Origin of the sequence: Ahrensia marina, assembly GCF_001293565.1 — a bacterium.
GTDB lineage: Bacteria > Pseudomonadota > Alphaproteobacteria > Rhizobiales > Rhizobiaceae > Ahrensia > Ahrensia marina.
The window spans coordinates 56,537-114,207 of the sequence record NZ_JXMU01000009.1; the positions used below are offsets into that span (position 1 = coordinate 56,537).

General features: G+C 51.1%; 56 protein-coding genes (1 of these 56 cut by a window edge). 23 read left to right on the forward strand and 33 right to left on the reverse strand.

The annotated features are described in order from the left end of the window. The 6 genes in view from SU32_RS07175 to SU32_RS07200 are tightly spaced (at most 53 nt apart) and all read right to left on the reverse strand, a layout consistent with a single transcriptional unit that may run on beyond the window. Positions 1-527: the 5' portion of an MIP/aquaporin family protein gene (locus SU32_RS07175; protein ID WP_053998674.1), read on the reverse strand. It extends 139 nt beyond the left edge of the window; the window shows 527 of its 666 coding nt (coding positions 1-527); the start codon lies at positions 525-527; the stop codon falls past the left edge of the window. Next, complete coding sequence (locus SU32_RS07180; protein ID WP_053998675.1) at positions 524-1,021, reverse strand: arsenate reductase ArsC; 498 nt, start codon at positions 1,019-1,021, stop codon at positions 524-526. Before SU32_RS07180 ends, SU32_RS07175 begins: the two co-directional genes overlap by 4 nt. Before the next feature lie 11 nt (positions 1,022-1,032). Continuing rightward, positions 1,033-1,365, reverse strand: a complete 333-nt coding sequence (locus SU32_RS07185) for an ArsR/SmtB family transcription factor (protein ID WP_053998676.1) — start codon at positions 1,363-1,365, stop codon at positions 1,033-1,035. 53 nt (positions 1,366-1,418) lie between these two features. After that, positions 1,419-1,904, reverse strand: a complete 486-nt coding sequence (locus SU32_RS07190; RefSeq protein WP_053998677.1) for a YaiI/YqxD family protein — start codon at positions 1,902-1,904, stop codon at positions 1,419-1,421. Further along, entirely contained in the window at positions 1,897-3,204 is a 1,308-nt protein-coding gene (locus SU32_RS07195) for a DNA polymerase IV (RefSeq protein ID WP_053998678.1), read from the reverse strand. The genes SU32_RS07190 and SU32_RS07195 overlap by 8 nt, the downstream gene beginning before the upstream one ends. 2 nt (positions 3,205-3,206) lie before the next feature. Beyond that, positions 3,207-3,518, reverse strand: a complete 312-nt coding sequence (locus SU32_RS07200) for a DUF3572 domain-containing protein (RefSeq protein WP_082376541.1) — start codon at positions 3,516-3,518, stop codon at positions 3,207-3,209. A 120-nt stretch (positions 3,519-3,638) separates the two neighbouring features. On the opposite strand from SU32_RS07200, the gene SU32_RS07205 reads away from it, so the two are divergent. Then, positions 3,639-4,010, forward strand: a complete 372-nt coding sequence (locus tag SU32_RS07205) for a response regulator (RefSeq protein WP_053998679.1) — start codon at positions 3,639-3,641, stop codon at positions 4,008-4,010. Between the two features lie 30 nt (positions 4,011-4,040). Further along, a complete protein-coding gene (locus SU32_RS07210; RefSeq protein ID WP_053998680.1) occupies positions 4,041-5,411 on the forward strand; it encodes a PleD family two-component system response regulator in 1,371 nt (456 codons plus the stop codon). Between the two features lie 43 nt (positions 5,412-5,454). Here SU32_RS07210 and SU32_RS07215 read toward each other — a convergent pair whose 3' ends face one another. The 10 genes from SU32_RS07215 to SU32_RS07265 all read right to left on the reverse strand — a co-directional run bounded on the left by SU32_RS07215 (position 5,455) and on the right by SU32_RS07265 (position 17,072). Next, positions 5,455-5,934: a GNAT family N-acetyltransferase gene (locus SU32_RS07215; protein ID WP_053998732.1), complete on the reverse strand. Its 480-nt coding sequence runs from the start codon at positions 5,932-5,934 to the stop codon at positions 5,455-5,457. Positions 5,935-6,018: 84 nt separating this feature from the next. Next, a complete protein-coding gene (gene rpmG / locus SU32_RS07220) occupies positions 6,019-6,186 on the reverse strand; it encodes a 50S ribosomal protein L33 (RefSeq protein ID WP_053998733.1) in 168 nt (55 codons plus the stop codon). A gap of 207 nt (positions 6,187-6,393) precedes the next feature. Next, a complete protein-coding gene (locus tag SU32_RS07225; RefSeq protein ID WP_053998681.1) occupies positions 6,394-7,047 on the reverse strand; it encodes an NUDIX hydrolase in 654 nt (217 codons plus the stop codon). After that, a complete protein-coding gene (locus tag SU32_RS07230; RefSeq protein ID WP_053998682.1) occupies positions 7,040-7,489 on the reverse strand; it encodes a DUF983 domain-containing protein in 450 nt (149 codons plus the stop codon). Before SU32_RS07230 ends, SU32_RS07225 begins: the two co-directional genes overlap by 8 nt. An 8-nt stretch (positions 7,490-7,497) precedes the next feature. Beyond that, complete coding sequence (rnr, locus tag SU32_RS07235; protein WP_053998734.1) at positions 7,498-9,765, reverse strand: ribonuclease R; 2,268 nt, start codon at positions 9,763-9,765, stop codon at positions 7,498-7,500. Positions 9,766-9,863: 98 nt separating this feature from the next. Further along, positions 9,864-12,539, reverse strand: a complete 2,676-nt coding sequence (gene topA, locus SU32_RS07240) for a type I DNA topoisomerase (RefSeq protein WP_053998683.1) — start codon at positions 12,537-12,539, stop codon at positions 9,864-9,866. A 435-nt stretch (positions 12,540-12,974) separates the two neighbouring features. Continuing rightward, complete coding sequence (dprA, locus tag SU32_RS07250) at positions 12,975-14,141, reverse strand: DNA-processing protein DprA (protein ID WP_053998685.1); 1,167 nt, start codon at positions 14,139-14,141, stop codon at positions 12,975-12,977. 3 nt (positions 14,142-14,144) lie between these two features. Next, positions 14,145-14,783 carry a glycerol-3-phosphate 1-O-acyltransferase PlsY gene (plsY, locus tag SU32_RS07255; RefSeq protein ID WP_144421063.1) on the reverse strand — a complete coding sequence of 213 codons (639 nt, stop codon included), beginning with the start codon at positions 14,781-14,783 and terminating at the stop codon, positions 14,145-14,147. A gap of 25 nt (positions 14,784-14,808) precedes the next feature. Continuing rightward, positions 14,809-16,113, reverse strand: coding sequence for a dihydroorotase (locus tag SU32_RS07260; RefSeq protein ID WP_053998686.1), 1,305 nt, complete (start codon positions 16,111-16,113; stop codon positions 14,809-14,811). Continuing rightward, positions 16,110-17,072 carry an aspartate carbamoyltransferase catalytic subunit gene (locus tag SU32_RS07265; protein ID WP_053998687.1) on the reverse strand — a complete coding sequence of 321 codons (963 nt, stop codon included), beginning with the start codon at positions 17,070-17,072 and terminating at the stop codon, positions 16,110-16,112. The genes SU32_RS07260 and SU32_RS07265 overlap by 4 nt, the downstream gene beginning before the upstream one ends. 108 nt (positions 17,073-17,180) lie before the next feature. Between SU32_RS07265 and SU32_RS07270 the strand changes: the two genes are divergently transcribed. Next, positions 17,181-18,821: an acyl-CoA dehydrogenase family protein gene (locus SU32_RS07270; protein WP_053998688.1), complete on the forward strand. Its 1,641-nt coding sequence runs from the start codon at positions 17,181-17,183 to the stop codon at positions 18,819-18,821. Here SU32_RS07270 and SU32_RS07275 read toward each other — a convergent pair. Next, positions 18,803-19,738, reverse strand: coding sequence for an AEC family transporter (locus SU32_RS07275; RefSeq protein ID WP_053998689.1), 936 nt, complete (start codon positions 19,736-19,738; stop codon positions 18,803-18,805). The genes SU32_RS07270 and SU32_RS07275 overlap by 19 nt on opposite strands. A gap of 148 nt (positions 19,739-19,886) precedes the next feature. On the opposite strand from SU32_RS07275, the gene SU32_RS07280 reads away from it, so the two are divergent. Next, entirely contained in the window at positions 19,887-20,468 is a 582-nt protein-coding gene (locus tag SU32_RS07280) for a hypothetical protein (protein WP_053998690.1), read from the forward strand. A 10-nt stretch (positions 20,469-20,478) separates the two neighbouring features. After that, positions 20,479-20,802: a DUF6105 family protein gene (locus SU32_RS07285; RefSeq protein WP_053998691.1), complete on the forward strand. Its 324-nt coding sequence runs from the start codon at positions 20,479-20,481 to the stop codon at positions 20,800-20,802. On the opposite strand, the gene ruvX is transcribed toward SU32_RS07285, so the two are convergent. After that, the gene (gene ruvX, locus SU32_RS07290; protein ID WP_245625503.1) at positions 20,775-21,269 is read right to left on the reverse strand and encodes a Holliday junction resolvase RuvX; all 495 of its coding nucleotides are present in this window, start codon (positions 21,267-21,269) and stop codon (positions 20,775-20,777) included. The two genes, SU32_RS07285 and ruvX, sit on opposite strands and share 28 nt — an antisense overlap. A gap of 99 nt (positions 21,270-21,368) precedes the next feature. Here ruvX and gatC point away from each other — a divergent pair, with 99 nt between their 5' ends. Together gatC and gatA are read left to right on the forward strand one after the other, a co-directional pair. Beyond that, on the forward strand, positions 21,369-21,656 hold the full coding sequence (gene gatC, locus SU32_RS07295) for an Asp-tRNA(Asn)/Glu-tRNA(Gln) amidotransferase subunit GatC (protein ID WP_053998692.1): 288 nt from the start codon (positions 21,369-21,371) through the stop codon (positions 21,654-21,656). Between the two features lie 45 nt (positions 21,657-21,701). Beyond that, complete coding sequence (gene gatA / locus SU32_RS07300) at positions 21,702-23,183, forward strand: Asp-tRNA(Asn)/Glu-tRNA(Gln) amidotransferase subunit GatA (protein ID WP_053998693.1); 1,482 nt, start codon at positions 21,702-21,704, stop codon at positions 23,181-23,183. A gap of 210 nt (positions 23,184-23,393) precedes the next feature. On the opposite strand, the gene SU32_RS07305 is transcribed toward gatA, so the two are convergent. Continuing rightward, on the reverse strand, positions 23,394-24,269 hold the full coding sequence (locus SU32_RS07305) for a hypothetical protein (protein ID WP_053998694.1): 876 nt from the start codon (positions 24,267-24,269) through the stop codon (positions 23,394-23,396). A 146-nt stretch (positions 24,270-24,415) separates the two neighbouring features. Between SU32_RS07305 and SU32_RS07310 the strand changes: the two genes are divergently transcribed. The 3 genes from SU32_RS07310 (at position 24,416) to SU32_RS07320 (ending at position 27,955) form a co-directional block, all read left to right on the forward strand. After that, on the forward strand, positions 24,416-25,720 hold the full coding sequence (locus SU32_RS07310) for a Y-family DNA polymerase (RefSeq protein WP_053998695.1): 1,305 nt from the start codon (positions 24,416-24,418) through the stop codon (positions 25,718-25,720). A gap of 118 nt (positions 25,721-25,838) precedes the next feature. Continuing rightward, positions 25,839-27,338: an Asp-tRNA(Asn)/Glu-tRNA(Gln) amidotransferase subunit GatB gene (gene gatB, locus SU32_RS07315; protein WP_053998696.1), complete on the forward strand. Its 1,500-nt coding sequence runs from the start codon at positions 25,839-25,841 to the stop codon at positions 27,336-27,338. A gap of 128 nt (positions 27,339-27,466) precedes the next feature. Continuing rightward, on the forward strand, positions 27,467-27,955 hold the full coding sequence (locus SU32_RS07320; protein ID WP_053998697.1) for a GNAT family N-acetyltransferase: 489 nt from the start codon (positions 27,467-27,469) through the stop codon (positions 27,953-27,955). A 19-nt stretch (positions 27,956-27,974) separates the two neighbouring features. Here the strand turns inward: SU32_RS07320 and SU32_RS07325 are convergent, their stop codons facing one another. After that, positions 27,975-28,412 (reverse strand): hypothetical protein, encoded by a 438-nt coding sequence (locus SU32_RS07325; RefSeq protein ID WP_211097704.1) that lies wholly within the window; start codon positions 28,410-28,412, stop codon positions 27,975-27,977. Positions 28,413-28,470: 58 nt separating this feature from the next. Here SU32_RS07325 and SU32_RS07330 point away from each other — a divergent pair, with 58 nt between their 5' ends. From SU32_RS07330 to SU32_RS07345, 4 genes are all read left to right on the forward strand, one after another. Beyond that, entirely contained in the window at positions 28,471-28,956 is a 486-nt protein-coding gene (locus SU32_RS07330) for a DM13 domain-containing protein (protein ID WP_053998699.1), read from the forward strand. 56 nt (positions 28,957-29,012) lie between these two features. Beyond that, positions 29,013-29,324, forward strand: coding sequence for a DUF427 domain-containing protein (locus SU32_RS07335; protein WP_160316296.1), 312 nt, complete (start codon positions 29,013-29,015; stop codon positions 29,322-29,324). 93 nt (positions 29,325-29,417) lie between these two features. Then, positions 29,418-29,816 carry an NADH:ubiquinone oxidoreductase subunit NDUFA12 gene (locus SU32_RS07340; RefSeq protein ID WP_053998701.1) on the forward strand — a complete coding sequence of 133 codons (399 nt, stop codon included), beginning with the start codon at positions 29,418-29,420 and terminating at the stop codon, positions 29,814-29,816. Between the two features lie 159 nt (positions 29,817-29,975). After that, positions 29,976-30,338, forward strand: a complete 363-nt coding sequence (locus tag SU32_RS07345; protein WP_425394264.1) for a DUF2155 domain-containing protein — start codon at positions 29,976-29,978, stop codon at positions 30,336-30,338. Between the two features lie 77 nt (positions 30,339-30,415). On the opposite strand, the gene aat is transcribed toward SU32_RS07345, so the two are convergent. The 6 genes from aat to SU32_RS07375 form a co-directional block, all read right to left on the reverse strand. Next, the gene (gene aat / locus SU32_RS07350) at positions 30,416-31,030 is read right to left on the reverse strand and encodes a leucyl/phenylalanyl-tRNA--protein transferase (protein ID WP_053998702.1); all 615 of its coding nucleotides are present in this window, start codon (positions 31,028-31,030) and stop codon (positions 30,416-30,418) included. 26 nt (positions 31,031-31,056) lie between these two features. Beyond that, entirely contained in the window at positions 31,057-32,403 is a 1,347-nt protein-coding gene (accC, locus tag SU32_RS07355; protein ID WP_053998703.1) for an acetyl-CoA carboxylase biotin carboxylase subunit, read from the reverse strand. A 24-nt stretch (positions 32,404-32,427) separates the two neighbouring features. After that, on the reverse strand, positions 32,428-32,919 hold the full coding sequence (accB, locus tag SU32_RS07360; RefSeq protein ID WP_053998738.1) for an acetyl-CoA carboxylase biotin carboxyl carrier protein: 492 nt from the start codon (positions 32,917-32,919) through the stop codon (positions 32,428-32,430). Between the two features lie 46 nt (positions 32,920-32,965). After that, the gene (aroQ, locus tag SU32_RS07365; protein WP_053998704.1) at positions 32,966-33,412 is read right to left on the reverse strand and encodes a type II 3-dehydroquinate dehydratase; all 447 of its coding nucleotides are present in this window, start codon (positions 33,410-33,412) and stop codon (positions 32,966-32,968) included. 122 nt (positions 33,413-33,534) lie between these two features. Then, complete coding sequence (locus SU32_RS07370; RefSeq protein WP_053998705.1) at positions 33,535-34,338, reverse strand: DsbA family protein; 804 nt, start codon at positions 34,336-34,338, stop codon at positions 33,535-33,537. A gap of 13 nt (positions 34,339-34,351) precedes the next feature. Further along, entirely contained in the window at positions 34,352-35,737 is a 1,386-nt protein-coding gene (locus SU32_RS07375; RefSeq protein ID WP_082376544.1) for a M48 family metalloprotease, read from the reverse strand. Between the two features lie 196 nt (positions 35,738-35,933). On the opposite strand from SU32_RS07375, the gene SU32_RS07380 reads away from it, so the two are divergent. Continuing rightward, positions 35,934-37,043, forward strand: coding sequence for a pyridoxal phosphate-dependent aminotransferase (locus SU32_RS07380; RefSeq protein WP_053998706.1), 1,110 nt, complete (start codon positions 35,934-35,936; stop codon positions 37,041-37,043). 179 nt (positions 37,044-37,222) lie between these two features. After that, positions 37,223-37,945 (forward strand): hypothetical protein, encoded by a 723-nt coding sequence (locus SU32_RS07385; RefSeq protein ID WP_053998707.1) that lies wholly within the window; start codon positions 37,223-37,225, stop codon positions 37,943-37,945. Positions 37,946-38,058: 113 nt separating this feature from the next. On the opposite strand, the gene SU32_RS07390 is transcribed toward SU32_RS07385, so the two are convergent. Beyond that, positions 38,059-40,944: an Rne/Rng family ribonuclease gene (locus SU32_RS07390; RefSeq protein ID WP_053998708.1), complete on the reverse strand. Its 2,886-nt coding sequence runs from the start codon at positions 40,942-40,944 to the stop codon at positions 38,059-38,061. A 451-nt stretch (positions 40,945-41,395) separates the two neighbouring features. After that, positions 41,396-41,620 (reverse strand): hypothetical protein, encoded by a 225-nt coding sequence (locus tag SU32_RS17420; RefSeq protein ID WP_211097706.1) that lies wholly within the window; start codon positions 41,618-41,620, stop codon positions 41,396-41,398. Between the two features lie 20 nt (positions 41,621-41,640). On the opposite strand from SU32_RS17420, the gene SU32_RS07400 reads away from it, so the two are divergent. From SU32_RS07400 to prfB, 3 genes are all read left to right on the forward strand, one after another. Beyond that, positions 41,641-42,873, forward strand: coding sequence for an N-acetylmuramoyl-L-alanine amidase family protein (locus SU32_RS07400; protein WP_211097707.1), 1,233 nt, complete (start codon positions 41,641-41,643; stop codon positions 42,871-42,873). Positions 42,874-43,047: 174 nt separating this feature from the next. Continuing rightward, the gene (locus SU32_RS07405; protein WP_053998711.1) at positions 43,048-45,510 is read left to right on the forward strand and encodes a penicillin-binding protein 1A; all 2,463 of its coding nucleotides are present in this window, start codon (positions 43,048-43,050) and stop codon (positions 45,508-45,510) included. Between the two features lie 86 nt (positions 45,511-45,596). Next, positions 45,597-46,722, forward strand: a protein-coding gene (prfB, locus tag SU32_RS07410) for a peptide chain release factor 2 (RefSeq protein WP_144421065.1) whose coding sequence is annotated in 2 segments (ribosomal slippage) — positions 45,597-45,665 and positions 45,667-46,722 — 1,125 coding nt in all. Because the reading frame shifts where the segments join, the coding sequence is not laid out codon by codon here. 7 nt (positions 46,723-46,729) lie between these two features. Here the strand turns inward: prfB and gap are convergent. Then, complete coding sequence (gap, locus tag SU32_RS07415) at positions 46,730-47,782, reverse strand: type I glyceraldehyde-3-phosphate dehydrogenase (protein ID WP_053998713.1); 1,053 nt, start codon at positions 47,780-47,782, stop codon at positions 46,730-46,732. Between the two features lie 307 nt (positions 47,783-48,089). Then, complete coding sequence (locus tag SU32_RS07420) at positions 48,090-48,575, reverse strand: hypothetical protein (RefSeq protein WP_053998714.1); 486 nt, start codon at positions 48,573-48,575, stop codon at positions 48,090-48,092. 322 nt (positions 48,576-48,897) lie between these two features. Here SU32_RS07420 and SU32_RS07425 point away from each other — a divergent pair, with 322 nt between their 5' ends. The 4 genes from SU32_RS07425 (at position 48,898) to SU32_RS07440 (ending at position 54,683) form a co-directional block, all read left to right on the forward strand. Further along, positions 48,898-50,349: a pentapeptide repeat-containing protein gene (locus SU32_RS07425; RefSeq protein ID WP_053998715.1), complete on the forward strand. Its 1,452-nt coding sequence runs from the start codon at positions 48,898-48,900 to the stop codon at positions 50,347-50,349. Between the two features lie 219 nt (positions 50,350-50,568). Continuing rightward, a complete protein-coding gene (locus SU32_RS07430) occupies positions 50,569-52,167 on the forward strand; it encodes an isocitrate lyase (RefSeq protein ID WP_053998716.1) in 1,599 nt (532 codons plus the stop codon). Between the two features lie 153 nt (positions 52,168-52,320). After that, positions 52,321-53,343: a TRAP transporter substrate-binding protein gene (locus SU32_RS07435; protein ID WP_053998717.1), complete on the forward strand. Its 1,023-nt coding sequence runs from the start codon at positions 52,321-52,323 to the stop codon at positions 53,341-53,343. A 173-nt stretch (positions 53,344-53,516) separates the two neighbouring features. Next, complete coding sequence (locus SU32_RS07440; protein WP_053998718.1) at positions 53,517-54,683, forward strand: HPP family protein; 1,167 nt, start codon at positions 53,517-53,519, stop codon at positions 54,681-54,683. 349 nt (positions 54,684-55,032) lie between these two features. On the opposite strand, the gene SU32_RS07445 is transcribed toward SU32_RS07440, so the two are convergent. From SU32_RS07445 to SU32_RS07455, 3 genes are all read right to left on the reverse strand, one after another. Then, positions 55,033-55,830 (reverse strand): uracil-DNA glycosylase family protein, encoded by a 798-nt coding sequence (locus tag SU32_RS07445; protein ID WP_160316298.1) that lies wholly within the window; start codon positions 55,828-55,830, stop codon positions 55,033-55,035. Positions 55,831-56,194: 364 nt separating this feature from the next. Next, the gene (locus SU32_RS07450) at positions 56,195-57,124 is read right to left on the reverse strand and encodes a dienelactone hydrolase family protein (RefSeq protein WP_053998720.1); all 930 of its coding nucleotides are present in this window, start codon (positions 57,122-57,124) and stop codon (positions 56,195-56,197) included. A gap of 119 nt (positions 57,125-57,243) precedes the next feature. After that, positions 57,244-57,453 (reverse strand): cold-shock protein, encoded by a 210-nt coding sequence (locus SU32_RS07455; protein ID WP_053998721.1) that lies wholly within the window; start codon positions 57,451-57,453, stop codon positions 57,244-57,246. Between the last annotated feature and the right edge of the window lie 218 nt (positions 57,454-57,671).

Genomic DNA, 57,671 nt, shown 5'->3' on the forward strand with positions numbered 1-57,671 from the left:
GCCGGATTGGCAAAGCTTGTCGATGCTGTGAACCAGTACGCGGCGGTGATATAAAGGCCGACAGCGGCAGGAACAGCGTCTGCACGGTGTTTGAGGGTTGCCAGAATGGTGAAGATCAATCCGAAACTGGCAACGATTTCAGCCCACCATTGCGCGCCGCCGCTGCGCACTTTGAGTGAGAATTGCATGAGCTGTTCATCAAACATCAAATGCGCCGCCCACACACCGATCAAACCGCCGATAATCTGAACGGCGATAAACAAAAGGCTTTCGCGCCGTGCGATTTCTTTGCGCAGCATGAAAACCAGCGTGACTGCCGGATTAAAATGAGCGCCGGAAATAGGGCCGAGCATGGTGATCAGGACATAAAGTATCGCGCCTGTCGGGATCGTATTGCCGAGCAACGCAATCGCAACATTACCATCTGCGAGACGCTCGGCCATAATGCCCGAGCCGACAACGGTCGCAAGCAAAAAGGCCGTGCCGATGAACTCGGCTACAGCACGTTGTGAAGTGGAATAGTTCATTTTGATTTGCCGATTTCATCCAAACGGTTTTGCAAAGATAGTCTATCCAAGCCAGAGATAGGCAATGCCGTGAAAATAGAGAGGCGTGCATTCATCATTCTGTAGGCCTCATCAAAGGCAAGCGCGATTTCCACATCTGTGCCTGTCGCCGCCGCCGGATCAGGAATGCCCCAATGCGCGCTCATCGGTTGACCAGGCCATACCGGACATGCCTCATTTGCGGCATTGTCACAAACGGTGAAAACAAAATCCATTTTTGGGGAATCCGGTTGCACGAATTCTTTCCAGTCTTTGGAGCGTGCAAAATCAGTGTTGTAGTTAAGGTTCTTAAGTAGCGATAACGCTTTGGGGTGCACTTCGCCTTTCGGTTGTGAACCGGCAGAGAAGGCTTTGAAGCGTCCTTGGCCGACGCGGTTCATAATGGCTTCGGCCAAAATGGAACGTGCCGAATTTCCGGTGCATAGAAACAACACGTTATAAACTTGATCGCTCATTGCTTATCTCCTCAGCAAGCGCATGCAATTTCATTGATGAGAGGCTGGCATTTTTCCGGTGAGCCGCCGCAGCAATCTTCCATCAGAAACGCAAGAACGCCGCGCAGCCCTTCAAAGTCAGCATAATAACGAATGGAACGGCCTTCGCGCTCATTGCGCACCAGACCTGCATGTAAAAGAACGCTTAGATTGGCCGACATCGTGTTCTGGCGCACTTCCATCATATCGCTAATGTCACCGGCAAGCATGCCGTCGGCACCGGACTTGATGAGAATGCGTAATGCTTCCAGCCGTGTGGTCTGGCTTAAAGCGGCAAAAGCGCTGGTTGTCTGTTTAATATCCATATATCATGAATAATTGATATATTATGATGATGCAAGGCAATTCTTGAGATTATTTACGCCTTGTTGCGTTTCAGTTTTGTGACAGCCAGATCAAGCGCCTGTAAAAAGCGGGAGCGGTCCGCTTTGGAAAAGGGTGGCGGTCCACCAATATTCTGGCCGACTGCGCCCGCGCGCAGGTCCGCCATGATGGCCCGTGTTGCAACCTGAGAGCCGATTGAGTTTTCAGTAAAAGGCTTGCCGTTGGGTGCCAGAACGCTTGCGCCCGCTTTTATACAACGTTCCGCGAGCAAAATATCGGCTGTAATGACAATGGTTAAAGCCGATGCGCGTTCGGCAATCCAGTCATCAGCCGCATCAAACTTGTCCGAAACAACAACTTGCCGGATAAAATCTTCGCGCGGCACCCGCATAAAGCTGTTGGATACGGTGATGACGCCAAAGCCGTAGCGTTCGGCCACTTTATAGGTCTCGTCTTTGACAGGGCAGGCATCGGCATCAATGAGGATGGTGGGATTTGTGATGCTATCGATATCAGTCATTTTCTTTTCTCTTTGGCTTTCCGCGGCTACCTGTGCCGAATGTATAGCCGGTTTCAACCGCTCGATCACCGAATTTACCGCGTAATTTGTCCATTGCGCGCTCCATTTCAGCGCGGCGGGTGCCGTCAATATCAATGAGGTCCAGCGGATCAGCACGCTGCGAGTCGGCAAAGTCCGAAACACCGACGCCAAGAAGCCGGTATTTCGTGCCGTTAATTTCTTTCTCCAGCATGGTCATGGCGGTGCGAAAAATCCGGTCGGCCAATTGTGTCGGGTCGCTAAGCTGCTTGTTGCGGGTAATTGATTTGAACTCTTTATCTTTGAGTTTGAGAACAATGGTGCGTCCGGCAATATTTTTTTGTTTAAGGCGCGCGGATACTTTTTCAGACAGCGCCCGCAACACGGGAACAAGCACATCAGCAGTTGCATGATCTTCGTTAAATGTTGTCTCGTGGCTCACGCTTTTGGCAGCGCCGCGCTGTTTTATGGTCCGATGATCGATGCCGCGTGACAGATTGAAAAGCCGCTGGCCCATCGTGCCGTAACGCTTCATCAGCGTACCTTCATCCATTTCCTGCAATTGGCCAATCAGTTTAATGCCGTCACTATGCAGCGTTCTTTCAAAGGATGGGCCGACACCCCAGATCATTTTGACCGGCTTGTCGGCCAGAAATGAAAGGGCTTCAGCCTTGCCGATGACCGAAAACCCGCGTGGTTTTTCAAAGTCGGAGGCAATCTTGGCAAGATACTTACAATAGGAAAGGCCGACAGAGACGGAAATGCCAACTTCGTCTTCGACGCGTTTTGCGAATTTCGCCAATGTGCGGGCAGGGGTATCCTTATGCAGCTTTTCGGTGCCGCTTAAATCAAGAAACGCCTCATCAATCGAGATCGGCTCAACCGAAGGCGTCAGCTCTTCCATCATGGCGCGGACTTGGCGGCCAACACGGGCATATTTCTCGCCATCCGGTTTTATCACAACCGCATCGGGGCAAAGTTCCATCGCTTTGAAAGCGGGCATGGCAGAGCGCACGCCATATGTACGCGCGATATAACAGCATGTGGAGACAACACCGCGCTTTCCGCCGCCGACAATAACAGGCTTGTCGCGAATGTCGGGATTATCGCGTTTTTCAACAGAGGCAAAAAATGCGTCGCAATCAATATGCGCAATGGACAGCTCATTAAGTTCGGGATGTTCTGCCTTTCGCGGGCTTCCGCATTTGATACAGCGCCGCGCAGAATTTGTGCGCGGTGTCATGCAGTCACGGCAAAATCCGAATGTGCCACTTTGCGCCATGGCTAACCTGTATAATCACCGGGGCCGGGGACAAATTGACCGCCAAAGCGTTGCCGTGCCCGTGCGACGATTTTTGGTTCCAGCCCGTTATCCTCGCAAAAGCGGTTCAGCGTAGGCTCATGCGCCAGCAAAAAATCCAATACGGCAGCCAGAAACCCAGGCTCGCTGGCGACATCACGTATCTGGTCAGGCTCAATACCGGTTAGACCCAGAAAACGTGTCATCAATTCACCGTCCGAAGCAATCCATGACAATGCGCCAATGGCAATGGACTCATGGTCGGCATTCATAGCGCTGTTGGCAGAATCATTCATATTATCGCTCGCACGTTTGTTTTATCTCAATAAATTAGCAATATAGATTTTATCAGGTGCCGCGAGGCACAATGTCGAAAACGGGGCTGATTCTCTATCGCAACCGTAAAGAGGTAAAGCATGGCGAAACGTGTAATGATTGTCGAGGATAACGAGCTGAATATGAAGCTCTTTCGCGACATAATCGAAGCAACCGGCTTCGAGACAATACGCACATATAGCGGGCTGGAAGCACTTGAGCTCGCACGCTCGAATAAACCCGACCTGATTCTCATGGATATCCAACTGCCGGAGGTCTCCGGTCTGGAAGTTACCAAATGGTTGAAAGAGGATGATGATTTGCATCACATTCCGGTCATTGCGGTGACTGCATTTGCCATGAAAGGCGATGAGGAACGCATCCGTCAGGGCGGTTGTGAGGGCTATATTTCGAAACCGATCTCGGTTCCTAAATTTATAGAAACTATTAAGTCGTATCTTGGTGAGGCTTAAAGAGCACAATCGTAGCCGGAGACGTATAAAATGACCGCTCGTATACTTGTTGTCGATGATCTGAAGCCAAACGTAGATTTGCTGAAAACACGCTTGGAACAGGAATATTTCGAGGTTTTGACCGCTTTTGACGGCAAAACAGCGCTTGAAGTGCTGGAATCAGAACAAGTCGATTTGGTTCTTTTGGATATTATGATGCCGGGAATCGACGGGTTCGAAGTGTGTACCCGCATCAAAAATCATCCGGCAACAAGTCACATTCCGGTGGTCATGGTGACGGCTTTGGACCAGATTCAGGACCGTGTTCGCGGTCTGGAATGCGGTGCGGACGATTTTTTGACAAAACCGGTTAATGAATTGCAACTGATGGCAAGAGTGAAAAGTCTTGTGCGTCTCAAAATGCTGACCGATGAGCTTCGTTTGCGCGCTGTGACGACCCGCGATATTGCCATCGAAGAATTGTTGGCTAAGGGCGCAGACATAACCAAAGAAAAACCGAATGTGCTGCTGATTGACGAGCGTGTCTCTGTCTTTGAGCGCTTTTCGTCAGTATTGCGCAAAAACGCCAAACTTCATCATATTGCCAATCCGCAAGACGGTCTTTTCGCAGCTGCCGAAGGAAATTATGATTGTGTCATCCTGTCGGCTGATCTGGCCGGATTTGACCCGCTGCGTGTGTGCAGTCAGATACGCTCGCTGAACCGGACACGGTTCCTGCCGATTATCCTTGCCTGCGATGCGGAAAATGACGTGCTTGTTTCGCGCGCGCTGGAGCTGGGCGTCAATGATTATGTTATCCGCCCGATTGATGCCAATGAATTTATTGCGCGTCTGCGCACGCAGGTCCGCCGCAAGCATTATCATGACGGTCTGCGTTCCAATGTGGCAGAATCGATTGAACTGGCTGTGACTGATGGCCTGACAGGGCTACATAACCGCCGTTATCTCGATACACATCTGCAAACACTCGTTGAGCGTGCGCGCAATCGCGGGCGTGAACTGTCATTGCTAATTACCGATATTGATAAGTTCAAAAGCATCAATGACACATACGGTCATGCGACCGGCGATGATGTTTTGCGCGAATTTGCCAACCGCCTGCGCCAGAATGTGCGAGGAATGGATCTGGCGTGCCGCTATGGCGGTGAGGAGTTTGTCATTGTTATGCCGGACACATCCGCGCAAATGGCCGCTGAAGTGGCCGAACGTCTGCGCGAGAGTGTGGAAGAGGCGGGATTTGCATCCGCAGACCAAGTGCTGTCGGTAACGACAAGTGTGGGTGTTGCAACGCTGAACCGTAACAGCGACGATAATATGAGCGACCTTTTAAAACAGGCTGATACAGCGCTTTATGAAGCCAAAGCAGGCGGTCGCAACAAGGTTGTCGCAAGAGCGGCTTAATTTAAAGAGCATTTCATACAGTTCTACCCTTGGCTGAAATGCTCTAGGCCAAACGCTTTTCAAAGCGCCATACATTCAGAGTGAAGCTTCCTGATTCGACATAAACGGGAAGAGGAATTTCGCGTGTGAAAATCCAACCGGCCTTGCGGTAGAATGCGGCAGCGCGCTCGTTACCAATGGCGCAGGCCAGCCATGCGGTCTTGGTGCCGTTCTCCAGCAATATTTCCTCTGCATCATCAATCAGGGCTTTGGCGGCACCTTTTCCGCGATAGGCGCGATCAACGAAGAGTTGGTCCAGCTCGTCGCCCTTTATCATATGAAAAGCGGCGACTTTCCCATCCGCCAGCATAACCCTGAAATTGGCCAGATTATCTTTTGCGCGTTTTTCGAGACTTTCAGCCGTCCGTTTCTGTGTGAGTTCGGCAGGCACAATCGCAGCATGGGCATCGTTCCAGCCTTCATGCCAGATACGCACGATATCATTCAGGTGTTCTTCCTGGGCGTTTTGAAAAGAATAAGTCATGAGAATCACCCTGAATTTGAAAATAAAAAAGCCGCTGCAAATCATATGATTGCAGCGGCTTTTTAAAATGAAATGTAAAGAAGATTACTTAATTTTAGCTTCTTTAAATTCAACGTGTTTGCGTACCACTGGGTCATACTTACGTTTGACCATTTTCTCGGTCATTGTGCGGCTGTTTTTCTTGGCTGTGTAGAAATAGCCAGTGCCTTCAGTGGAAAGCATTTTTACTTTGATTGTTGTGGCTTTTGCCATGATGAAGCACCTGATATTTTCAATAAAAAAGACCGGCACACGTTTTCAGCGCGTTTCCGGATTTGAGGCGAACCTACTTATCCGCTGCGGAATGTCAAGCATTAAAGCAATCACGGTAGTTGAGTGGGCTAGAAAACCATCCAGTGAATGGTTTTCCTACGAAACGGGTAGCGGTTCTGCCTTTACTTTGTTCGAACACAGTGCATGTCAGGCATATTCGGTAACCGGTTTGCCATAGCGAAAGCAAAAGGTCGGTGTTTTTGTCACCTTTGACAAAGCAGGATCGTTCTCAAGTCGTTCCAAAGATGATTTGAGAACAAGTTCGGTAATGCGATGGATTCGGCCTTCCGGCATTTCGTCCATACCTATCCATGCAATGCCGGACAGCTCGTCATCGGTTGAACGTGTTGGCGAGACTGTTTCAGAATCACATAAGGCGATAAAGAAACGAGTATCGTAGCGGCGAACCTGTCCGGGCGGTGTGATAGCACGCGCCAGATAACGCGCGTTCAGCGTATCACTTTCAAGTGCGATTCCGGTTTCTTCCTGAGTTTCGCGTAAGGCGCAGGAAAGCAGGGCGCCCGCATGGGGTGTTTTGGCTGCTTGCGCATGGATAAGCGCTTCATCTTCGCTTGGAAGCGCGGCTCTTGACATATTGTCCGAGCGCTCGAAGCGGCCACCGGGAAAGACAAAGAACCCGGGCATAAACACATGTTTCATGGAGCGTCGCCCCATCAGAAAACGCGGGGAGTCGCCAGATGTGTCAACAAGCACAAGAGAGGCGGCAGGCTTCGGGCGTGTATTGGGATAGCGCTTTGGCGCCGGACCATTACCGAAGTCTGGTGCGGTATCGTTAGCCATAATGTGTCGGGTCGATATTCTTGTCTAACGTGCCGTCTTCGCCGTCACCGCCAAAACCGTGCATATGGTTGGCCCATTGAAGGCCGATGACAAAACCTTTCACAGGTTGAAGCACGGCAATAGTCATAAGGACAGCGATTACAGTCCATAAGACTACTTCTGTCCAAGGGGAAAGATCGGTGATGCGGTCAAACATCAAATATGCGCCGACGACGATGTGGCCCACAATAAACAGGTTCAAATAGGCAGGCAGATCATCGGCCCGGTGGTGAAAAATTTCCTCGCCGCAGTTTTCGCAAGCATCGACGGACTTGGCAAAACGGCTAAACAGCCTGCCTTGCCCGCAATTGGGACATTTACAACGCATACCGTTCTTCATCGCCGGCCATAAAGCGCGCCTGTCCTGTGGAGGGTGATTGCCAAAAACCTGAACGTCGGTCATTCGCTTTCCTATCTCTTGCCGCGCTTGGACCTTTTGCCAAACGGTTTACCGGCAGATTTTCTGCGCCTTGCTTTATGAAATGATCGTGTTCTCATGCCAAGGTCACGAGGTTCGGACATCATTTCAAAACGCATGGCACCTGCCATCGGTTGTACTTCGACGACCTTCACTTCGACACTATCGCCCAACCTGTATCCAAGCCCCGATTTCTCGCCAATCATGGCCTGCGCGGTTTCATCGAAATGATAATAATCGTCGCCCAACTTAGATATGGGAACAAATCCGTCCGCGCCAGTCACATTGAGTGTGACAAATAGGCCGGAACTGGTCATGCCGGCGACACGTCCGTCAAAGCTATCGCCGATACGGTCTTCAAGATGCTGTGCAATAAGCCGGTCAATGGTTGAGCGCTCTGCCTGTACCGCACGCCGTTCAGACTGGCTGATGCTGCTGGCAATTTCGCGCAGATCGTCCAGTTCCAACTCCGGCAGCCCGTCTTTCCCGTCACCCAGTGATAAGGCTTCTATGAGCGCGCGATGGACGATTAGATCCGCATAGCGGCGGATTGGCGATGTAAAATGCGCATAGCGGCGTAAATTCAATCCGAAATGACCGTAATTCTCCGGCGTATATTCAGCCTGGCTCTGGCTGCGCAAAACAACGGAATTCACAAGGTCAGCGTGGTCGGTATCTTTGACGCGCTCAAGAATGCCGTTAAAGGCTTGTGGCTTGAGCGCTGCGCCTTGCGCTAGCGGAATATCGAGTGTTTTCAGAAACTCGCGCAATGATTCCTGCTTGGAAAGCGATGGCGCATCATGTGTGCGGTAAACGAGCATTTGCTCGTTTTTCTCCAGCGTTTCGGCCGCGGCAACATTGGCCTGGATCATACATTCTTCGATCAGTTTGTGCGCATCTAGTCGGGCAGGGACGATAACCTTGTCGACGGTGCCATCTTCTTTCAGCTTGATTTTGCGTTCCGGCAGATCAAGCTCAAGCGGCCCGCGTCTGTTGCGGCCAATTTTCATACAGGCGTAGCAATCCCATAATGGCTTGAGAATATCGTCCATTATCGGCGCGGTATCATCATCTGTCGCGCCATCGATTGCTGCCTGTGCCTGCTGATAGGACAGTTTTGCATGGCTCATCATCATAATGCGGTGGAAGCTGTGCTTTGTTTTCTCGCCATTGGCGTCAAACCACATTTTCACCGCCAGCGCAGGCCGATCCACGCCGCCGCGCAATGAGCATAAATCATTGGAAATGCGCTCGGGCAGCATCGGCACGACACGGTCAGGAAAATAGACCGAATTGCCGCGCTTTAAGGCCTCGCGGTCCATTTTGGAGCCAGGACGTACAAAATAGGCAACATCCGCAATAGCCACATAGAGAATAAATCCGCCCTTATTGTCGGGGTCGGCCTGCGCATAAACAGCATCATCATGGTCTTTGGCATCTGCCGGATCAATGGTGATCAGCGGCACATCGCGCCAGTCTTCACGCGGCGCTTTGATTGTTGGCTGTTGAGCCGCTTCCGCCTCATTCAAAACAGCATCGGGGAAAATATGCGGTATACCCTGTGCATGAATCGCAATCATGGACACCGCTTTTTCAGATGACAGCGATCCAATAACGTTCAGAACTCTAGCTGAAGCAAGGCCATAGCGGCCCGTTTTTACAACACTGATTTCAACCAGATCGCCATCCTGCGCATCGCCAAGATTATTCGGCTGAATATCAAGTTCATTTTCTTTGCGCTCAATGGGGATCAGGCGCCAGCTGCCATCGTCGATTTTGCGTACAATGCCGAGTGTTGCCGATTTCGGACGCTCAAGACGCTTGATAACCCGTGCGGAATATTCACCGTCGCCATTGCGGCCAACCCGCGCAAGCACAGTTTCGCCAACGCCTGGAATGATGACTTTCGCACGTGGATTGCGCGGTGTTGTGATATGGACATGCGGGCGCTCGCCCTGCATATCTTCATCCCAATCCTGCGGTTTGGCGACAAGACCGCCATCTTTGTCGCGTGAGATGATTTCCAAAACCGTCGTGCCATTAAGCGCATTGGGTTCGGCAAAGCGTTTGCCGCGTTTCTGGAAGATACCATCGGCTTCCAGTTCTTTAAGAAAGTGCTTGAGTGCAACACGGTCATCGCCTTTCAAATTAAAGGCTTTTGCAATATCGCGTTTGGTTGCCAGATCAGGGTTCTCGCGGATAAAAGATAAAAGCGCATCGCGCGAAGGCATTTTCATGCTGCCTTTGTCGGCGCGCTTCATTGTTTTCGACCGGCTTTTGGCGCGTGAGGATTCGGCTCCAGCACGCGCCTGTTTTCTGGCTTCAAGTTTGGCCCGTCTTTGTGCGCGGGTTTCAGCCATTATGCCTCGTCAGCTGTTTTGGCAGCAGTTTTCTTGGCCGCTGGCTTTTTTGCTGTGGTTTTCTTAGCGGTTGTCTTTTTCTTCGCAGCCGGTTTTTTCTTGGCGGCTGTTTTCTTCTTTGCTGCAGCGCCGCCCACCTTTTTACCGGCTTTTTCGGCACGCTCGGCAATCATGCGCACAGCGGCTTCCAGATCAATGCTTTGCGGATCGGTGTCCTTTGGAATTGTTGCGTTAATCTTACCATGATTGACATAAGGGCCATAGCGGCCGTCTTTAACCGTGATCGGTCCGCCAACCTCAGGATGTTCGCCAAGCTCTTTGAGCGCTTTGGCAGGCGCTGCGCGCCCGCGGCCCGGATTAGCGGCTTTGTCAGCGATAACGGAAACGGCACGGTTAAGCCCGATCGAAAATACTTCATCAACGCTTTCAAGATTAGCATATTTGCCATCATGCAAAACGAACGGACCATAACGGCCAAGTCCGGCAGAGATCATCTTGCCGGTTTCAGGGTGCGCACCAACATCGCGCGGCAATGCAAGAAGTTCGAGCGCTTTTTCATGATCAATTTCTGAAACGCTCCAGCCTTTGGGAATGCCTGCGCGTTTGGCTTCCTTGCCTTCGCCGCGCTGCACGTAAGGGCCAAAACGGCCGGTGCGTAGTGTAATCATTTCCTCGGTAAACGGATCGGTGCCCAACTCTTTCGGACCGTCGGCAAGCGCATCGGCACTGCCTTCACCTTCCTGGCCAAGCTGGCGTGTGAAATTACACTCCGGATAGTTCGAGCAGCCGACAAAGGAGCCGAATTTGCCCAGTTTCAAGCTGAGATTACCCGTGCCGCATTTCGGGCAGATACGCGGATCCGAGCCGTCTTCGCGTTCGGGAAACACAAGCGGTTCGAGACGTTCATTAAGCGCATCCAGCACATTGGTAATGCGCAACTCTTTAGTGCCGTCAATATGCGCGGAAAACTCATCCCAGAACTGACGCAGCACATCTTTCCACTGCAGTGAGCCGTCAGAAATCTGATCGAGCTTTTCTTCCAGCGATGCGGTAAAATCGAACTCCACATAGCGTTCAAAGAAATCCTGAAGGAATGCGGTTACAAGACGTCCCTTTGCTTCCGGCACGAGGGCGCGTTTCTCAAGACGCACATATTCACGGTCTTTAAGCGTTGATAAGGTCGCTGAATAGGTTGACGGCCGACCAATGCCAAGCTCTTCCATTTTCTTGATTAGCGATGCTTCGGAATAACGCGGCGGCGGTGTCGTATGATGTTGTTCAGCCTCAATCTTTTCTTTTTCGCAAGCCTCGCCGGTTTTCAGTTCCGGCAGGCGCTTGCTGTCATCATCTCCATTGTCATCGTCTTTTTTCTGGTCATCCTTATGCTCGGTATAGGCTGCCAGAAAACCTTCAAATTTAACGACCGTACCCGAAGCACGAAGCCCAATTGTGCGCTTTTCGCCATTCGCTTCAATTTCTGCCGTTGTGCGCTCCATCTGTGCCGCTTCCATCTGCGATGCGATGGAGCGTTTCCAGATCAAATCATAAAGCTTGAACTGCTCGTCATTAAGCTTGGACTTGATATCATCAGGCGCGCGCATGAAATCTGTCGGGCGAATAGCTTCGTGCGCTTCCTGAGCGTTTTTCGCTTTTGATTCATAATGGCGCGGTTTGTCCGGCACGAAGTTCGCGCCAAAGCGCTGGCCGATCGCATCGCGCGAACTACTGATTGCCTCCGGCGCCATTTGAACACCATCGGTACGCATATAGGTGATAAGACCGGTTGTCTCGCCGCCTACATCAATACCCTCATAGAGCTTTTGCGCGATCTGCATGGTGCGGGCAGGGGCAAAGCCAAGCTTGGCTGATGCGGCCTGTTGCAGGCTGGACGTTGTAAATGGCGGTGGCGGATTGCGTCGTACGGGTTTTGCTTCAACAGATGTTACTGCAAAAGTGGCGTTTTCCAGCGCGGTTTTGACGGAACCGGCTTCGTCGCCATTCTTCAGCGTCATCTTATTGGTTTTTTTGCCATCAATCGTATTGAGCTGCGCTTCAAAGCTGGCCCCTTGCGCTGATTTTAGATGCGCAATCACGCTCCAATATTCTTCCGGCTTGAAATGCTCGATTTCCGCTTCGCGGTCTGTCACCAGCCGCAATGTCACGGACTGCACACGTCCGGCAGAGCGGGCGCCGGGCAATTTGCGCCATAGAACCGGTGACAAGTTGAACCCGACCAAATAGTCCAACGCGCGGCGTGCCAGATAAGCATCGACGAGCGGCTGGTCGATCTCGCGCGGATTGGCCATAGCGTCGCTCACCGCTTTTTTGGTGATGGCGTTAAACACCACACGGTGAACCGGCTTGTCCTTTAAAGCTTTCTTTTTTGCCAGAACTTCCAGCACATGCCAGGAAATAGCTTCTCCCTCGCGGTCGGGGTCGGTTGCGAGAATGAGGCCATCGGCGTTTTTTACAGCATCGGCGATTTCTTTCAGGCGTTTGTTGGAGGCTGTATCAACCTGCCAGGACATCGCGAAATCTTCATCCGGCAGCACGGATCCGTCTTTCGGCGGCAGATCACGCACATGACCAAAGGAAGCAAACACCTTATAATCCGGGCCTAAATACTTGTTGATTGTCTTGGCTTTTGCAGGCGACTCAACAACGACGACTTCCATAATAAACACTTATCCTGAGGTTTTGGGCCTTAGAGCACCAATCTAATAACTGGACAGCACATGGCTTTGTGAAGGGCGTTGGTCAAGCCCAAAGCATATTATTTACACGATTAGGAAATTATTCTTTTAGCTAAATGCGTCCATAGGTTGTAAAAAATGACATATATGGGGTTGATATACAACTTTAACGATGTATCGTGCGTGACGTGGCGGTAACTTACGTAGTAGCAGCACGTGCAGCGGACTGATATTGATATGATAGAAAACCTTCGTACTGCAAGAATGGAGCGCATCCGTTATATTCAAGCCATGTTGGGGGAGCTGCGTGTTCTGGCAGAAGCCGAACGGTGCGACATGCTCACTTACATGATTGAAATGGCTTATATAGAAAGCAGCGATATTGTGCGCGGACAAAGGCCGGCACAAATTAAACCCTCAACGTTGCGCCACCTCAAGCAAGGAAACTCTGTTGGCTGAGTGACGCTCGATCTGGCCGACTAAATCCATCTCTAATATAATGAGTGCAACCTGTGCTGGTTCAAGGCCGCTATGGGCAATGATATCATCAATGTCTGTCGGTGCCGGACTAAGCAAAGAGATCACAGCCGCGCGCGCATTATCGTCCGGCGGCAAGGTCATAAACTCTTCTTTTTCAAAAAGCCCGATCTGGTGTTGAACGGCATGTTGGCGCGCTTCGCTGACAGGTTTGAGTGCTTCGAGCACATCATCGGCAGACGTAATCAGGGTCGCGCCTTCGCGGATCAGATTATTGGTTCCTTGCGAGCGCGGATCGAGCGGCGATCCCGGAACAGCAAATACTGTACGTCCGAGCTCATTGGCCAGCCGCGCGGAAATCAACGAACCGGATTTTTGCGCTGCTTCAACAACAATAAGCCCCATGGATAATGCGGCGATAATTCGGTTGCGGCGCGGGAAATCACGGGCGCGCGGCTCCCAGCCAAATGGTTTGTCGGTAATAGCGCAGCCTGTGCCGGAAGCGATGATGTCCTGCAGCAGCGGAATGTTTTCAGGCGGGTAGGGCTGGTCAATGCCGCCAGCCATGGCGGCAATGGTGCCGTTTTCGAGTGCTGCCTGATGTGCGGCGCGGTCGATACCGCGCGCAAGCCCTGAGACGATCACATGTCCGGCTTCATTGAGCGCGCTTGCCAGTTGCTGCGCCATCTTGATGCCGACCATTGAGGCATTGCGCGATCCGACGATGGAAATTGTGGGCTTGCTCATGGCGCTGCTATTGCCCATCACCGTGATCAGCGGCGGTGCCAGCTCTGTATAGCGCAGAAGCGATGGATAATCAGGCTCGCCAAGGCCGATAATGCGTGCGCCGAATTTTGCTGTTGCCTCAAGCTCGCGCTCGACTTCATCAAGGCTGGCAATCCGTATAGTACGCTTGCCCCCTGAGCGGGAGGTCATTTCCGGCAGCATTTCGAGCGCTGCACTGGCAGAGCCGCAATGATTGATCAGATCGCGGAATGTTGCCGGTCCCACATTGTCGGAGCGGTAAAGCCTGAGCCATGAAAGCCGTTGCCGGTCGGAAAGTTCGAACTGAGCAGGTTTGGCGTTGCTTTGGCTCTGCTTGTTCAAAATTTAGCCCTTTTTGCCGATTTTGCTTTCCGTGCCTTTCAGCAATCGGGAAATGTTTTCGCGGTGCTTAAAAAACACAATGGCGGTTAAAACCACGAAAAGATAGGCAAGATCATACCGTTCGACCCAAAACAGGCCTGCGGTTGCCGCAACCGAACCAAGCAGGGCGGCCAGGGATGAATAACGCGTGATAAATGCCGTTAGCAGCCAGACAATCGCAAAGGGTGCAAGCACATGCCAGGAAAAGCCAAGGGAAATACCGGCAAAGGTCGCAACGCCTTTACCGCCTTTAAATTTCAGCCACACCGGATAAAGATGGCCAAGGAACGCGCCTAAAGCCGCTGCCATCGCCGCTTCCATGCCAAATAATTGCTTGGCAAGAACCACCGCCAGCGTGCCTTTCAGCGCATCAAGCAGCAGGGTGGCTGCGGCGACTTTTTTATTGCCCATGCGCAGCACATTGGTCGCACCAATATTGCCCGAACCGATAGCGCGCACATCGCCCATACCGGCGGCGCGTGTCAGCAAAAGACCAAATGGAATCGAACCGAGCAGATAACCGCCAATGAGTGCTATAATAATTTCAAACATTGTCATCCAATCTGTCGGCGTAATTTCGAAAAATGTATCGACGGGATCCATTCTAATTTACACCGTATTGAAAAGCTCAAATGCTATAAACGCAAGTACCGGCAACAAAAGTCTTTTGTACACGCCCTGTCAGCCGCGCATCTTCAAAAGAAGTGTTTTTCGATTTTGATTTAAGATCGCTTGTTTTCAAAAGCCACGGCTCGTCAAGATCAACGATTGCAAAATCTGCTGCCGCGCCTTTTCCAAGCGTACCGGCCTCAAGCCCGAGACGTTTGGCGGGGTTGGTGGACATGGCCGCAATTAACGTTGCCAGTGTGATCTGGTTGGCATTAACAAGGCGAAGTCCGGCGGCAAGCAGGCTTTCAAGCCCGACCGCACCATCGGCGGCCTCTGCAAAGGGCAGGCGTTTTGTGTCCACATCCTGCGGGTCATGGTCTGATATGATCACGTCGATTGTGCCATCGGCCAATGCGCTTACCATTGCCTGACGGTCATCTTCTGATCGCAGCGGCGGCGACAGTTTAAAGAATGTACGGTATTCGCCAATGTCGTTTTCATTGAGCGCCAGATGATTGATGGATATGCCTGCGGTGACGTTCAGACCTTCGCTTTTTGCCACACGCATCGCGTCTGCACTCATCGCGCAGGAAATTTTTGCCGCATGATAGGCACAGCCCGTCAGCCTTGCCAGACGCAAATCACGTTCAAGCGGCAGAAGTTCGGCTTCGCGCGGTATACCGGATAACCCGAGCCATGAGGCAAACAAGCCTTCATTCATGACACCATTGCCTGCAAGATCCGCATCTTGCGTTGTATGCGAAATAAGAGCGCCGAAATCACGCGCATAGGTCATGGCGCGGCGCATAATGGCAGCATTGGCAATTGTCTGGCGGCCATCGGTAAACATAACCGCGCCTGCATTGCGCAGGATTCCCATTTCGGTCATCTCGACGCCATCAAGCCCTTTTGTGATAGCGGCTGACGGCAAAATACGGGTGATTGCTGTCTCTAACGCTGTCCGCCGTATAAATTCGACCAGCTGAACATCGTCAATAACCGGATTTGTATCCGGCATCATGACGAGCGAGGTAACGCCGCCTGCCGCTGCTGCTTCGGATGCCGAAGCGATTGTTTCTCGGTGCTCACCGCCCGGTTCGCCAATATGCACACGCATATCGACAAGCCCCGGAATGACTGTCATGCCGCGCAAATCGTATACGTCAGCTCCTTCGGGCGCACCCTGATTATGAGCATCCGCACCGGCAGCAGCGATGACGCCATCTTCAACAATGACTGCGCCGACTTCATCAATGCCCCGAGACGGGTCGACAATGCGGCCATTGGTGTAGACTTGTGTGCCTTTTGAAACTGTGACGCTCATAGGGCACCGCCATTGTTTTTCGCAGGATCAAGCAGCGCTTCCATAACGGCCATACGTGCCGCGACCCCCATTTCGACCTGTTCTTCAATGACCGATTGCGGTCCGTCCGCGATTTCCGATGCAATTTCGACACCGCGGTTCATCGGGCCGGGATGCATGACCAGCGCATCGGGTTTCGCAAGGCTGAGTTTTTGCGCATCAAGACCAAAATGGCGGAAATATTCTCGGATAGAGGGTACAAATGCACCGGCCATGCGCTCGCGCTGCAAGCGGAGCATCATGACAACATCAACATCTTTCAAGCCGGTTTCCATGCTTGTGTGAACATCAACGCCCATATGTTCAATACCGGCTGGCATAAGCGTCGACGGTCCGACCACGCGGACATGCGCGCCCATAGTGTTGAGCAATATAATATTTGAACGTGCCACACGGCTGTGCAGAACATCGCCGCATATGGCGACTGTCAGCCCGTCAAAGCGTCCTTTGGCACGGCGGATCGTCAGCGCGTCAAGCAATGCCTGTGTCGGATGTTCATGTGCGCCGTCGCCCGCATTGATAACAGCGCATCCCACTTTCTGGGAGAGCAGGGCAGCAGCGCCTGCCGCCTGATGGCGAATGACCAGAATATCAGGACGCATGGCGTTAAGCGTCATCGCCGTGTCGATCAGTGTTTCACCTTTTTTGACCGATGAAGAGGCAACCGACATATTCATAACATCAGCGCCAAGGCGCTTGCCTGCCAGTTCGAACGAGGCTTGGGTGCGGGTTGATGCTTCAAAAAAGAGATTGATCTGGGTCAAACCTCGGAAGACCGACTTTTTCTTTTCGCGCTGGCGCGAAAGAGCGACGGCTTCGTCGGCCCGGTCAAGCAGGCATAAAATGTCAGGAACGTTCAAACCGGCAATGCCAAGCAGATGGCGGTGCGGGTAGACGGGAAAGGGCGCTGAATTTGTCATCTTAAAGTGGTGCAATAGGGCTAAAAACTTGTCGCTGCAACCTTCAAGGTGAACACATCACCACAAATTCGATATATGAATAGGAAAACACGATTCGGATTTCATATTATGGCGACGACAACTCATCACCGTGTAACCAATCAGACGCCGCCCTTGTCTGGTTATAATGCTTTTCGCCTCAATCCTCTTTTGTTGCAGATCGCCTCTGGTTCAAATGCCGAGACGCTTAAAGATTTTGACCAGATTGGCCGGTATTCGCTGTCCGGTGAAGCGCAGGAGCTTGCCGAAATGGCAAACCGCAACGCGCCGCGCTTAAAAGCGCATGACCGGTTCGGGCGGAGGGTGGATCAGGTCGAATTTCACCCTTCATATCACGCGCTGATGCGCCGTTCGGTGAGCTACGGCATAGGAAGCTCGGTATGGGAGGATGCCGCGCGCGGCAATACAAATGGTCATTTAAAGCGTGCCATACGGTTTTTCATGCTTGCGGGGCTGGATACAGGCCATCTTTCAAGCCTTTCCAGCACAAATGGTGCGGTTGCAGCGTTGATGACAGCGCCGCATCTGGCAAAAGAATGGGTGCCGCGTGTCACCACTCGCAAATATGATAGCGCCCATAAATCTCCGGTGGACAAATCCTGCCTGACCATCGGTATGGCGGTGGCTGAAAAACAGGCGGGCACAGATTTTACCGCGCTGACAACACGTGCCGAAACGGTTGGCAATGGCTTGTTCCGCTTAACCGGCCATAAATGGTTTTTATCCTCGCCAATGGCCGATGCATTCCTAATGCTTGCGCGCACACCCAATGGCACGAGTTGTTTTCTGGTGCCGCGCTTTCTGGCCGATGATGAACATAATCACATTAATCTTGTCGGCTTGAAAGATAAGCTGGGCAACCGCTCCGCGGCCACCGCAGAGGCAGAAATCAATGGCTCGATTGCACAAATGATCGGCCGTGACGGTGAGGGCAGCCGCGCCATCCACGAAATGCAGACTTTGATGCGCCTTGACGGCGCACTCATTTCGTCGTCGATCATGCACGCCTCTTTATGCGAGGCTGTGCATCATGCCCGCCACAGAAAGGTCGGCGGGCGCTTGCTGATGGATCAACCGCTTATGCGCGCCGTTCTGACCGATATTGCACTTGATGTTGCCGCTTCTACAGCCTTGTCGATGCGTCTCGCGCGCGCTTTCGATGGTGCCCGCGCCAATGATGTGGAAGGCACATTCGCCCATGTCATGACGCCGGTCGTTAAATATCTGACTGCCAAAATAGCGCCCGCCGCAATTGCAGAGGCAATGGAGGCCATGGGCGGCAATGGTTATATTGAAAGCAGCGTATTGCCGCGTCATTACCGCGAGGCCCCGCACCAATCGCTGCTGGAAGGGTCCGGCAATATGATGGCGTTGGAAGTGTGCCGCGTATTCAAGCGAACGCCGGAACTTTTCAATGTTGTTTTGTCTGATATCGAAAGCAATCTTGGCGATAAGGCAAAAGATACCAGCAAAGTGTTAAGAGCTGCATATGAACTTGCGCTGGACGATGAAAGTGCGGCGCGTATTCTGGTCGAGCAACTGGCCATCGCTGCTGCGGCCGCCGAACTTTACCGCTTGGAGACAGGTGTGCTTGCCGATGCCTATGCGGATACTCGTCTGGGCAGTAATTGGCGGGCAAGCTATGGTATGCTTGGCACCCGTTTTGACAATCAGACTATTCTTGATGCGCTTTATCCGCCGGTGGCATAGGCCGTCACTGTCAGAACGGCGGGTATTGTCACCAATGAGACCAGCGTTTGCAGCGTAACAGTGATGGCGTAGTTCTCGGCATCGCCGCCCATTTGCCGTGCCAGCACATAGCCATTCATGGCTGTGGGAACAGCGGCGCAAAGGGCGACATAACTCAGCTCCGCACCTTCTATTCCGAACATCAGGGCAGAACTGACCACGATCACCGGAAACAGGATTAGTTTCAGGAAAGTCGGCAGTAAAACAGGAAAACCGGGACGTGCGACATCGCGCAAGCGCAAGCCAGCACCAATTGTCAAAAGCCCCATGCCGAGCGCAGCGCGGCTGACAAGGTGAAGTCCGTCCATGAAAAAGTCCGGCAATCCGCCCGGAAGCAAACGGAGCAGCAGGCCCATCGATGCGCCAATGATGAGCGGGTTCACGGCGACCCTTTTGAGAACAGACGTAAAACTCGGTTTGCTGTCGGTAAACCACGCAACAACAGCAACGGTTGAAACATTGATCGGGATAACGATTGCAGCCATGACGAGCGCGACAACGGCAGCGCCTTCAGGCGGGAACATGTTTTCAGCAACAACCAGCGCGATAAAGCCGTTCCAGCGCACAGTCGATTGGAAAATGGAGGAGAAAGTAGGGCCTTTCACGCCCATTTTATGAATGAGTGGCCATAGCAGCAATGTGATCAGGCCAAGAACGAACCATGCAAATCCGAGCGCAAGAATAACCTTGTCCAGTGACAATCCGCTGAAATCAGCACGGAAAATCGTCGAAAACAGCAATGTCGGATAAAGCAGATAGAAGCCGAGACGCTCCAGGCCGATCCAGAATTCGCGTGTGAAAAGAGGCGTTTGGCTCAGCAGATTCCCGACAAGAATGATAACGAATATCGGCAGGACGGATTGAATAGTGATGAGCATTAAGGGGCCTTTCATGCCTCTATTGGCGCATATTGTGCGATGACGCAATCAGATATCCACAATTGTACCTTTTGCGTTAACCTTAACAAATGGTTTCGATTGCGGCGGCGGACCTGAGTTGTGATAGTCGGGCCACAACGAGGTCCGCATGTATAGATTCTTTTCCATAACGGTCATTTTGAACTGGGTTGCCGTACTGGCTGTGCTCAGCGTTGTCGGGCTTGGTATCAAAGTCGAGCAGGGCGGCATGATTGACGCTTTGAATGAAGCACTCAGCGGCGAGGCGGGGCTGCAATTGCTGCCTGAAACCGCCTATGTGCTTTCAGTGGCTGCTATTCTCATTGTATTGACGATGGCCACCTGGGCTTTGCTGGCGATCATATTTGCAGCGCCGAACGGGACGGAAAACAAGCAGCAGGATTTTGTGATCATGTTTGCCATGGGCGTTTGCCTGTGCGTGTTCGCAATCATTCTGGCGATTGCCATTTACACAGGCGCGACCTTTTTAAGCACGACGATCTGTATCGCATCCTTTGCCACCATATTGGCAGGTATCGCGCACCGTGTGTTTGTCATTGAGGCTGAAGGCCGCAATGCGGCTGAAACGCTGAATGAAGGCTTTGGTCTGGTCACAACGCCGGTAATGGCGCGGCAGAGCGCTGCCCGCCCGATGTCAGGCCGCGCAAACAGCAGATTCGTCCCCAAACGCAACCTCCAACCGATGAACTGACGGATACCTTATGAAATATTTTCTTGGTCTATGGTTGATTCCGATGTCGCTCTTTTGGGGCTGGTTTGGCCTGTCCTATTACGACATGAATTTCGGCTTTTCCTTTTTGACGCGTGATGTTCATAACCTTGTCTTTGGTATCTACGCGCATCTTTTGGGCACGGACTACGAGACGATTGTTTCCGGTTTTATCAAAGCCTGTATTTTTGATTCATTCCTAATCGGCGCGATCATTGCCTATCGCAAGCGCAAGCAGATCAAAGCATGGTGGCAGGCGCGTCAAACATCAGACCTGCCTGAAACCACTCAGGTGCCGCGTGTTCCTGCGGAATAAAGCCGGTCCAAAACACCTTGCAAAATAAAAGAAGCCGCAGCGGAATCAATCCGCTCGGCTCTCTTTGCGCGGCTGACATCCTGCTCCAGCAATGACCGCTCGGCGGCCACCGTTGACAAACGTTCGTCCCAGAACACGATCGGCAGCGCAACATGCTGCATCATATTGCGTGCAAAGGCGCGGGTTGCCTGTGCGCGCGGACCTTCCGAGCCGTCCATATTGAGCGGCAGGCCCAGAACAATCGCGCCGATATTTTCCGCCGCAATCAGCGCCTTCAAAATCTCAAGATCAGCCATGAACTTTTTGCGCTTTATAACCGTGCGCGGCGAAGCAAGGGTCAAACCGGCATCGGACACCGCAAGGCCAATGGTTTTTGTGCCAAGGTCAAGCCCCAGCAGGCGCGCCCCGCGCGGTAGAGCTTCGGCCAGCGTTTCAATGTCGATAATTTGTCCTTTTTGTTCGTTCACAACCGTTCTAAGGCCTTCCTTGCTGATTTGGTTAAACGCATATTGCACCACAAAGCTGCGAGCGCTATAGCGGGCGCATACAAAACACCGGAGAATCCAATGTCCGTCGATACCGCTACCGTTAAGCGCGTTGCCAAACTTGCCCGCATTGCCGTCACAGATGATGAGGCAAAAAATCTGGAAGGTGAACTCAACACCATTTTAGGATTTGTCGAGCAGTTGAACGAGGTGGATGTCAGCAATGTCGAGCCGATGGTTTCGGTTGTTGCCGTGGATATGAAAAAGCGGGTTGATGAAGTGACCGACGGCAATAAGGCCGCTGATATTGTCGCCAATGCGCCGGCCAGCGACGAGAACTTCTTCCAGGTTCCCAAAGTGGTTGAATGAGCCTGCCTGCGCCGCACCGATAATTTGATATAGAAGATTTTATTTATGACCGATCTGACAGCCCTGACGATTGCCGAAGCCCGCGAAAAACTCCGCGCTAAAGAAATAAGTGCAGTCGAATTGACCGATTCCTACATTGCCGCGATTGATGCTGCCAATGGCGCGCTCAATGCTTATGTCGCGCTGACGCCGGAAAAGGCCCGCGAAATGGCAAAGGCATCGGATGCAAAATATGCCACAGGTAATGCAGGCGCGCTGGAAGGTATTCCGCTCGGTATCAAGGATTTGTTTGGCACGATGGATGTGCACACACAGGCCGCATCGCACATTCTGGATGGTTTCAAGCCGAAATATGAGTCAACCGTCACGCAGAACCTTTGGGATGACGGCGCTGTCATGCTCGGCAAGCTGAACATGGACGAGTTCGCGATGGGCTCATCCAATGAAACTTCTTATTACGGCCCGACAAAAAACCCGTGGCGCGCAAAAGATTCAAACGTTGATCTGGTGCCGGGCGGCTCGTCCGGTGGTTCGGCGGCGGCCGTTGCCGCGCATATTTGTGCCGGTGCAACAGCAACCGACACGGGCGGTTCCATCCGCCAGCCTGCGGCCTTTACAGGCACAGTAGGCATCAAGCCGACCTATGGCCGTTGTTCACGCTGGGGCGTTGCCGCTTTTGCCTCATCGCTTGATCAGGCTGGCCCGATCACGCGCGATGTGCGCGATGCGGCGATTATGTTGAAATCCATGGCTTCTGTTGATGCCAAAGACACGACAAGCGTTGATCTGCCAGTGCCGGATTATGAGGCCGCGCTGGGCGGTTCCGTCAAAGGCATGAAAATCGGTATTCCGGCTGAATACCGCATGGACGGCATGGACCCGGAAATTGTCGCGCTATGGGAGCAGGGCATTGCCTGGCTAAAAGATGCGGGCGCGGAAATCGTCGATATTTCGCTGCCGAACACGAAATACGCACTGCCTGCTTATTATATCGTGGCACCGGCCGAAGCATCATCCAACCTTGCGCGCTATGACGGCGTGAAATACGGCCTGCGTGTACCGGGCAAAGACATCACCGATATGTATGAGCAGACACGCGCTGCCGGATTTGGCGCGGAAGTCAAACGCCGCATCATGATCGGCACCTATGTGCTGTCGGCGGGTTATTACGATGCCTATTATTTAAAAGCGCAAAAAGTACGCACGCTGATCAAGCGCGATTTTGAAAATGTGTTTGCCGATGGCGTGGACGCGATTTTGACACCGGCAACGCCAAGCGCTGCCTTTGGCATCGGCGATCAAGACATGAAGGCTGATCCGGTGAAAATGTATTTGAATGACGTGTTTACGGTGACGGTCAACATGGCCGGTTTGCCGGGCATTGCGGTTCCTGCCGGTCTGTCTTCAACCGGTCTGCCGCTCGGCCTTCAATTGATTGGCAAGCCGTTTGACGAGGAAACCCTGTTCAAAACCGCCGGTGTGATTGAACAGGCAGCCGGTAAGTTTACGGCGGATAAGTGGTGGTAGTGTAAACTGCCGCCTTAGGCCAGCGACCCACATAAGCTACACAACTCACCGTCATCCTAGGCCTTGAGCCTAGGAACTATTCCGTGATGTTGGCGGATTGTTTGAACGCTCAGGAATGGATACTCGGGTCAAGCCCGAGCATGACGCACATTAGTAATCCGCTTTGATGACGTTGTTCTGTAGCTTTGTGTAGATGTAATAGAAACCATCTTATTCAGCTTTTGTAGTGTTGTCATCATTCGTATCTGCTACTTCAGCCATTGCTGGAGCTGCATCTCCAGTTCGGCCTTCTTCATCACAATACTTTGCTAGTTCTACAAGGAAAATTGCTACACACCTCGTTATGTGCAAGGCCTCATGCGGGGAATATGTGTTTTCGACGTGCATTGTCGCATTTCGCCAAGGATTTTTTACCGCATCTAATGTAGCATAAATGTTCTCATATTTAGCTCCAAGTGTTCCGTTAAGGCGGTGCTTTTTAGGCCATTTCTCCTCAAGGGATTCTGTTATTTTTCGTAGCATAACGCCCCAATTTTTCTCGGCGGGCTTTGTGGGGTCTGGAATCTCTAGTAGTAATGAAAATGCTTTAATCCCACTTTCCAACGCTCTCATAGAATGAAAAACTGCGGCAGTATAGCGGTTGAGAGCTAGACATTTTGCGGCTTCCTCGATCTCAAGTGATGCTTTTGGGAAAGCTGCCGGAAAGCCTTCAACATGTGACCCTGTACCCCTTAATAAGTGATCCACTGGAAGCATCAATTGAGCTTCATTGGGCTGTAAAACCAAAAGTTTGATTTCACTTAAGTGATCTGCAAAGCGACTTTCAATTTCTCTAGTTGCATTTAAAAGTTGGCCGTAAGTTAGTTCTTTTTCCTTTAGATTTTGGATAAGACGCTGATTTGCTACATGAGCAGATTGGCATCCCACAACGACAAAGTTTTCGAATAATCGTTCAAGGGTGCCACATGCAGTTATTTGGTCGGGTTTGGAGATAGCAGCATTTGAATCGCACGAACTCGTTCGTTCAATGAGAGTACGTAACGAAGTTATAGCTGCCAAAAAGGAAAGTGCATTTACGTCGTACAAGTTAAAAAAACTCCGCTAAGAAACGCCAATGATCAACCTAATTCTAGGCAAACGGATAAATAAGTAAAGTTCGCTTAGGAAAATAATCACACACACCCTTGCGCATTATAGGTAAATGTTCCTAATATGTTCCGGTGAGGTGTGTCATGCGCAAGCCGGAATTTGCCGAAAAACTCTATATCGACTTTGACAGCTTTTTTGCCAGCGTCGAGCAGCATTTGAACCCCGAACTGCGCGGGCGGCCGATTGGGGTCATTCCGCTCGATTCGGATTATTCAAGCTGTATCGCCGCCAGCTATGAGGCCAAAAAGTTCGGCGTTAAAACCGGCACGCGCATGAAGGACGCGCGCGATATGTGTCCCGGCATCCGCTTTGTCGTGGCGCGGCACGACATTTATGTGCGCCTGCACCACCGCATTGTGGCGACGGTTGAAAGCTGTGTGCCGGTCAGCAAAACACGCTCCATTGATGAAATGGTCTGCACGCTCATGCGGTCTGAAAGCCGTGATGCTGCCGGCCTTGCCGCGCGTATCAAACAGCGCCTTGAAAGCGAAATCGGGCAGGGGCTGCCGTGCTCTATCGGCATTGCGCCCACCGAGCTGCTGGCGAAAATCGCCGCTGAAATGGACAAGCCGAACGGTTTTGTCGTCTTTGAGCCGGATGATCTGCCCGGCCGTCTGTTCGAATTGGAACTGCGCGATCTGCCCGGTATTTCCAGCGGTATTGAACGGCGCTTGCACCAGTCCGGCATTAAAGATGTCAAACAGCTTTGGGCGCTGGAGGCCAAACATATGCGCGCCATCTGGGGCAATGTGGAAGGCGAGCGCTTTTGGGCAGCATTGCATGGCTATGAGACCATTCGCGAGGACACAAAGCGCCGGATGTTCGGCCATGGACGCATTTTGCCGCGCGACTGGCGCTCGCCGCAGCGCGCATTTACCTGCGGGCGTATGCTGATGACCAGCGCGGCGCGAAGGCTCAGGCGCGAAAATTTCCGCGCTTGTAATCTGAACTATGGCCTGCGTAGCATTGACCGGCAAAAATGGTCCGCAGACATACGCTTTACCGCCGCGCGTGATGATGCGACCTTTCTTCATGCCATGCAGGCGCTGCATCAACGCTTTGAAAAAGAGCGCCCGTTTAACAAAATCAAGTCGGTCAGCGTCACATTGCACGGTCTAGTCGCGCCGCAGCAATTGGGCGGTGCGGGTTTTATGGAAGACCTTTTTGACAGCCAGACCGATCTGAAAGCCCATGGCAAATGGGAAGTCGCAAGCGACACAATGGACGCCCTGCGTGAACGTTTTGGCGCAAAGGCGCTCACGCTTGGCCCTGTGGACCCGATACCGGGCGGTTATGTCGGCGGTAAAATTGCTTTCAACCGGATACCGGATATGCGCGATTTTAATGAGAATATCGAGGAAAGTAGCCGCGCGATCATCCGTTCCTAGCTTTTCACTTGGAAGATAATGACGCAATCGGATAGAAACACTTGTGTCGGCATAGCCCTTCGATTATCCAAGCCGCAAAGTAATAAGCGATTTTACGCAAAGCTTAAATGGAAGACCAATGAACGCTCTTGTAGATACACGCACAACCGATGCAAAACGCCTTATCCCCGGCGCAACCGGTGACTGGGAATTGATCATTGGTCTGGAAGTCCATGCGCAGGTCACATCACAGTCTAAATTGTTTTCCGGCTCTTCCACGCAGTTCGGCGCGGAGCCAAACGCCAATGTGTCGCTGGTTGATGCGGCGATGCCGGGCATGTTGCCGGTGATCAATCAGGAATGTGTGGCGCAGGCTGTGCGTACGGGACTTGGGCTGAAAGCCAAAATCAACAAGAAGTCCGTATTTGACCGCAAGAACTATTTTTATCCTGATTTGCCGCAAGGCTATCAGATTTCCCAGTTCCAGCAGCCGATCGTTGGCGAAGGTACTGTGCATATTTCTGTCGGGCCGGACAAAAAGGGCAATTTTGAAGAGGTTGAAGTGGGCATTGAACGCCTGCACCTTGAGCAGGATGCGGGCAAGTCCATGCACGACCAGCACCCGACAATGTCCTATGTGGATTTGAACCGTTCCGGCGTTGCACTGATGGAGATCGTCTCAAAGCCTGACATGCGTTCGTCCGATGAGGCAAAAGCCTATGTGACCAAGCTGCGCCAGATTGTGCGTTATCTGGGCACATGTGACGGCAATATGGACGAAGGCTCCATGCGCGCTGACGTCAACGTATCCGTGCGCCGTCCGGGCGAAGGTTTTGGCACGCGCTGCGAGATCAAAAACGTCAACTCGATCCGCTTTATGGGCCAAGCCATTGAATATGAAGCGCGCCGCCAGATCGCGATTTTGGAAGACGGCGGCTCAATCGATCAGGAAACCCGCCTGTTTGATCCGGTAAAGGGCGAAACCCGCTCAATGCGCTCTAAAGAAGAAGCGCATGACTATCGCTATTTCCCCGATCCGGATTTGCTGCCGCTGGAATTTGACGATGCCTATATCGAAGCGCTCAAAGCGGATTTGCCGGAACTGCCGGACGAAAAACGTCTTCGCTTTCTTGAATCAGGTCTGTCCGCCTATGATGCCAATGTGCTAATTTCGGAAAAAGCGATTGCCGATTATTTCGAAAAAGTGGCCGAAGGCCGCGAGGCGAAGCAGGCCGCAAACTGGGTGATCAACGATCTGTTGGGTGCGCTGAACAAGGCAGGTCAAGGCATTGAGGAAACGCCGGTTACGCCGCAGCAATTGGGCACAATCCTTGATCTGATTAAAGAAGGCACAATCTCCGGCAAGATTGCCAAGGAACTGTTCGAGATTGTCTTTAATGAGGGCGGCGATCCCGCCAAAATCGTTGAAGAGCGGGGCATGAAGCAGGTCACCGACACCGGCGCGATTGAAGCGGCTGTTGATGAAATCATTGCTGCAAATCCTGAAAAAGTCGAGCAGGTTAAAGAAAAACCGGCGCTGGCCGGCTGGTTCGTCGGGCAGGTGATGAAGTCCACCGGCGGCAAAGCCAACCCGCAAGCTGTTCAGCAATTGGTCAAGTCCAAGCTTGGCGTTGAGTAAAGATAATGATGCGCGGCTGCTTTTTTGCGGCCGCGTACAATTGTTGATTCCCAAACCAATTCTGCTACTTGTATAACCTTTGTAAATCGTGGAACACTGCACACGAATACCAAGGGAGAACAGTAATTATGTGGGTCCGTTCGGCTTCACAGGAAGATCTAGAAATCGTCTCAACTATGCTCACCGAAACGTGGCATGACACATATGACAAGATTTATGGCCGCGAGAAAGTGGCCGAACTCACCAAACAATGGCATTCGGTTGCAGCTCTCAAACAGCGTCTGAACAAGCCGAGATCCGAATTTATTATCTGTGATGATGGCGCTGAAATCGGCGCGATGGCTTTTGCCAGCCAGATTGATAATGAAACCACCATGCTTCACCAGCTTTATGTGCGCCCTTCAACCCAAGGTCAGGGATTAGGCGAAAAGCTGCTGATCGAGGTTGAGGCTTCGTTTCCAGATGTGCGCAAAGTGCGTCTGGAAGTGGAGGAAGCCAATGAACGGGCAATTAAGTTCTACCAGCGCAATGGCTTTAAACAAATCGGCACAACGCCCGATTGCGGTGTGAAGGGCTCTGGAATTCCGGCCGTGATCATGGAAAAAGTGATCTGGTAATTCTTAGCGCAGGTGAAGTTTAATTCTCCATCTGCGCCACACCCTGTTCATCATAAAACTGGACTGGTGAACATTCGATAAGGTAATCGCGTTTCTGACGGTCGCAAACGTGGAGTGCGGTTGCCTGAGCGGCTGCTTTTGAGGGAAGGCCGCAAAACACTTCATGCCAATGCGGCCCTTCGCGGTGCTGCAGAAAGATGTCCACGCTCCATCCGGCGGGAAAGCACCAATTGGTCTTGATGCAATCTTCTGCCAAAGCGCCTGATTCCATACATTGAGCGGTCGCCTTGTCAAAGGCTTCGTCCATGGTGGCGCCTGTCGCGATACCGCCGCCTTGTTCCGGCGCTTGAACAAAGGCGATGCCGACAGGCCCATCCTGTGCAATGGCCGGAAAACTGCAAAGGCCAGACAGGATTATTATCGCGATACGCATATTGACCATTTTATTTCTCTTCATTTTCCGTAACCTTAGACGCATTGTGCGTGTAGAATGCACGAAATAGGAGAAAATGCGAATGCGGCGATTTTTTAAGATAGCAATCCCTGTTTTTTTGCTCGGCTTTATTACCGGCAATGCTTTCTGGTATTTGGCCTCACCATTGTGGATCGATAAAGTCGTTTCCGAAGTCGCGCCATCGGTTACCAGCAACACGCCGGTCAAAATCGGCAGCTTTGTGGATGCCGACCGCACGCATAAAGGCAAGGGCACCGCTCAAATCCTAGAAACGGCAAACGGTCTGGTCGTTCGTTTCACAGAGTTTGAAGTAACGAACGGGCCGGATCTGGAGGTTTGGCTGGTTCAGGCGGCAGACCCAAAATCATCTGCGGATGTAAAAGCGTCCAAATGGGTCTCGCTGGGCCAGCTAAAAGGCAATATTGGAGACCAGACATATGCAATCCCCAATGACGTTGAAATCGAGAATTACGGCTCTGTTGTTATTTGGTGTGAGCAATTCGGGGTGCTGTTTTCACCTGCCGCTTTATCGGAGCCAACCGCGTAATGTTTCAAGAGATTATAAATCCTGATAATTCCGAACACAAAGCAAGCATTAGTTCTTTGGATAAGACTGTTACTGTCGCGAGCGATGGCATTGAACTGGCACGCTCGGATAATGCCATCATCGTATCCGAGCAGAGTTCGAGAGGTGCCTATCCGCCGGTGATTTACATCCCGCTCGATGATGTCTCCAGCCGGTTGACGCCGGTAGAGGATAAAACTACCTATTGTCCGCTCAAGGGTGACGCGTCTTATTTTACTTTCAACGGTAGGGAAGTGGCGTGGTCATATGATCGTCCGTTGGAAGGTTCGCAGATTTTGAAAAACTATACCGCATTTTATGCGGACCGTGCCACGATTACAGAGGGCTAAATTGCCCGAAATCGCGGCGAATACCCATTGTTGTCTTGCATTTGAGGTGAAGCAAAGCCATAAGCGGACATATAACGGAATGTGGATTGACCTATGAAAAATTTCTTTTTGCAATTCTTCACTTGGTGGAACGGACAGACGCTCGGAACTCGTTTCTGGACGTGGCGTACCGGTACCAAAGTGGGCGAAGATGAAATGGGCAATGTCTATTATGAAGGCGGCAAGGATGTGGATGGCTACACACGCCGCTGGGTAATTTATGCCGGCGAGGCAGAAGGTTCTGCTGTTGGTTCTGGCTGGCATGGCTGGCTGCATCACCGTGTTGATACACCGCCGTCAAAAGAAGATTACAAACCTTATGACTGGCAGAAGGCGCACCAACCCAATTTGACGGGAACTCCGGCTGCGTACCGTCCTAAAGGTTCTATGCTAAACCCTGAGCCGCGCCCTGAAGTGACAGGTGATTACGACGCTTGGACGCCGGGTAACTGATAGGTCGGCACGTCCGAATCAGATATTTCAGCTATTAATCACTTGTTGACCCTGTTTTGGCCATATGTGCCTTATACTGGAAAGAGCAATGTAGCTGTTCAAACTATTGTGTGGGCGCCTTTGAAAAATTTAAAGAAAATCGCATTCGCTTTTGGGGCTGTGCTTTGTGTTATGGGAACACCCGCACTGGCCGAAAAGGTGGAAAACCCTATCGCCCAATTTTCCGGTATTGATAAGATCACGGGCAAGATCATTTCATTTGATGTCTATATCGATGAAACGGTGCAGTTCGGCGCTTTGCAGATTACACCGCGCGTCTGCTATACGCGATCAACCAATGAAGCGCCTGGATCAAACAGCTTTGTCGAAGTTGACGAAATTACGCTGGAGCGTAAAATCCGCCGCATCTTTACCGGCTGGATGTTTGCCGATAGTCCGGGGCTCAACGCGGTTGAACATGCAATTTATGACGTCTGGCTAACCGGCTGCAAAACAGCGTCGGATGTTCCTGCGCCGAGCTAAACTTATAGACATCTCTTTAAGTTCTCATTCTCAAAATGAAGTGAAAACAGTCGCTTGCCTGTGTCGCTTGTTTAGCGTCAGTCAAACTCGGCTTCGCCGATCAGCGCAACTTCCAGCATTTTCTCATATTCCGCGCGCGGTACTTCAATGGTGCCGAATTGCGTGAGATGATCATTTGTAAACTGCGTATCAAGCAGCACAAATCCGCGTTCGTTAAGACGCTCGATCAGATGAACAAGCGCGACCTTGGATGCGTTGGTGCGGCGACTGAACATGCTTTCGCCGAAAAATGCGCGGCCCAACGACACGCCATAAAGCCCACCGACCAGTTCATCATCATACCAAGCCTCGACGGAATGGGCATGACCCAAATCATGCAGCTCGCTGTAAAGAAGGCGGATCGGTTCGTTGATCCATGTTTCTTCGCGGCCCGGCGCAGGAGCAGCGCAGGCTTTGACGATGTTATTGAAAGCTTCGTTGAATGTAATTTGATAGGTGCCGCGCCGCACTTCTTTTTTTAAACTGCGCGGGGTGTGAAAATTATCAAGCGGCATAATACCGCGCAGTTCCGGTTCTACCCAATATATTGTGGGATCGTTGGCTTTTTCTGCCATTGGAAAAAGGCCTGTTGCATAGGCCTTTAACAAAATTTGCGGTGTAATGAACGTATAATGTTCATCGCTTCCGGACATGAAATATCTCTCGTTGAAAGAACTCTTTATTGTTCTTTCGCGGCCAAATAATGTTCAAGCCAGTGAATATCATAGTCACCATTTGCGATGTCAGGAGAGTCGATCAACTCCTGAAATAGCGGCACAGTTGTATTGATACCGTCGATAACAAGTTCGTCGAGCGCACGGCGCAGACGCATCATACATTCCAGCCGGTTACGGCCATGCACGATCAGCTTTCCGATCAAACTGTCATAATATGGCGGGATGCTGTAGCCGGCGTAAACACCTGAATCAACACGGACACCAAGACCACCCGGCGCATGATAATGCGTGATTGTGCCCGGTGACGGCACGAAGGTCCGGTGATGTTCAGCGTTCAGGCGACATTCAATCGCATGGCCGTTAAACTTGATCTCATCCTGCGTAACCGAAAGGCCGGCACCGGAGGCAACACGCAATTGCTCATGCACCAGATCAATGCCTGTGATCGCTTCGGTAATCGGATGTTCAACCTGAAGACGTGTATTCATCTCGATGAAATAGAATTCACCGTCTTCATAGAGAAATTCGATTGTACCGGCACCGCGATAACCAAGCTTGGCAACCGCATTGGCACAAATCATGCCAATCTCATGGCGCTGCTCCGAGTTGAGAGCAGGTGAGTTTGCCTCTTCCCAAACCTTCTGGTGGCGGCGCTGCAAGGAGCAGTCGCGCTCTCCCAAATGGATGGCTTTGCCGTTGCCGTCGCCGACAACCTGAATTTCGATATGGCGCGGCTTACCAAGATATTTCTCGATGTAAACTTCCGCATTGCCAAAAGCAGCTTCCGCTTCGCGGCGTGCTGTGTCGAGGGCGTTGGAGAGTTCGGCCTCGTTTTTAGCCACTTTCATGCCGCGTCCACCGCCACCGGCAGTCGCTTTGATAATCACCGGATAGCCAATTTCCTGGGCAATACGCTTGGCTTCATTCTTGTCGCTTACACCGCCATCGGAGCCCGGAACAACCGGAATACCAAGCTTCTCCGCTGTACGCTTTGCCTCGATCTTATCGCCCATAATATTGATATGGTCGGAAGTCGGGCCGATAAATGTGATGTTATGCGCTTCCAGAATTTCGGCAAATTTTGCATTTTCTGAAAGAAAGCCATAGCCGGGATGCACGGCATCAGCGCCGGTAATTTCGCAGGCTGCAACGATCTGGTGTATGTTCAGATAGCTGTCGCGCGATGGCGGCGGACCAATACAGACACTTTCATCTGCAAGCCGCACATGCATTGCCATTTCATCGGCTGTCGAATGAACAGCGACGGTGGGAATACCAAGCTCGCGGCACGCACGCAGAATGCGCAATGCAATTTCACCGCGGTTGGCAATAAGAACCTTGTTAAACATATGGTTTGCCTTTGGGCAGAATTATCATTCAATCACGACGAGTGCCTGGCCGAATTCGACCGGCTCGGTGTCATTCACAAGAATCGCAGTCACAGTACCAGAGCGCGGCGAAGGAATCTGGTTCATCACTTTCATCGCTTCGATAATGAGCAGTGTATCACCTTCTTTAACCTTGCTGCCGACAGCAATGAAATTATCAGCGTCCGGGCTAGGGGCCATATAGGCTGTACCGACCATTGGAGAAGGAACTTCGCTGCCTGATGCAGATTTGGAAGCTGGTGCAGCGCTGTCTGTTGATGCTGCAGGCGCAGGCGCTGATGGTGCGGCCGCCGGAGCAGGTGCTGCTTGCGCTGACGGTGCGGTTGCATAGCTGACCATCTGCGGCGCTGGTTCGCGGCTTACGCGAATACGCATCTCACCGTGCTCGACCTCAATCTCGGTTAGGTCCGTATCATTCAAAATGTTGGCCAGATCGCTGACCAGTTCTTTGTCGAACGCTGATTTTTTCTCTGCCATATTATCCTCAATATCCACGATTGCGGCGTGGTTAAGCTTGTTTCTTTTATTCTGCAAGTTGTAACTGGCTGGCGATTACACGAATTGCCAGCAAATAACCATCCGTGCCGCATCCGGCAATCACACCACGGGCGACTGCCGAGATATAGGACACATGACGAAAGGTTTCGCGCGCATGAATATTCGAGATGTGTACCTCGACAACATGCGCTTTGGCACTGCTGATTGCATCACGCAGCGCAATGGAAGTGTGTGAGTAGGCACCAGGATTAAAAATGACGGGCGTTCCGGCTTGTCCCGCTTCCTGAATACGCGTGACCAGATCGCCTTCATGGTTGGACTGGTAGCTTTCAATGCCGATATTGAATTCATCTGCAAGCGCTGTGCAGGCTGAAATCACGTCATCCAGTGTTTGCGCGCCGTAAACGTCAGGCTCACGCTTTCCCAGCATATTCAGATTTGGGCCATTCAATATTAGTATTTTAGCGCTCATATTACCTGTCCCACGCAACATATATCAGGCGTAGAACGCCCTTGGCCTTGCTGCAAGGCTTGTGCCTGAATTATAGGCAAAATCAAGCTTATACCCACATTAAATCGCAGTTTAGACAGTATTTAACAGCTTGTACTACCGCATTTGCGCATATTCTCAATTTTTTCAATCAGCACATCTTTGCCAAGGGCACCAACCACAAGCTCATCACCAACGACATATGACGGTGTTCCGGTAATGCCCAGACCACCGGCTAAAGCGTCTGTCTGGCGAAAACTGTCAATGATCGCAGGGTTGTTCATTTCATCGCGCAGCGCGTCCATGTCTATGCCGCTCTCTTCAGCAAGCTTGAGTGCGCGTGCCTCGTCAATCTGCCCGTCCTGCTCCATCATTGTGACGTGGTAATCGTAGTATTTTTCCGGTGCGGTCAGCTTATAGGCAAGGGCGACCTTATGAACAGCAATGGAGTTAGGGCCAAAAATCGGAAACTCTTTCATCACGAATTTAACATTGGGGTCATTGTCCAGAATATATTCCATATCGGCAAGACCACGGCGGCAGAATCCGCAATTGTAATCGAAGAACTCAACAATTGTGACATCGCCTTCGGGATTGCCGAATACAGGGTCAAATGAATTGTTGAAAATTTCATCATGTGATTGCGCAAGAACTTCGCTTTTTTGCGCGTTGGCTTCACGCTCCTGCTTTTCTTGCAGCGCCTGCTGAACTTCAATCATCAGTTCGGGATTTTCGAGCAGATATTCACGGACAATCTGACCGATTTCTTCTTTATCGGCTTGGTCAAAAGCCAGAACGCTGCCGGTTGATACCAAAACACCTGAGATGGCCAGACAGGCGCCAAAAGCTACCGCCGCAACGCTGGATTTGGCACGTCGCGCAGTCGTTCTAAGTGTATTTGATGTCATAACTATCCCGTTTTCAGCTCTTTGGATTTTTAAATCGAAGTATATCGTCTGCGCGCAGCCATTGTGGTGCATTTTTCGGAAATGCGCGCTTTGCCCGCGCAGCAAACTGCTTTGCAGATTTATATTGGCCTGCATAGAACTGTGCTTCGGCCGTTGCAAGATCAGCGCTGCCGGTGTCACCCAAACGGCCATAGGCCATGGCCAGATGACGGTGTGCATTTGAATTGGCGGGATCAAGCGAAATGGCGACTTCCAACTCGCCAACAGCACGGCGCAGATCTTCTTCGCTGCCGCTCAGCACAAGCGCATGGCCAAGTCCCACCATCATCGTCGGTGAACGCGCACCATCAATGCGTACAGCATCGGAAAACGCTTTGACAGCGCCTTTCGCATCTTGCGCCTGCAGCATGATTTCGCCTTTGATTTCATGGTAATAGGCGTTGTTGGGGCTGCTTCTGATGAGTTTGTCGATCATCGGAATGGCATTGCGCGGATTGCGGTAAAGAAATGTGGATATCGCTTGACCATATTGGTGCGCAACCGAGCCTTTGGCGTTTGAAAACGCATTTTCGGCAGCGTTCGGCCCATAGGTATAGGCGAGAATTTTAGCGCGGGCCTTGTCGTGCCGCACTTGCAGAGAGGAAGCGTCTTGTTTGTTAAAATAAGGGCTTTGCTGCGCCAATATCTCAAGTGCGGCGATGCGCTCACGCGGAAGTGGGTGGCTCAAACGGTATGGATTGATACGGTCCCTGACAAGCGACAAATCCTTGTGAAACCGTTCGAAGGTTTTCAAAATGCCCTTGGATGATTGTTTGGTGGCATTGAGATAATCGACCGCAGCACGGTCGGCCGCCAGTTCCTCTGTGCGCTGATAGGCAAATAAACCGCGCTGTGCCAGCTCAGTGCCGCCCATGGCAATGCCGGCACCTGCTCTTGCGCCTGCGCCATTGCGCTGTGATGCCGCTGCAATAACAGTGGCGGCACCGAGAATCGATGAAACAACGGCAATTGTTTGGGCGCGGTCAAGCTGCTGGCGCAAACGATCTTGGTGGCCACCGGCCAAATGGCCGATTTCATGCGCCAGAACACCGATAAGCTCGTTTGGCGTGTCCGAATCCACAATCGCACCCAGATTGACGAAAATCTTGGTTCCCGAAACAAATGCGTTGAAAGATTTGGCGTTGACCAGAACCACATCGACGCGGTTGCGCCTGATGCCTGCAACCTTCAACAGCGGCACAACATAATCATTCAGCAGCGCTTCAATCTCTGCATCGCGCACAATGGGCAAATTTCTTTGGGCATGGGCAGGCTGCAGAGCCGTTGCTGACACTGAAACGGCAATTAAGCCTGCGACAAGACTTTTGCGCCATAAAGATTTGAAGCCGGTTTTTACCAATTGGCAAAGCCTTTCAATGATTCCATATGAAACACGCCTTACCTCGTGTTGGTACCTTCGTAACGTCATTTGAGCATCAAACAAAGCAAAATCATGGCACTTAACGCCAACGTGAAGTTTAAAAACGAAAAGAAATTAGGACAAGCCTGTGCAGCCCAAATTATCCACCAGAAGCAATGTTGAACCCTTTCACGCAATGGACGTTCTGGCAGAGGCAAACCGGCTGAAGGCAGCGGGCAATAATGTCCTGTCACTCGCCGTCGGCCAGCCCGGAAATCCTGCGCCACTGATCGTGCGCGATACAGCAGCCCAGGCAGCGCTTCATGCACCCATCGGTTATACCGATGCGCTGGGCCGCGCTGATACCCGTTTTGCCATAGCAAAGCATTATGCCGATCACTATGGCGTGGAAATTTCGCCGGACCGCATTGCCATCACAACAGGCTCGTCGGCCGGTTTCATGCTTGCGTTTCTGGCAATCACAGAGCCGGGCGGACGCATCGCGATTGCCGCACCGGGCTATCCTGCCTATCGCAATATCATCAAGTCGTTGTCACTGGAGGCAGTGGAAATTCCGTCTGGCGACAGCACGGACAATGTCTTTGATCTGGATGCGTTTCTTGCTGCTCACAGGGAAAAAAAGATTGATGCGCTGATGATTGCCAGTCCGGCAAACCCAACCGGCGCGACGGTCTCTAAAGAAGAGTTGACGCAAATTATCGAGGTCTGTGACCGCGAAGGCATTACCTTTATTTCTGACGAGATTTATCACCGCCTGAACTATGTGGCCGATGATTTGACCGCGCTTTCGGTCAGCGACGATGCGATCGTCATTAATTCGTTTTCGAAATATTATTGCATGACCGGCTGGCGCATCGGCTGGATGGTGCTGCCGCAAAACATGGTGCGAACTGTCGAACGGCTGGCGCAAAGCCTTTACATTTGTGCGCCGGAAATCAGCCAGATCGCAGCGCCCAAAGCTTTTGAGGCGAGCAAAGAACTGGAAGAGATAAAAGAGGTTTATCGTGCTAACCGGCAACTGCTGGTGGAAGAACTGCCGAAAATGGGCATCACTTTTGCCGCGCCGCCCGATGGCGCGTTTTATGCGTGGTGCGATGTGTCAAAACATACCAATGATTCGATGGACTTTGCCAAAACTATGCTGCGCGAGATCTATGTCGCTGGCGCACCGGGCGTTGACTTTGATCCGGTAAACGGCAACCACTATATGCGTTTTTCCTATGCCGGAAACCATGACGCGATCGTCGAAGCCGTCGAGCGCATTAAAAACTGGATAGGTGGATAGGGCGGGGCGTTAGCTATCAAGAATAGTCTTTGTCTCGTAAGCGTGATTTTTGTTTCGGGCAGAAGTCGTAAGTGACAAAGTGTTGAATTCAAACTATTGGATTCACCCTTACTTCACAGGAAATTTGTAGGTGATGAATGGTCACGGTGATTCATAATACCAATCTCTGAGAAGCTAATTTGATTTATATACTTCCCAAGCCAGCCCGCACAATTGTTGCACTCGCGCTCACCACGCTTTTGCTTGCCGGATGCGGCAATGAATCGGCCACCATACGCTACCGCGCGACCGCTGAGGTGGTTATTGACGGCGAGGTGCGCAGCGGTTCCGCAGTGCGCGAAGCAACCTATTCCGACACGCCGAACAGTTTGACGGGTTTTGGCATGAGCATTGCGGATCGGGGCGAGGCGATTATTGTCGATATTGGTGACGGTCACGGCGTATACATTCTCCGCAATGACCGCTCAGGCTCAGGCAGCAGACTGGCTGGCACAATGCGCCTTTGTTTCGGTGTCGACATAGGCGATGCCGGCTGGACCGATGGTTTCGATGCTTTGCCAGTGGGCCAAACATGCCGCATTCAGCCGAACGAAATGTCTGGTATCATGCCGCTGATAGTCGCATTCCGCAGCGAGACAGTGCCGAAATCCATTTTTGAGGTTACGCCTAAAACACTTAAAAGTGTATTTGGCGTGGAAGGCCGCTTTCAGGGCATGACCTTTGAAAAAGTGAGCCGAAAGACCCCGCTGACCAAAGCGGTGGACGCGCGGCTCCCTTGGTTGGACGATATTCCGTTTGAGGGAACAACTATACGAGGACTAGACCCGTATTTTCCACCAACGATGCCAGCAAGTGATGCCACTTTGGCTCAACGTGTGGGCGATTATTATTTCAGAGATTAGAAAATGCGCGATAACCCCACCCGCACAATTGTTCCACTCGCTTTGGCGCGGCATTAAAAAAGCCCGCTATATCAATCCGATAAAGCGGGCTGTTGATTCAATTCACTAAGGTTTTAGCCGAGTAGTTTGCGTGCCCACCAGCCGCCTTTTTTCGGCTTTGGCTTGTCGCCTGTTTTCGAGACAACAACAGGTTCAACATCATGATTGATATTGGCCTCTGTCGCGCGAACACGCTTGGGTGCTTCGTCGCTATTCTCCGGCGCTTCTTCGCGCGCCACTTCAACCGCAATTTCCTCGCGTTTTGACAAAGCGGGCTTTTCGTCAGCATCCGCTTTGACAGGTTCTGCCTGTGCCTCCGGCTGTGCAGCAGCGCCATTGGCTTGCGGTTGCTGGTTGTCAGCGGCCTCATTTGAAGCGGCAATCTGCTTCTCACCGCCATTATTGCCATTGTCGCCGGAATTGTTATCGCCGGTATCATTGGCGTTATTATCGCCACCATTTTCATGGCGGTTCCGGCCGCGGCCACGGCCACGTTTGCGCCGGTTCCGGTTTTTGCCGTTGCCCTGATTATCGCCGTCCTGATCCGGTGAACCAGACGCCTGCTGGTCGCCATTGTCATCATTGGATGACGGCTCGTTTTCAGACTTTGAATTTGCCGCGTCCCATGCCGCAGCAAATTCAATCATCGGGCCGACAAGCTCGGCATTCGGAATACGGTCCTGCCGGTTTTTACGCCCACGACCACCACGGCGTCCGCGTGAACGGCGGCGGCGTTTGCCGCGTCCGTTATTGCCGTCATTATCATCGCTGTCATTGTCATCCGACTCGTCGTCAGCCGATGCATTTTGTGTATCGTCGCCATTATTGTCGCGGTTCTTTTTGCCACGGCGACGGCGGCGCTTGCGGTTGCCTTGGTTCTCATCATCATTTCTGGGTGAGTTTGGCGAATCCTCGTCTATCGCATTCTGAATGAGAATTTCATCATCGCCGTCCTCAACGGTTTCGACATAATTCTCATCTTCACTGTCATCATAATCGATCGTTACATGCGTTGGCGCACGTTTCGGCAGGTTTGAAACCTCGCCGCGGTCAATCGCCACCATGTCAGCGCCGACACTGTCATCAATCTCGACAGTAATTTTGAGACCGAAACGCTGTTCCATATCAATCAGCGATTCGCGCTTGTCGTTCAGAAGATAAAGGGCGGTCGCGCCGGGCGTACGGACAGTCACGTGGTTCTTGTCGTTGCGGATCAGGTAATCCTCAATCGAGCGAATCACATGCAGCGCAACAGATTGTGCAGAGCGCACTAGACCCGTGCCCTGACAGTGCTCACAAACCTGCATCGTGCTTTCAAGAACGCTGGCGCGCATACGCTGGCGGCTCATTTCAAGCAGGCCGAAATGCGAAATCCGGCCAACCTGAATGCGGGCACGGTCGTTTTTCAGGCAGTCTTTAAGCTTCTTTTCCACCGCACGGTTGTTGCGGTTTTCTTCCATGTCGATGAAGTCAACGACAATCAGACCGGCAAGATCGCGCAGGCGCAGCTGGCGTGCCACTTCTTCGGCAGCTTCCAGATTGGTCGCGATAGCGGTTTCTTCGATTGAATGTTCGCGGGTTGATTTACCCGAGTTCACATCAATCGCCACCAGAGCTTCGGTCTGGTTGATGATAATATAACCGCCGGATTTTAGCGTAACCTGAGGCGACATCAACTTGTCGAGCTGTGCTTCCATGCCGGTGCGGGCAAAAATCGGCGAGGGGTCCTGCCATGGTTTGACCAGCTTGGCGCTGCCCGGCATCAACATCCGCATGAAATCTTTGGCCTGACGGAAGCCTTCTTCACCGGCAACGGTGATCTCGTTAATGTCTTTATTGAACAGATCGCGGATCGAGCGCTTGATCAGATTGCCTTCCTCGTAAACGAGGGAAGGGGCCGATGATGACAGCGTCAGATCACGCACATTGTCCCAAAGGCGCATCAGATATTCATAATCGCGCTTGACTTCCCCGCGTGTCCGGTTGGCACCGGCGGTGCGCAGGATAACGCCCATGCCTTTCGGCACTTCAAGGTCTTTGACCATGTCTTTCAGACGGCGACGGTCATCCGCATTGGTGATCTTACGTGAAATACCGCCACCGCGCGCAGTGTTCGGCATCAGCACTGAATAACGGCCGGCCAATGACATATAAGTGGTCAAAGCAGCGCCCTTATTGCCGCGCTCCTCTTTGACGACCTGCACCAAAATCACTTGGCGGCGTTTGATAACTTCTTGAATTTTATATTGTTTACGCGATGAACGGCGGCGGGGGCGTGAATCCTCAATCGCATCGTCATCATCAGCGACGACATCAACGTCGTCGTCTGTATCCGAATCATCCGAATCGTCATCATCGTCCGAAGATGTATCTAGGTCCGTATCTTCGGAAATCACATCGTCATTATCGATTGCCGCAGCAACACTGACAACGGCTTCGACAAAAGCATGTTCGCCGTTATTGGCCTGCATCCGCTCTTCATAGATTGCCAGCAGCGCATCAAAGGCGACAGGCTCGGCATCCGGTACAGATTGTTTGGCGTAATCACCGCGGTTGCGCCCGCGACCATTGCGGTCGTCTTTGCGTCCGCGGCGGCGCCGACCGCGTCCGCGGCCTTTGTTCTGGCTGCGTGCTTCGGCTTCGGCGTCATCATCAGCTTCTTCCGCATTGGCAAGGGCGGCTTCTTCTTCAACAAGCGCCTGACGGTCGGCCAGCGGGATTTGATAATAATCGGGATGTATTTCGCTAAACGCAAGAAAGCCGTGGCGGTTGCCGCCATAATCGACAAATGCAGCCTGAAGCGATGGTTCGACGCGCGTTACTTTTGCGAGATAAATATTGCCGCGTATCTGGCGTTTATGTTGTGATTCAAAATCGAAGTCTTCGAGACGATTCCCTTTAGTGACGACAACCCGTGTTTCCTCCGGGTGGGAGGAATCGATAAGCATTTTGTTGGACATTATAGTTTATTCCGACAGCCCGGGCGGCACAGTTTATAAGTCTGTGCGCTATTGCGGACAGGCATTGATGAACAAATGCGCCGTGATGGGCTGATTTTTGTGTGATGTGGCTGCGACGGCGCTGCATGATGATCGCCAAGAGGGGCAACGCGTTAAGCGATGTCTCATTCCTCATTGCGTTTTTGTACATTCTCATGGCCCGTCGGCATTCCAAATTATGACCGCTTGTACACGGTCGGTGATATATGCCCGATATCGGGCTAGGACACACCATCTTATGATTAAAGACGCTTGGTCCCTGTTAAAAACCTCTGACCTGGCATTTCGGACAGCGGTAAATTCTTTGTCTCATTGGCGCTTTTTCGCTCAATGGATGACATTAACTTAGGTTTTCGCATTCAAAGTCGCAAGCATTTTAATTCACTGAACTGTAATAATGGGCTATTGAGCCTCAAAATAGCCGCGTTGAAAGACGTAAGCTTACGTCATATTTTTCAAGGTAAGGTGTAAAGGCTTGAACTTGGTCAGCTTCGCGCTGTTTGTTGTTTGTAAATGGCTGGTTAACCATAAATACATAAAATGCGCCATAAATAGCGATCAATAGTGCGTATGGACATGCACTCGCCAATAAGCTGGCTGTTTTGCGTGATAGCAGGGCAGCAATATCAACGAACAAAATGGACGCCAATGGTCTTCGTGCGTAATTTTTCTGTTTTGCTATTGTTTGTCGGCTGGTTAACCGGCGGATTGTCGCTGGCTTATGCGCAAAGTACAGATGTCCCGCTTGCTTTGTCTGCAAAGATTGAAGGCAACGACAAGGCAATGGCCATCACGCTGGTTTTCGACCGTGAAGTGGAGGTTGCTCCGCAACTGCTCAATCACCCTTGGCGTCTGGTGCTGGATTTTCAGCGCCTTGGCTTTGGTTTTGAGATCGATCAGGCAGATTGGAGCGGTTTTGCAACGGATATGCGTTGGGGAGATATGAGCGACGTCAATTCGCGCATAATCTTTGAAATGGACAAACCGTTCAGCATTGTTCAGGTCGATACCCGCAAAAATGCCAAGAACGATACATTTAGCCTCATCTTTTCACTCAATCATAGCGATAGCGACACTTTTAACGCCGCCATGATTGATAATATGCGCACAAATGCAGTCGTGCAGCGTAGCTCGAAGTCTGACCGCTTGGGCGTGTCGTCAAAGCTGAACAAAACAAAAAAGTTCACCGTTGTCATTGACCCGGGGCATGGCGGGATCGATCCGGGCGCCGTCGGGCGTGGTAGGACGTTGGAAAAAGAAATTGTTCTGGCTTTCTCAAAAGAGTTGAAGGCAAGATTCGATGAAGAAGGCGATGTCGACGCAATTTTGACCCGTGACAGCGATGTTTTTATATCTTTGAACGACCGTGTTCAGTTTGCGCGCCAGAGTAACGCTGATTTATTCATTTCCATTCATGCCGATTCTATCCGCGAAAAATATGTACGGGGCGCAACCGTTTACACAATTTCAGACAAGGCGTCCGATAGTGTGGCCGCGCGAATCGCTGAATCTGAAAACCGCGCAGATGAAATAGGCGGCATAAACTTTGCTGATGAGCCGGAGGATGTTGCTGATATCCTCGTTGATCTGGCGCGCAGGGAAACATTGGGTTTTTCGGTTCAGTTTGCGCGGCTTGCGGTTTCAAAGCTCAAAGAAGAAACAAAAATGATCAAAAACCCGCACCGCCATGCAGGTTTCAGGGTTTTGCGCGCGCCGGATGTGCCGTCTGTTTTGATTGAACTTGGCTATCTTTCCAACGCAGAAGACGAAAAACAACTCAAACAAGCGCCTTGGCGTGCTAAGATTGTTGATAAGATTGCCGAATCCGTTACGCGGTTTGCTGAATTGTCCGGTAGGAGGCTATCGGTCGCCAACGGCAAGAGTAACTAGGGCTCGTGCTGTTTCTGTTTGTTTTAGTTGCACAATAGCAACGCGAACCGGCTGTCTGAGGCAAAATGAGAGGCGTGGATTGGCGGTTGCCTTTTTAACGTCTAATTTGGCGTTCAGGCGCAAACACGAAGTAAAACGTGTCCACAGGACACTGGTTCAATAGGTGAAAATGTAATGTTGAGACTGCTCGGCTATTTCTTTGGCATCGGTGTTGTCATGTTTCTGCTCGTGGCCGCGGGTGTATTCATCTATATTGGCGATCTGTCGAAAGAAATTCCCGACTATGAAGTCCTGGCAAGTTACGAACCGCCTGTAACAACGCGCATCCATTCAGCCGATGGACAGTTGATGGGTGAATTTGCCCGCCAGCGCCGTTTGTTTATCCCGATACAAGCGGTGCCTGATCGTGTGAAAGCTGCTTTTCTTTCTGCTGAGGATAAAAACTTTTACCAACATAAAGGCGTGGACTTTCTGGCGCTTGCCCGTGCGATGGTGACGAATGTTCAAAACTATCGCAACGGTCGGCGAATGATCGGTGCTTCCACTATCACCCAGCAGGTTGCCAAGAACTTCCTTTTGACCAATGACCGCACGATTGACCGCAAGATCAAGGAGGCGATTCTGGCCTTCCGTATCGAGCAGGCTTACTCAAAAGACCGTATTCTTGAGCTTTATCTTAATGAGATTTTCTTTGGCGCAGGCGCTTATGGTATTGCGGGCGCATCATTGACCTATTTTGGTAAGTCAGTGAACGAGCTTGATCTGCATGAAGCCGCATATCTGGCGACACTGCCTAAAGCGCCAAGCAATTATGACCCGTTTGACGACACAGAAGCTGCGACAGAACGCCGGAACTGGATCATCGAGCGTATGGTCGAAAACGGTTATGTAACCGGCGAAGAAGCCGAATTGGCCCAAGCAATGGGGCTGGGTGTCAATTACCGTCGCTCAGGTTCATATGTATTCGCATCCGAATATTTCACAGAAGAAGCCCGTAAAGAAATCATCGACCGCTATGGCAATGACGCGCTTTATGAGGGCGGCCTTTCTGTACGCACCACCCTTGATCCGAAATTGCAGGATATTGCACGCCGTTCATTGCAGTCTGCCTTGATCAAATATGACCGTGGCTGGGGCTGGCGCGGAGCAGAAAAACAGATTGATATCTCCGATGATTGGGGCGTGCCGCTGGCAGATGAAAAAGCCTTGCGTGACCGTCCGGAATGGGATGTGGCCGTCGTTCTATCTGTCTCTGAAGACGGTGCCGATATCGGTTTAAAGCCTGACAAAGAGGTCTCCGGCGCTGTAAAAAGCGACAGGGAGCGGGGTTTCATAAAAGCCGAAAATCTCAAATGGGCCTTCCGTATGCGCAATGCGCAAAGCGAGCGTGTGACGGCAAAATCCATCGATGAAGTACTTAAAGCCGGCGATGTGATCTTTGTCGAAAAATCGGACGAAGGTAATGATTATGGCCTTCGCCAAATTCCTAAAGTTTCCGGCGCGCTGGTTTCCATGGACCCCAATACCGGACGTGTATTGGCAATGGTTGGCGGTTTCTCCTATTCAGAATCGCAGTTTAACCGCGCCACGCAGGCTTATCGTCAGCCGGGTTCCTCTTTTAAGCCGTTCGTATACGCCGCAGCGCTTGATAATGGTTACACACCGGCTTCCGTTATTCTTGATGCGCCTATCAAACTTGTTTCCGGCGGCAAGGTCTGGGAACCGAAAAACTACTCTGGCGGCGGTGCCGGTCCGTCAACACTGCGCCTTGGTATCGAGCGCTCTAGAAACCTGATGACCGTGCGTCTTGCAAAAGATATGGGTATGCGCCTTGTCGCAGATTATGCGGAGCATTTCGGTATCTATGACAAAATGCTGCCGGTTTTGGCGATGTCTCTCGGTTCCGGTGAAACGACTGTGATGCGCATGGTTTCAGCGTTTTCCGTTCTCGCCAATGGCGGTCGTCAGATCAAACCGTCAATCATTGACCGTGTGCAGGACCGTTACGGTAAAACGATCTACAAGCAGGACAGCAGAATTTGTGAGGGCTGTAATGCCTCACGTTGGGTAGGCCAAAACGAGCCTGAACTGGTTGATACACGCGACCAGATCCTTGACCCGATGACGGCCTATCAAATCACTTCCATGATGGAAGGCGTTGTCCAGCGCGGTACCGCGACAAAATTGAAGGCGCTGGAGCGTCCGATCGCAGGTAAAACCGGCACAACCAATGATGAAAAAGATGCTTGGTTTGTCGGCTATACACCGAATATGGTCACCGGCGTCTATATCGGTTTTGACCAGCCGCGTGCGATGGGGCGCGGATCGACCGGCGGTGAGTTGGCCGCGCCTGTTTTCCAGGCATTTATGGGCGAAGCTCTGGAAGGTGTCGAGCCGGTAGATTTCAAAGTGCCTGAAGGCATGACCATCATCAATATCAACCGCAAAACCGGTCTTGCGGCAGAAGGTGCACCTGTCGGCGGCGATATCATTGCCGAAGCTTTCAAACCTGGCACAGGGCCGGCTGACACTTATTTTGTGATCGGCGCGGAAGTGGCCGAGCAGCGCGAACGTCAGCGCGCTATTTCACCAAATGCGCAGCGTGCGGTGGAAACAAACTCCGGCGGACTTTTCTAGTCATTCAGCCCTTTACATTGTGCTCAGGCTTTTTCTAAAAGCCTGAGACATCTTTTCTAACTCATTTTGAATTTGGACCATTATTTATGCGCGCGGAAATTTCGGCACTTGTCGATGACATCAAGCAGGCAATCGCCCTGCTGAGGAGGCATCTTTGACTGGGATGCAGCTTCCAAAAGACTAGATTACTTAAATTCACGCGCCGAAGACCCCGATCTTTGGAATGACCCGGACGAAGCGCAAAAGCTGATGCAGGAGCGCCAGCGCCTTGAAGAAATGACCAGCGCGATAAAAGGCTTTGACCAGAATTTGGCAGATAGTATCGAACTTATCGCAATGGGCGAGGAAGAGGGCGATCAGGACACGGTCAATGATGCCGAAGAGGTCATCAAAGCCATGCAGGGCGAGATCGAAAAAATGTCGATTGAAGCACTGCTTTCCGGAGAGCTTGATTCCAGCGATACCTTTGTTGAAGTGCATTCCGGTGCCGGCGGCACAGAAAGTCAGGACTGGGCGAACATGCTGTTCCGCATGTATTCGCGCTGGGCAGAGCGCCGTGGCTTTAAGGTCGAGTTGCAGGAATATTCTGCCGGTGATGAAGCCGGCATCAAATCGGCCACGATCCTTGTAAAAGGCCATAATGCGTATGGTTGGCTGAAAACAGAAACCGGTGTGCACCGCTTGGTGCGTATTTCGCCGTTTGATTCCAATGACCGTCGCCACACATCATTCTCCTCTGTCGGCGTTTATCCTGTGATTGACGATAACATTGAAGTTGAAGTGTTGGATAAGGATATCCGCGTCGATACTTTCCGATCGTCTGGTGCCGGTGGCCAGCACGTAAACACGACGGATTCCGCGGTTCGTATTACACACTTCCCAACTGGCATCGTGGTGACATCATCGGAAAAGTCACAACACCAAAACCGTGCGAACTGTATGAAAGCATTGCGCGCGCGGCTTTATGATATGGAAATGAAAAAGCGCGAAGATGCGGCCGCAGCTTCCCATGACGGCAAAACCGATATTGGTTGGGGCCACCAGATCCGCTCTTATGTGATGCAACCATATCAGTTGGTCAAAGATCTGCGCACCGGCGTTGAATCGACATCGCCGCAGGATGTGCTCGACGGTGCGCTGGATCCGTTTATGGAAGCTGCCTTGGCCGCCAAAGTGAATGGCGAACAAGGCGAAGTGGAAGATCTGGATTAATCCGGATCTAGGCTGCCGCGACCAGCTTGTCGGCTTTGACCGGCTGTGCAGCCTGCATAACTTTTCCCATATGCCGCGCGACATCGGTCATGCGGCATGAAAAGCCCCATTCATTGTCATACCATGCCATGACCTGAACCATCGTGTCACTCATGACTTTGGTTTGCGCCGGTGCAAAACAGGATGATGCCGGATTGTGGTTAAAGTCGATGGAGACCTTCGGCGCCGGATCATAGGACACAATGCCTTTGAGGTCGCCTTCAGCGGCAACACGCATCGCTTCGTTGATTTCGTCAATCGAGGTTGCGCGTGAGGCAACGAACTTCAAATCCACCAGCGAAACATTCGGCGTTGGCACGCGCACAGACGAGCCGTCCAGCTTGCCGTTAAGTTCGGGGATGACAAGACCAACCGCTTTGGCCGCGCCGGTTGAGGTCGGGATCATGGCGTTGGCTGCACCGCGCGCGCGGTAAACATCCTTGTGGTGGCGGTCGAGCGTTGGCTGGTCGCCGGTAAATGAATGTACTGTCGTCATAAAGCCGTGCTCAATGCCGACAGCCTCGTTAAGCGCATAAGCCACAGGAGCAAGACAATTGGTTGTGCAAGAAGCGGCTGAAATAACCAGATCGTTCGGCGTTATTTCTTCATGGTTTACGCCATACACGATTGTTTTATCGGCAGGTTTTCCCGGTGCAGAAAGAAGGACGCGTTTCGCGCCGGCCTCAATATGCGGCATCGACTTTTCTGTCGAGTTGAACGCGCCGGTACATTCCAGCACAATATCAACACCCAGATCATCCCATGGCAAATTGGCCGGATTGCGATCGGCAAAGAAAGGAACAAATCCGCGGCCGGTATCAAAGCCTTTTTCCGTATCATTGATTTCGCCCGGAAACAGACCATGCACAGAATCATAGCGAAGCAGATGCGCGTGTGTAGAAACCGGACCGGAATTGTTGATCGCGACAACTTCAATATCATCACAGCCAAGCTCATGAATGGCGCGGTATGTCAGTCGGCCAATGCGTCCGAATCCGTTAATGGCAACACGAATAGTCATTAAAAATCTCCAATTTTTAGTGCTAACGCACTCCTATGAGCCGCCACTTAGTTTAATTTTTTTTAAAACGAAACCCTCCAAAAGTTTATTAAACGATTGAAATTATAAAGAATTCACAAGCTTGGTAAATTTAAATGTTTTAAATCGGTTTAAACGAAAGCTGCTTCTGTTCTGCAAGCAGTGCCCCCGGCAGGTGTATTGCGAAGCAATCACCGAGAGGGTGAGGCTGGCCAACGGAACCACGCACACCAGCATTATCGCGCTCTAGTTTTGAGGCAATTTAAACGGCACAGCAATGTAAGAAGCATCACGGCGGAATAGCATCTTCCATCGTGGCAGCAGGGCATATCATTGCGATATGAAAAAACACATGGTTTTGCGCGGCACGTTTCATCGCTTCAATCCACGCGCGGGCAGCAAGAATGTTGACCAAATGCCGCGCGATAACGCGCAGATTAAGCAATATATGCCGGAGGGATTTCAGGCGCTTGATAATGCCGCTGGTCGTTAGCGCGCCGAGCGTGAAAGCGCTATTGAAGGCAATGAACGCGCCGGCCGCGTTCTCAAAATTTGGCGCACAACGCTTTTTGATTTGGTTAGAATAGAAAAGCGCGACCAGCAGGCAGGCGGCGGCTTTCTCGGCAATGATGATGCGATCAAGAATCCATGCCGATAAACGACGCGGAAGCGGTTTATCGCTACGCGCATTAATAAGATGCGTCGCGCCCAGCCAGCAGAAAACAATGCGCAAAAGCGCAATCCTGTTTCTTTCTATGGCGGTGGCAATGCTCATATGTACTCCGTTTTAATTGCGGAGCATTATGGGTAAGGGCGTGAGGGGGTGGATAAGTTTTGTTGGCGGGAGAGTACAAACACCGCCGTCATTTCTATACCTGTCTAAAACAAGCATAACGACGTGGGAAGGAATCCGTTCCGTGAAGCTTGTGAAGAGTACATTCTCGGAAGAGTTGAGAAACTCGCCAACATATCGCTATGGATTCCTGTGACGAGCACAGGAATGACGGAGGGTATAAAGGCGCCTGATAACGAAAAAGCTTGAGTTGTTTTGTTATCCGAGGTCCATTGTATATAACTATACACAATGGACTATTTGAATGACTATTGCAGACAATAAATCTATCAATGTAAATTTTGATATTCCAGTCAGCGTAGACCAAGCTTGGTTTTTCGGCAGTCTTATAGCTTTTGGCGCAATACTGGTTGCGGTTTTGTTTGTTCGTAACAGGTGGGCAGAAAATCAAAAACGTTCTTGGCGCCTTCATGAAAAGCGTTCACTGAATACATTGAGCTGGTTCGCAGTTGTTCTATCGCCATTTTGGTTTGCGCTATTGCTACTCACTCTTAAAGGAACGTTTTCGCTTTGGTTCAATCCGCCACCTGTTGATAATAATTCAGGTGACGCATTAGCCTATAGGGTTCATTTTCTTGCAATTGTTGGGTTGATGACTGCGCTAGCCGGATTGATTGGTACGCCTTTGGCGTTGCTACGTGTTCTAACAGTCGAACGGCAAACAAAGGCTCAAGAAGAAGGTTTGATTACCGACCGTATTAATAAGGCTATTGAGGGGCTTGGTGCTGAGAAAACAGTTAAACGCTATCGCGATATACATAGATATGAGACTGATAACGATGGTAATTATGTATTTGATCCTGACGGGAACCCTGTGATTGCTGTACGAGCGGACGGTGAGCCAATAGTTCGTAGAGAATTAATTGAAGAAACGGTTCCAAACCTAGAGGTGCGCATTGGAGCGATTTATGCTTTGGAGCGTATAGCAATATTAAATATAGATGAGCATATCCAGATTATGGAGATTTTGTGCGCTTACGTTCGTGAGAACGCCCCATTAAAGCAAGCGTCACAGCCATTAGAAGTCGAGGGAACGCCTGTTGTTCGGGGCGATATTCAAACTGCTTTGACAGTATTGGGGCGGCGTCCTAAGAGAAATATAGATACAGAAATTCAACGAAAATTTAGATTAGATTTGCGCAAGACTCAGTTGTCTGGGGCTGACTTCACAAGAGGAAATTTTTCTGCCACGCAATTTCATGATTGTAGCCTTCAAGGGTGTCGATTTGACTTAGCAAATTTAGAAGGTTCCCAATTTTTTATGGCAAATCTCAATTGGTCAAGTTTCAGGAGGGCTCTGTTAAATGGTGTTCGATTTGATCACGCAATCTATACCGAAAGTAACGTATTAAATGTTCCTCGTCCAAATGATCAAGAAACCATTTTCTTAAATGCTGCTGATTTCAGCAGTATGTTTATCCGAGATGAACAATTAAAACAGTACTTTGGAACTTCGGATACTAAGTTACGTGGCAGGGTATTTAACGCTCAAGCTATATTAGACCTAGAATATAAAATGAACGACGCAAAGCGCGATGGCGATAAGGTATTGCTAGGTCAAGCTTTGGCAGAGTTAAGTGCATTGCCCGACGGTCACTGGTCACCCTATACTGCGTCTGACCTTGCAACACATGAATATGCGCAAAAGTTCGCCAAAGAGCGTGGCTTAAATAGTTGGCCTCATTCCTCGCACTAAACTTTGTTACAGTTTAAGATCTGTCACAATTTTTACAACCTAACAAAACCTCCCGCAAATTCCTGTCACGGATTTACATCAATTTTGCGCCGTAAAATGCGATTTATCTGGATTTTGCTGCGCTTCACTCATTAGAACTTGCTTCATCAACACGGTGGAACTGACCGTTGTTACAGTTTTTACAACGAAAGGCTTAAGACGCCTCAAGGAGCAAGTAAAATGAGCTATTCAGCTGAAATCGATGCAGCAAAAGCGACAATCGCGAAAAACGGTCCGTCATGGAGCGGCATTGATGCGGAATCAGTTGCCCGTATGCGTGCACAGAACAAATTCCAGACCGGCCTTGATATTGCGCGCTACACAGCGGCGATCATGCGCAAGGACATGGCAGCATATGATGCCGATCCGGCCAATTACACGCAGTCGCTGGGTTGCTGGCATGGCTTTATCGGTCAGCAGAAAATGATCTCCATTAAAAAGCATTTCGGCACGACAAAGGGTCGTTACCTTTATCTTTCCGGCTGGATGGTTGCGGCGCTCCGCTCGGAATTTGGCCCATTGCCGGATCAGTCGATGCACGAAAAAACATCCGTGCCTGCGCTTATCGGCGAGCTTTACACATTTTTGCGTCAGGCCGATGCGCGCGAGTTGGGTGGTCTTTTCCGTGATCTGGACAGCGCCAAAGAGGCGGGCGATCAGTTGAAAGCCGCAGCAATCCAGAAAGAGATTGACGAGCATCAAACCCATATTGTTCCAATCATCGCGGACATTGATGCCGGTTTCGGCAATGCCGAGGCGACCTATTTGCTGGCCAAAAAGATGATCGAAGCGGGTGCCTGCGCGCTTCAGATTGAAAATCAGGTGTCGGACGAAAAACAATGCGGTCACCAAGACGGCAAGGTTACGGTTCCGCATGATGATTTTCTGGCGAAAATCCGCGCCTGTCGCTACGCCTTTATGGAGTTGGGCGTTGAGGACGGCATCATCGTAACGCGCACAGACTCGCTGGGCGCGGGCCTGACAAAACAGATCGCATTTTCTGCCAAGGAAGGTGACATTGGCGACCAATATAACAGCTTTCTTGATTGCGAAGAGGTAACGGCTGACGATCTGCGTTCTTCAGACGTTGTCATCAAGCGCGACGGCAAATTGCTCCGTCCAAAGCGTCTGGCCTCAAACCTCTTCCAGTTCAAGCCGGGTACAGGCGAAGACCGCTGCGTCCTTGACTGTATTACATCGCTGCAAAACGGTGCGGACCTGCTTTGGATTGAAACCGAAAAGCCGCATATCGGCCAGATCGGCGGCATGGTGAACCGTATCCGCGAAGTCATGCCGAATGCCAAACTGGTTTATAACAATTCGCCGTCATTTAACTGGACGTTGAATTTCCGCCAGCAGGTATTTGATGCGTGGGAAGCTGAGGGCAAGGATACATCCGCTTACCAGCGTGACCGCCTGATGAGTGTTGATTATGATGACAGTGAACTGGCGAAAGAAGCCGACGAGCGTATCCGCACGTTCCAGAAAGACGCGGCGCGTGAAGCGGGCATCTTCCACCACCTGATCACTCTGCCGACATACCACACGGCGGCATTGTCAACCGACAATCTTGCCAAGGAATATTTCGGCGAGCAGGGCATGCTGGGCTATGTTGCCGGTGTTCAGCGCAAGGAAATTCGTCAGGGCATCGCTTGCGTTAAACATCAGAACATGGCCGGTTCTGATATTGGCGACGATCACAAAGAGTACTTTGCCGGTGAAGCTGCGCTGAAAGCGGGCGGCAAAGACAATACAATGAACCAGTTCGCGGCTGAATAATAATTCACGCGCGATAATCAAAGATCAAACAGGTGTCATAGTGATATGGCACCTGTTTTTGCTTGTAATAATGTGATTAGTCGTTGCAACGCGGTTTTTACATGACATTATACCGCCAAGCCGTTTGAGGCATAAAATTAGCGGGAGGCTTTTATGAAAAGACGTCATTTGATCATCGGTGCGGCACTTGCGGCAATGATGAGCACAACTTCATCCTATGCGCAGGACGTAACACTGCGTTTGCATCAATTCTTGCCCAAGCAGGCATCTATTCCGGGCCGCGCGATTGAGCCATGGATCGAGAAAGTTCAAAAAGAATCGGATGGCCGGATTAAAATCGAGCACTTCCCGTCAATGCAATTGGGCGGCAAACCACCTGCGCTTTATAGTCAGGCTGTTGATGGCGTTGCCGATATTGTCTGGACTGTTGTTGGCTATACACCGGGCCGGTTCCCGAAATCAGAAGTGTTTGAATTACCGTTTATGAGCGGCGATGCTGCGTCATCTTCAAAAGCGTTTCATGAGTTCATCATCGAAAACGCAATGGATGAATATACAGATTCGCATCCGATCGTATTCCATACGCATGGCCCGGGTTTCATCCATTCCAACAAGCCGGTGGCGACCCTTGATGACATTAAGGGCCAGAAATTGCGTGGCCCGACCCGCGTAATCACCAATCTTTTGGGTAAGCTGGGCGCAACACCTGTCGGTATGCCGGTTCCTGCTGTGCCTGAGGCGGTGTCAAAAGGCGTGATTGATGGCGCTGTTATTCCGTGGGAAGTGACATTGCCGCTGAAAATGACCGAGCTGACAAAAAACCATGCCGGTTTTGCAGAGGCTCCGGGACTTTACACTGCAACATTCGTCATGACGATGAACAAGGCAAAATATGAAAGCCTGCCGGACGATCTCAAAGCGGTCATCGACAACAATTCCGGTCCGGAAGTCTCCAAACTGTTTGGTCAGGCAATGGATGACATGGACAAGGTCGGCCGCTCAAAAGCAGACGAAACCGGCAACACAATCATTGATCTTGAAGATCAGCGTGACGCGTGGATGAAAGTTGGCGCTGAAGTGGAAGCGGACTGGATCGCTGAAATGGACGGCAAAGGCGAAGATGGTGCCGCGCTTGTCAAAGCCGCCCGTGATGCGATTGCCAAAAACGCTGAATAAAATAGCGTCAATCAAGAAACAAGGCGGTCAGCAATGACCGCCTTTTTCATATGGATTATCCTCACTTTAGAATGATAATCCAATAACCGTACGCAATTGAGGCTAACCCGCCTATACATAAATTCTCGAGCATGTGAAAAGCGCTGGAAACGCCCGGCAAATAGATTGCGCATATGCTTGTTATCTCTCAAATCCTACGGTCTCTTGGGCCGCCCATCGGTCTGGTATCGCCAAGAGAAGCGCTGCGGGCAGGGGTCGGCGCATTAATTGGCCTTGGCGTTGCAGGTCTTTTGCTCTCGCTTTTATCCGTTGATTTACAACTGCGCCTTTATTTGATTGCACCATTTGGTGCGAGTGCCGTGCTTTTGTTTGCCGTGCCGAACAGCCCGTTGGCGCAGCCTTGGTCGGCAATTGTCGGCAATACGATCGCCGCACTGGTTGGTGTCGCTATATGCCTGACTGTTCCTGATCCTGTCCTGCGTGTTGCTGTGGCCGTCGGGCTTGCGATTTTTGCAACATCCCTGTTTCGCGCCGTTCATCCGCCGGCCGGTGCTGTTGCGATGACGGCTGCCATGAACCCCGACGCGGTGGCTGACCTCGGCTTTCAATTTGCATTGGCTCCGGTTGCAGCCGGAACTGTATTTCTTGTTTGTGCCGCGACCATTTATGCCAGGTTCACAGGGCGGCGATACCCGTTCAGGCAGTTTGATGAGCCCAACAGTTACGGCACACAAGATCCTGCGCCGATGGAACGTCTTGGTCTGTCTGAAGAAGAGTTGATCGAGATTTTGGAGCGCTACCGCCAGTCATTCAACCTTGGTGTTGAAGATTTGGCCAGATTGGTCGGTGCCGCCGAAATGCAGGCGGCAACGCACAGAACCGGGCCATTGAACGCGCATGATATAATGTCGCGTAATCTGGTAACCGTTAAACCCGATACACAGCTTGCCGAGATCGCCGAACTGTTCCGGCAACATCAATTTACAGCGCTGCCGGTCGTCGATGAACACAACAGATATTTAGGCGTAATATTTCAAATACATCTGATTAACCGCGGACAGAAGGACGCCGATAAAACCCGCCTGAAATTCAGTGCGGCCATGGCACGCCTCTTATCCAAGACGCCGGAAAGACCTGTGTATGCATCTGATGTTATGGATGTTGACGGGCCGCGCGTTTCGCCCACAGCAGCGATTGCAACCTTATTGCCTTTGATGGCTCAGGGTGAAGTCGATGCTGTACCGGTATTGGAGGACGGGACAATCGTCGGCATTGTGACACAAACCGACCTGATAGCCGCACTAGCCAGGCGCAGCTTGCCGGAAAAGTCGCATAGTTAGTTTGTTGAAGTTGATCGCGGGCGCTATCACTTATGTGGGGAGGGCCGAATATCTCCTTGGAGCCCATTCTGGCCCTTGCCAACCTCGCAGGCACACGGCCTTAAAACAGGCGACAAAACCAAATTTTGTGCTAATGCACGCCACCAAATCCCAACAATGTGAAAAATGAGCATGAAGCTTCAGCAGGCGCGCAAATTTTCTGTGGCACCCGTGATGGATGGGGTGACTTTCAAAAACTAAAATAATAATCAATTATTTAGGGGGATAAGAAACTTTATGTTGTTCTGAAAGTTGTTCGAATTCAATTTAAAAACCTTAAAATATACGGTTTGTGGCTTTTCCGGCTTCCTTATTTCGATAGTTCGGCTGCGTGATTACCTGTTAGTGCTTCGCCCGCAAATATTTTACTCGAGATTTGGCTAATTATTGCCTTTTGAATGGTAGTGAACTTTTCATCCTCTGTACCATAATGTTTTTTTAAGCTTCCAAAGGCTGTTGGATGTGGGTGTTTGTCGACGTGCGTGATGCCGAATTTGCTCAGCGCCTCTTGAGCTGCATTTCCAAATGCTACCCACAGTACCGGACTAACGATGTCCATTTCCGCTTTGAACACCTCCCGTTCGATTTGTCTTGTAGAGATGTTCCTCTTGATGCCTGAAGATGGTTCAACATAGAGTTTCCAAACATCTGTGAAGTATACACCGAGACCTTGGCGACATAGCCACTCGACCACTGGCCACAAAATCTTCCCGCCTCTACTGCTTCCGCCCTGCGTCGAAAAACCCCATGGGGTGCACATAGATAGCCCTCTAGGCGCCCAATCACTTTTTCGAAGTGGGTCCTGTGATGCAATAATCACCATCTTACCATTCCAATTGTGTTTTGGTGTAATGAGGAGTGGCAAGTCGAAGCCAGAATGAACGGAGCAAAGGTCAGGTGCTTGATTAAATTTGCAGGCGTCGACAGGTATTGTGGGAATCGTAACAGATAGTTCAAAACGCTCGCCTGCAAATTCCCGCCTATAAATTTCTCCCATCTGGACAAGGAAGTTTGTATCAAAGAGCGGGGAGTGTGACTTTTCAATAATGCCTTGCCAAATATCGGGGCGGTTGGCTTCTAGCCAGTTGGACGTTACCATCTCTGTCATTCCATTCATAAAGTAGGGGGCGGTAAAAGCAGCTGGGGTATACTCTAGATTTGTTTAAGGCTTTATGTCGAGTAACCCCACACGCTTCTATTTGGTGTGGGGACTGGTGGGCAATGGGGCATTAATCGAGTAGTTGGTAAGGACCTATTTGAGCCCAAATTGCCAATTCGCAATGTCCAAGCGAGTGTCTCAAAAGTCCGCATTGCTACCCTTGAATTGTCATTTCTACCGTGTCGCCCTGTTTGCGCGCGCTTAAGGTCACAATTGTGCAAAAATACACGAATTGGCTGACTGGATAGAGCTCAATATGCCCGCGATTACGCAGGTTTGGGATAAGAAGGTGCAGCCTAAGGCGTCTGAATGACTAAATAGGTCGTGCAATCAAGCGCCGTTTAAGAAATGTCAGCACAGCCGCGCGCATCGCAGGTGTTTCCTCATGGCCGACTTCTGGTTCGATATGAAAAGTCAGCAGGTCGGTCTTATCGCCATAAGCCGCAATCAATTCATCCTGCGCGACTTTGAAGGCATCGGGCGGCGAGCTCCAATCTTTCAGGCCAACACCGCAAAATTGAGCGCGCGGCGCAATCAATCCTGCCAGTTGCCCGCTTGAACAGGTCGCAAGCAATCCCGGCACGGTCATATAATGCCCGTGATTATCATGATTGCCGAGTTTCACCAGCGTTGCAAGATCGGCAAAGCAGCACAAATGGGCGGCTGTCTTGATGCGGGTGTCGAGCGCGGCAAGCCACCAAGCGTGGGTACCACCCATTGAAATGCCAAGTGTGCCGATACGTGCCGAATCCACTTGAGGAAGATCGCATAGATAATCAAGGCCGGCACTTAGCTCTGCGAGCATCTGGCCGAACAATGTTTTGCCATACCAAAGCGCTGTTTTGGATGCCGCGCTTTCTTCCGGAGACGAGCGTGAACCGAAACACGGCATCTCAAGGCAAAGAACAACAAAACCAAGCGCAAGAAGATCTTCGGCATAGGGGCCGACAAGAGCAGGGCGGCTGTCACACAGTTCATTGATGCCGATGTCGTAACGCGCGCCGTGCGCATGACAGTATAGAATAGCGGGAGATGGTGTCTGGGAACTGGCACCCGCAGGCTCCAGCATCACGGCTGGAATAGCGGTGTTGTCCTGCGTTGTAAAAACCATCCGCTTGGCTGTGCCATGCTGCAATTCCACAGTCGTTTCGATTTTCGACAACGACAATTTATAGTGCTGCAGGCTGACACCGAGCAGTTTTTTAACATGATCGCGAATCGAATTTGTATCGGGAGAGCTCATAGCCAAACCATTTCATGATACTTTGAAGTGCACAATCACAACAAGAAAAACCGCCACATCATTGCTGATGCAGCGGTTTAAGAAACTTCAATAACGCTTTGAAAGCGATATTTAAATAATTAAGCAGCAGATATTGTAGAAACCGCTGTTTTACCTGAACGCTGATCAATGTCAGTTTCAAAGTTTACTTTTTGACCTTCTGTAAGGCCGTTCATGCCAGCACGCTCAAGTGCTGTTGCGTGTACGAATACGTCTTTCGCGCCATCGTCAGGAGCGATAAAGCCGTAACCTTTTTGGTCGTTGTAAAATTTAACTGTACCTGTAGCCATGATGTGAATTCCTTCTCACTATCGTCGTCGCATGGAGTGGAAAATGATTCTTCAACTCCGGTTTATTTCGAAATTCGAAGAATTCTTAAACGTGCGCGGCCGATGTGGGCAGGCAATTCAATAGTCCGTCAAGTTCGATAATTACTTCGTAAGCCCCAATTGTGACAATTGCAAGAATTTGTGCAAAGTTTCGCGGCGCGGCTTGCATTTATTTTTGA

Coding starts and splice junctions, on each gene's coding strand:
- SU32_RS07180 (WP_053998675.1), bottom strand. CDS start 1,021: ATGAGCGATCAAGTTTATAACGTGTTGTTTCTATGCACCGGAAATTCG.
- SU32_RS07185 (WP_053998676.1), bottom strand. CDS start 1,365: ATGGATATTAAACAGACAACCAGCGCTTTTGCCGCTTTAAGCCAGACC.
- SU32_RS07190 (WP_053998677.1), bottom strand. CDS start 1,904: ATGACTGATATCGATAGCATCACAAATCCCACCATCCTCATTGATGCC.
- SU32_RS07195 (WP_053998678.1), bottom strand. CDS start 3,204: ATGGCGCAAAGTGGCACATTCGGATTTTGCCGTGACTGCATGACACCG.
- SU32_RS07200 (WP_082376541.1), bottom strand. CDS start 3,518: ATGAATGATTCTGCCAACAGCGCTATGAATGCCGACCATGAGTCCATT.
- SU32_RS07205 (WP_053998679.1), top strand. CDS start 3,639: ATGGCGAAACGTGTAATGATTGTCGAGGATAACGAGCTGAATATGAAG.
- SU32_RS07210 (WP_053998680.1), top strand. CDS start 4,041: ATGACCGCTCGTATACTTGTTGTCGATGATCTGAAGCCAAACGTAGAT.
- SU32_RS07215 (WP_053998732.1), bottom strand. CDS start 5,934: ATGACTTATTCTTTTCAAAACGCCCAGGAAGAACACCTGAATGATATC.
- rpmG (WP_053998733.1), bottom strand. CDS start 6,186: ATGGCAAAAGCCACAACAATCAAAGTAAAAATGCTTTCCACTGAAGGC.
- SU32_RS07225 (WP_053998681.1), bottom strand. CDS start 7,047: ATGGCTAACGATACCGCACCAGACTTCGGTAATGGTCCGGCGCCAAAG.
- SU32_RS07230 (WP_053998682.1), bottom strand. CDS start 7,489: ATGACCGACGTTCAGGTTTTTGGCAATCACCCTCCACAGGACAGGCGC.
- rnr (WP_053998734.1), bottom strand. CDS start 9,765: ATGAAGCGCGCCGACAAAGGCAGCATGAAAATGCCTTCGCGCGATGCG.
- topA (WP_053998683.1), bottom strand. CDS start 12,539: ATGGAAGTCGTCGTTGTTGAGTCGCCTGCAAAAGCCAAGACAATCAAC.
- plsY (WP_144421063.1), bottom strand. CDS start 14,783: ATGGATCCCGTCGATACATTTTTCGAAATTACGCCGACAGATTGGATG.
- SU32_RS07260 (WP_053998686.1), bottom strand. CDS start 16,113: ATGAGCGTCACAGTTTCAAAAGGCACACAAGTCTACACCAATGGCCGC.
- SU32_RS07265 (WP_053998687.1), bottom strand. CDS start 17,072: ATGACAAATTCAGCGCCCTTTCCCGTCTACCCGCACCGCCATCTGCTT.
- SU32_RS07270 (WP_053998688.1), top strand. CDS start 17,181: ATGGCGACGACAACTCATCACCGTGTAACCAATCAGACGCCGCCCTTG.
- SU32_RS07275 (WP_053998689.1), bottom strand. CDS start 19,738: ATGCTCATCACTATTCAATCCGTCCTGCCGATATTCGTTATCATTCTT.
- SU32_RS07280 (WP_053998690.1), top strand. CDS start 19,887: ATGTATAGATTCTTTTCCATAACGGTCATTTTGAACTGGGTTGCCGTA.
- SU32_RS07285 (WP_053998691.1), top strand. CDS start 20,479: ATGAAATATTTTCTTGGTCTATGGTTGATTCCGATGTCGCTCTTTTGG.
- gatC (WP_053998692.1), top strand. CDS start 21,369: ATGTCCGTCGATACCGCTACCGTTAAGCGCGTTGCCAAACTTGCCCGC.
- gatA (WP_053998693.1), top strand. CDS start 21,702: ATGACCGATCTGACAGCCCTGACGATTGCCGAAGCCCGCGAAAAACTC.
- SU32_RS07310 (WP_053998695.1), top strand. CDS start 24,416: ATGCGCAAGCCGGAATTTGCCGAAAAACTCTATATCGACTTTGACAGC.
- gatB (WP_053998696.1), top strand. CDS start 25,839: ATGAACGCTCTTGTAGATACACGCACAACCGATGCAAAACGCCTTATC.
- SU32_RS07320 (WP_053998697.1), top strand. CDS start 27,467: ATGTGGGTCCGTTCGGCTTCACAGGAAGATCTAGAAATCGTCTCAACT.
- SU32_RS07325 (WP_211097704.1), bottom strand. CDS start 28,412: ATGAAGAGAAATAAAATGGTCAATATGCGTATCGCGATAATAATCCTG.
- SU32_RS07330 (WP_053998699.1), top strand. CDS start 28,471: ATGCGGCGATTTTTTAAGATAGCAATCCCTGTTTTTTTGCTCGGCTTT.
- SU32_RS07340 (WP_053998701.1), top strand. CDS start 29,418: ATGAAAAATTTCTTTTTGCAATTCTTCACTTGGTGGAACGGACAGACG.
- aat (WP_053998702.1), bottom strand. CDS start 31,030: ATGTCCGGAAGCGATGAACATTATACGTTCATTACACCGCAAATTTTG.
- accC (WP_053998703.1), bottom strand. CDS start 32,403: ATGTTTAACAAGGTTCTTATTGCCAACCGCGGTGAAATTGCATTGCGC.
- accB (WP_053998738.1), bottom strand. CDS start 32,919: ATGGCAGAGAAAAAATCAGCGTTCGACAAAGAACTGGTCAGCGATCTG.
- aroQ (WP_053998704.1), bottom strand. CDS start 33,412: ATGAGCGCTAAAATACTAATATTGAATGGCCCAAATCTGAATATGCTG.
- SU32_RS07370 (WP_053998705.1), bottom strand. CDS start 34,338: ATGACATCAAATACACTTAGAACGACTGCGCGACGTGCCAAATCCAGC.
- SU32_RS07380 (WP_053998706.1), top strand. CDS start 35,934: ATGGACGTTCTGGCAGAGGCAAACCGGCTGAAGGCAGCGGGCAATAAT.
- SU32_RS07390 (WP_053998708.1), bottom strand. CDS start 40,944: ATGTCCAACAAAATGCTTATCGATTCCTCCCACCCGGAGGAAACACGG.
- SU32_RS07405 (WP_053998711.1), top strand. CDS start 43,048: ATGTTGAGACTGCTCGGCTATTTCTTTGGCATCGGTGTTGTCATGTTT.
- gap (WP_053998713.1), bottom strand. CDS start 47,782: ATGACTATTCGTGTTGCCATTAACGGATTCGGACGCATTGGCCGACTG.
- SU32_RS07420 (WP_053998714.1), bottom strand. CDS start 48,575: ATGAGCATTGCCACCGCCATAGAAAGAAACAGGATTGCGCTTTTGCGC.
- SU32_RS07425 (WP_053998715.1), top strand. CDS start 48,898: ATGACTATTGCAGACAATAAATCTATCAATGTAAATTTTGATATTCCA.
- SU32_RS07430 (WP_053998716.1), top strand. CDS start 50,569: ATGAGCTATTCAGCTGAAATCGATGCAGCAAAAGCGACAATCGCGAAA.
- SU32_RS07435 (WP_053998717.1), top strand. CDS start 52,321: ATGAAAAGACGTCATTTGATCATCGGTGCGGCACTTGCGGCAATGATG.
- SU32_RS07440 (WP_053998718.1), top strand. CDS start 53,517: ATGCTTGTTATCTCTCAAATCCTACGGTCTCTTGGGCCGCCCATCGGT.
- SU32_RS07445 (WP_160316298.1), bottom strand. CDS start 55,830: ATGACAGAGATGGTAACGTCCAACTGGCTAGAAGCCAACCGCCCCGAT.
- SU32_RS07450 (WP_053998720.1), bottom strand. CDS start 57,124: ATGAGCTCTCCCGATACAAATTCGATTCGCGATCATGTTAAAAAACTG.
- SU32_RS07455 (WP_053998721.1), bottom strand. CDS start 57,453: ATGGCTACAGGTACAGTTAAATTTTACAACGACCAAAAAGGTTACGGC.